Origin of the sequence: Nitratireductor sp. PBL-C9 (assembly GCF_050877045.1) — a bacterium.
GTDB classification, from domain to species: Bacteria; Pseudomonadota; Alphaproteobacteria; order Rhizobiales; family Rhizobiaceae; genus Nitratireductor; species Nitratireductor aquimarinus.
This window is the reverse complement of the sequence record NZ_JBPAXW010000002.1, coordinates 456,615-513,981: the sequence shown is the minus strand read 5'-3', so window position 1 is coordinate 513,981 and position 57,367 is coordinate 456,615. Positions and strand designations below refer to the sequence as shown.

52 protein-coding genes and 1 tRNA gene (1 of these 53 running past the window's edge) are annotated in these 57,367 nt (G+C 62.4%); 18 read left to right on the top strand and 35 right to left on the bottom strand.

The features are described 5' to 3' along the window. Positions 1-113: the beginning of an Lrp/AsnC family transcriptional regulator gene (locus ACRTG1_RS06280; protein WP_113154206.1), read on the bottom strand. The gene continues 367 nt to the left of window position 1, outside the view; only the first 113 of its 480 coding nucleotides appear in the window; its start codon is at positions 111-113; its stop codon lies off the left edge, out of view. Positions 114-255: 142 nt separating this feature from the next. Here ACRTG1_RS06280 and ACRTG1_RS06275 point away from each other — a divergent pair, with 142 nt between their 5' ends. The 5 genes from ACRTG1_RS06275 (at position 256) to ACRTG1_RS06255 (ending at position 7,457) form a co-directional block, all read left to right on the top strand. Continuing rightward, positions 256-3,675, top strand: coding sequence for an indolepyruvate ferredoxin oxidoreductase family protein (locus ACRTG1_RS06275; RefSeq protein ID WP_432515924.1), 3,420 nt, complete (start codon positions 256-258; stop codon positions 3,673-3,675). Positions 3,676-4,559: 884 nt separating this feature from the next. Then, positions 4,560-5,579, top strand: coding sequence for an ABC transporter substrate-binding protein (locus ACRTG1_RS06270; RefSeq protein WP_113154203.1), 1,020 nt, complete (start codon positions 4,560-4,562; stop codon positions 5,577-5,579). Between the two features lie 43 nt (positions 5,580-5,622). Beyond that, on the top strand, positions 5,623-6,393 hold the full coding sequence (locus ACRTG1_RS06265; RefSeq protein ID WP_206554755.1) for an ABC transporter ATP-binding protein: 771 nt from the start codon (positions 5,623-5,625) through the stop codon (positions 6,391-6,393). Further along, positions 6,383-7,228, top strand: a complete 846-nt coding sequence (locus ACRTG1_RS06260; protein ID WP_206554754.1) for an ABC transporter permease — start codon at positions 6,383-6,385, stop codon at positions 7,226-7,228. Before ACRTG1_RS06265 ends, ACRTG1_RS06260 begins: the two co-directional genes overlap by 11 nt. A gap of 153 nt (positions 7,229-7,381) precedes the next feature. Beyond that, positions 7,382-7,457, top strand: a tRNA-Phe gene (locus tag ACRTG1_RS06255). 78 nt (positions 7,458-7,535) lie between these two features. Here the strand turns inward: ACRTG1_RS06255 and nikR are convergent. The 17 genes from nikR to crcB form a co-directional block, all read right to left on the bottom strand. Continuing rightward, positions 7,536-7,946 (bottom strand): nickel-responsive transcriptional regulator NikR, encoded by a 411-nt coding sequence (gene nikR, locus ACRTG1_RS06250; RefSeq protein WP_113154182.1) that lies wholly within the window; start codon positions 7,944-7,946, stop codon positions 7,536-7,538. A gap of 60 nt (positions 7,947-8,006) precedes the next feature. Further along, entirely contained in the window at positions 8,007-8,594 is a 588-nt protein-coding gene (locus tag ACRTG1_RS06245) for an ABC transporter ATP-binding protein (protein ID WP_432515923.1), read from the bottom strand. Continuing rightward, the gene (locus tag ACRTG1_RS06240) at positions 8,587-9,384 is read right to left on the bottom strand and encodes an ATP-binding cassette domain-containing protein (protein ID WP_432515922.1); all 798 of its coding nucleotides are present in this window, start codon (positions 9,382-9,384) and stop codon (positions 8,587-8,589) included. Before ACRTG1_RS06240 ends, ACRTG1_RS06245 begins: the two co-directional genes overlap by 8 nt. After that, positions 9,381-10,247, bottom strand: a complete 867-nt coding sequence (locus ACRTG1_RS06235; protein WP_432515921.1) for an ABC transporter permease — start codon at positions 10,245-10,247, stop codon at positions 9,381-9,383. Before ACRTG1_RS06235 ends, ACRTG1_RS06240 begins: the two co-directional genes overlap by 4 nt. Next, complete coding sequence (locus tag ACRTG1_RS06230) at positions 10,240-11,259, bottom strand: ABC transporter permease (RefSeq protein ID WP_222473798.1); 1,020 nt, start codon at positions 11,257-11,259, stop codon at positions 10,240-10,242. Before ACRTG1_RS06230 ends, ACRTG1_RS06235 begins: the two co-directional genes overlap by 8 nt. Next, positions 11,252-12,826, bottom strand: coding sequence for an ABC transporter substrate-binding protein (locus tag ACRTG1_RS06225; RefSeq protein ID WP_432515920.1), 1,575 nt, complete (start codon positions 12,824-12,826; stop codon positions 11,252-11,254). The genes ACRTG1_RS06230 and ACRTG1_RS06225 overlap by 8 nt, the downstream gene beginning before the upstream one ends. Before the next feature lie 255 nt (positions 12,827-13,081). Next, positions 13,082-14,431, bottom strand: a complete 1,350-nt coding sequence (gene clcA / locus ACRTG1_RS06220) for a H(+)/Cl(-) exchange transporter ClcA (protein ID WP_299938681.1) — start codon at positions 14,429-14,431, stop codon at positions 13,082-13,084. A gap of 72 nt (positions 14,432-14,503) precedes the next feature. After that, positions 14,504-15,748: an SLC13 family permease gene (locus tag ACRTG1_RS06215; RefSeq protein ID WP_283800161.1), complete on the bottom strand. Its 1,245-nt coding sequence runs from the start codon at positions 15,746-15,748 to the stop codon at positions 14,504-14,506. 167 nt (positions 15,749-15,915) lie between these two features. Next, positions 15,916-16,914, bottom strand: coding sequence for an urea transporter (gene yut / locus ACRTG1_RS06210; RefSeq protein ID WP_224873273.1), 999 nt, complete (start codon positions 16,912-16,914; stop codon positions 15,916-15,918). Positions 16,915-16,935: 21 nt separating this feature from the next. Continuing rightward, entirely contained in the window at positions 16,936-17,871 is a 936-nt protein-coding gene (locus ACRTG1_RS06205; protein ID WP_113154175.1) for an urease accessory protein UreD, read from the bottom strand. Between the two features lie 4 nt (positions 17,872-17,875). Further along, entirely contained in the window at positions 17,876-18,526 is a 651-nt protein-coding gene (gene ureG, locus ACRTG1_RS06200) for an urease accessory protein UreG (RefSeq protein ID WP_113154174.1), read from the bottom strand. 27 nt (positions 18,527-18,553) lie between these two features. Then, positions 18,554-19,276 carry an urease accessory protein UreF gene (locus ACRTG1_RS06195; RefSeq protein WP_222473797.1) on the bottom strand — a complete coding sequence of 241 codons (723 nt, stop codon included), beginning with the start codon at positions 19,274-19,276 and terminating at the stop codon, positions 18,554-18,556. A gap of 6 nt (positions 19,277-19,282) precedes the next feature. Continuing rightward, on the bottom strand, positions 19,283-19,852 hold the full coding sequence (gene ureE / locus ACRTG1_RS06190; protein ID WP_113154173.1) for an urease accessory protein UreE: 570 nt from the start codon (positions 19,850-19,852) through the stop codon (positions 19,283-19,285). A 170-nt stretch (positions 19,853-20,022) separates the two neighbouring features. After that, on the bottom strand, positions 20,023-21,741 hold the full coding sequence (locus tag ACRTG1_RS06185) for an urease subunit alpha (RefSeq protein ID WP_113154172.1): 1,719 nt from the start codon (positions 21,739-21,741) through the stop codon (positions 20,023-20,025). 37 nt (positions 21,742-21,778) lie between these two features. After that, positions 21,779-22,186, bottom strand: coding sequence for an urease subunit beta (locus tag ACRTG1_RS06180; protein WP_113154171.1), 408 nt, complete (start codon positions 22,184-22,186; stop codon positions 21,779-21,781). Between the two features lie 26 nt (positions 22,187-22,212). After that, the gene (locus ACRTG1_RS06175; protein ID WP_113154170.1) at positions 22,213-22,515 is read right to left on the bottom strand and encodes an urease subunit gamma; all 303 of its coding nucleotides are present in this window, start codon (positions 22,513-22,515) and stop codon (positions 22,213-22,215) included. Positions 22,516-22,867: 352 nt separating this feature from the next. After that, the gene (gene crcB / locus ACRTG1_RS06170) at positions 22,868-23,272 is read right to left on the bottom strand and encodes a fluoride efflux transporter CrcB (RefSeq protein WP_113154169.1); all 405 of its coding nucleotides are present in this window, start codon (positions 23,270-23,272) and stop codon (positions 22,868-22,870) included. A 450-nt stretch (positions 23,273-23,722) separates the two neighbouring features. Between crcB and ACRTG1_RS06165 the strand changes: the two genes are divergently transcribed. Then, entirely contained in the window at positions 23,723-25,183 is a 1,461-nt protein-coding gene (locus ACRTG1_RS06165) for a sensor histidine kinase (RefSeq protein WP_283800165.1), read from the top strand. Further along, complete coding sequence (locus ACRTG1_RS06160; RefSeq protein ID WP_206546962.1) at positions 25,180-25,899, top strand: response regulator transcription factor; 720 nt, start codon at positions 25,180-25,182, stop codon at positions 25,897-25,899. The genes ACRTG1_RS06165 and ACRTG1_RS06160 overlap by 4 nt, the downstream gene beginning before the upstream one ends. Before the next feature lie 54 nt (positions 25,900-25,953). On the opposite strand, the gene ACRTG1_RS06155 is transcribed toward ACRTG1_RS06160, so the two are convergent. The 11 genes from ACRTG1_RS06155 to ACRTG1_RS06105 form a co-directional block, all read right to left on the bottom strand. Further along, entirely contained in the window at positions 25,954-26,760 is an 807-nt protein-coding gene (locus tag ACRTG1_RS06155) for an FAD binding domain-containing protein (RefSeq protein ID WP_432515919.1), read from the bottom strand. Continuing rightward, on the bottom strand, positions 26,757-27,227 hold the full coding sequence (locus tag ACRTG1_RS06150) for a (2Fe-2S)-binding protein (protein WP_206546960.1): 471 nt from the start codon (positions 27,225-27,227) through the stop codon (positions 26,757-26,759). Before ACRTG1_RS06150 ends, ACRTG1_RS06155 begins: the two co-directional genes overlap by 4 nt. A 54-nt stretch (positions 27,228-27,281) precedes the next feature. Beyond that, positions 27,282-27,983 (bottom strand): ABC transporter ATP-binding protein, encoded by a 702-nt coding sequence (locus ACRTG1_RS06145; RefSeq protein ID WP_206546959.1) that lies wholly within the window; start codon positions 27,981-27,983, stop codon positions 27,282-27,284. Beyond that, a complete protein-coding gene (locus ACRTG1_RS06140; RefSeq protein ID WP_206546958.1) occupies positions 27,977-28,735 on the bottom strand; it encodes an ABC transporter ATP-binding protein in 759 nt (252 codons plus the stop codon). The genes ACRTG1_RS06145 and ACRTG1_RS06140 overlap by 7 nt, the downstream gene beginning before the upstream one ends. Then, positions 28,732-29,715 carry a branched-chain amino acid ABC transporter permease gene (locus tag ACRTG1_RS06135; RefSeq protein WP_206546957.1) on the bottom strand — a complete coding sequence of 328 codons (984 nt, stop codon included), beginning with the start codon at positions 29,713-29,715 and terminating at the stop codon, positions 28,732-28,734. The genes ACRTG1_RS06140 and ACRTG1_RS06135 overlap by 4 nt, the downstream gene beginning before the upstream one ends. A gap of 20 nt (positions 29,716-29,735) precedes the next feature. Further along, the gene (locus ACRTG1_RS06130) at positions 29,736-30,650 is read right to left on the bottom strand and encodes a branched-chain amino acid ABC transporter permease (protein WP_206546956.1); all 915 of its coding nucleotides are present in this window, start codon (positions 30,648-30,650) and stop codon (positions 29,736-29,738) included. 85 nt (positions 30,651-30,735) lie between these two features. Continuing rightward, positions 30,736-31,905, bottom strand: coding sequence for an ABC transporter substrate-binding protein (locus ACRTG1_RS06125; RefSeq protein WP_206554323.1), 1,170 nt, complete (start codon positions 31,903-31,905; stop codon positions 30,736-30,738). A gap of 44 nt (positions 31,906-31,949) precedes the next feature. Beyond that, positions 31,950-32,903, bottom strand: coding sequence for an MBL fold metallo-hydrolase (locus ACRTG1_RS06120; protein WP_432515918.1), 954 nt, complete (start codon positions 32,901-32,903; stop codon positions 31,950-31,952). 10 nt (positions 32,904-32,913) lie between these two features. Next, entirely contained in the window at positions 32,914-34,077 is a 1,164-nt protein-coding gene (locus tag ACRTG1_RS06115) for an ABC transporter substrate-binding protein (protein WP_299939035.1), read from the bottom strand. Positions 34,078-34,113: 36 nt separating this feature from the next. Then, positions 34,114-34,665: a 3-hydroxyanthranilate 3,4-dioxygenase gene (locus tag ACRTG1_RS06110; protein WP_206546953.1), complete on the bottom strand. Its 552-nt coding sequence runs from the start codon at positions 34,663-34,665 to the stop codon at positions 34,114-34,116. Then, on the bottom strand, positions 34,662-36,968 hold the full coding sequence (locus tag ACRTG1_RS06105) for a xanthine dehydrogenase family protein molybdopterin-binding subunit (RefSeq protein ID WP_432515917.1): 2,307 nt from the start codon (positions 36,966-36,968) through the stop codon (positions 34,662-34,664). The genes ACRTG1_RS06110 and ACRTG1_RS06105 overlap by 4 nt, the downstream gene beginning before the upstream one ends. 126 nt (positions 36,969-37,094) lie before the next feature. On the opposite strand from ACRTG1_RS06105, the gene ACRTG1_RS06100 reads away from it, so the two are divergent. Then, positions 37,095-38,006 carry a LysR family transcriptional regulator gene (locus ACRTG1_RS06100; RefSeq protein ID WP_206546952.1) on the top strand — a complete coding sequence of 304 codons (912 nt, stop codon included), beginning with the start codon at positions 37,095-37,097 and terminating at the stop codon, positions 38,004-38,006. Positions 38,007-38,021: 15 nt separating this feature from the next. On the opposite strand, the gene ACRTG1_RS06095 is transcribed toward ACRTG1_RS06100, so the two are convergent. The 3 genes from ACRTG1_RS06095 to ACRTG1_RS06085 form a co-directional block, all read right to left on the bottom strand. Continuing rightward, on the bottom strand, positions 38,022-38,921 hold the full coding sequence (locus ACRTG1_RS06095; RefSeq protein WP_432515916.1) for an alpha/beta hydrolase: 900 nt from the start codon (positions 38,919-38,921) through the stop codon (positions 38,022-38,024). Between the two features lie 65 nt (positions 38,922-38,986). Beyond that, complete coding sequence (locus ACRTG1_RS06090) at positions 38,987-40,117, bottom strand: transporter substrate-binding domain-containing protein (protein WP_432515915.1); 1,131 nt, start codon at positions 40,115-40,117, stop codon at positions 38,987-38,989. Positions 40,118-40,147: 30 nt separating this feature from the next. After that, positions 40,148-41,239, bottom strand: a complete 1,092-nt coding sequence (locus ACRTG1_RS06085; protein ID WP_206544609.1) for a calcium:proton antiporter — start codon at positions 41,237-41,239, stop codon at positions 40,148-40,150. A gap of 545 nt (positions 41,240-41,784) precedes the next feature. On the opposite strand from ACRTG1_RS06085, the gene ACRTG1_RS06080 reads away from it, so the two are divergent. The 10 genes from ACRTG1_RS06080 to ACRTG1_RS06035 all read left to right on the top strand — a co-directional run bounded on the left by ACRTG1_RS06080 (position 41,785) and on the right by ACRTG1_RS06035 (position 53,619). Further along, positions 41,785-43,224: a TolC family protein gene (locus tag ACRTG1_RS06080; RefSeq protein WP_206546951.1), complete on the top strand. Its 1,440-nt coding sequence runs from the start codon at positions 41,785-41,787 to the stop codon at positions 43,222-43,224. 50 nt (positions 43,225-43,274) lie between these two features. After that, positions 43,275-44,732: an amidohydrolase family protein gene (locus tag ACRTG1_RS06075; protein WP_432515914.1), complete on the top strand. Its 1,458-nt coding sequence runs from the start codon at positions 43,275-43,277 to the stop codon at positions 44,730-44,732. A gap of 2 nt (positions 44,733-44,734) precedes the next feature. Continuing rightward, positions 44,735-45,550, top strand: a complete 816-nt coding sequence (locus ACRTG1_RS06070) for a DUF481 domain-containing protein (RefSeq protein ID WP_432515913.1) — start codon at positions 44,735-44,737, stop codon at positions 45,548-45,550. Between the two features lie 98 nt (positions 45,551-45,648). Then, complete coding sequence (locus ACRTG1_RS06065) at positions 45,649-45,945, top strand: YtcA family lipoprotein (protein WP_222473794.1); 297 nt, start codon at positions 45,649-45,651, stop codon at positions 45,943-45,945. A gap of 3 nt (positions 45,946-45,948) precedes the next feature. Next, the gene (gene mdtN, locus ACRTG1_RS06060; protein ID WP_299938637.1) at positions 45,949-46,998 is read left to right on the top strand and encodes a multidrug transporter subunit MdtN; all 1,050 of its coding nucleotides are present in this window, start codon (positions 45,949-45,951) and stop codon (positions 46,996-46,998) included. Beyond that, on the top strand, positions 46,985-48,709 hold the full coding sequence (locus ACRTG1_RS06055) for an FUSC family protein (protein ID WP_432515912.1): 1,725 nt from the start codon (positions 46,985-46,987) through the stop codon (positions 48,707-48,709). The genes mdtN and ACRTG1_RS06055 overlap by 14 nt, the downstream gene beginning before the upstream one ends. Before the next feature lie 166 nt (positions 48,710-48,875). Beyond that, entirely contained in the window at positions 48,876-49,991 is a 1,116-nt protein-coding gene (locus ACRTG1_RS06050) for a linear amide C-N hydrolase (protein ID WP_113154162.1), read from the top strand. Positions 49,992-50,117: 126 nt separating this feature from the next. Further along, positions 50,118-51,497, top strand: a complete 1,380-nt coding sequence (locus tag ACRTG1_RS06045; RefSeq protein WP_206544605.1) for a glutamate decarboxylase — start codon at positions 50,118-50,120, stop codon at positions 51,495-51,497. Positions 51,498-51,534: 37 nt separating this feature from the next. Continuing rightward, entirely contained in the window at positions 51,535-52,413 is an 879-nt protein-coding gene (locus tag ACRTG1_RS06040; RefSeq protein WP_432515911.1) for a hypothetical protein, read from the top strand. 135 nt (positions 52,414-52,548) lie between these two features. Next, on the top strand, positions 52,549-53,619 hold the full coding sequence (locus ACRTG1_RS06035; protein WP_432515910.1) for a siderophore-interacting protein: 1,071 nt from the start codon (positions 52,549-52,551) through the stop codon (positions 53,617-53,619). Positions 53,620-53,704: 85 nt separating this feature from the next. Here the strand turns inward: ACRTG1_RS06035 and ACRTG1_RS06030 are convergent, their stop codons facing one another. Genes ACRTG1_RS06030 through ACRTG1_RS06020 form a run of 3 tightly spaced genes read right to left on the bottom strand, consistent with a single transcriptional unit; the run spans position 53,705 to position 57,279 of the window. Further along, positions 53,705-54,433 (bottom strand): histidine phosphatase family protein, encoded by a 729-nt coding sequence (locus ACRTG1_RS06030; RefSeq protein WP_245447752.1) that lies wholly within the window; start codon positions 54,431-54,433, stop codon positions 53,705-53,707. Continuing rightward, entirely contained in the window at positions 54,426-55,550 is a 1,125-nt protein-coding gene (locus ACRTG1_RS06025; protein WP_432515909.1) for an ABC transporter ATP-binding protein, read from the bottom strand. The genes ACRTG1_RS06030 and ACRTG1_RS06025 overlap by 8 nt, the downstream gene beginning before the upstream one ends. 1 nt (position 55,551) lies before the next feature. After that, on the bottom strand, positions 55,552-57,279 hold the full coding sequence (locus ACRTG1_RS06020) for an ABC transporter permease (RefSeq protein ID WP_113154157.1): 1,728 nt from the start codon (positions 57,277-57,279) through the stop codon (positions 55,552-55,554). Positions 57,280-57,367 lie beyond the last annotated feature (88 nt).

Here is a 57,367-nt window from a genome sequence, read left to right as displayed (position 1 = left end):
CAGGCTGAAGCCGACATGCCGGCCCGCTCCGCCAGCTCCTGGTTCGAGAGCCGGCAATTGGCCTGAAGTGCGTCCAGAAGCCTCTTGTCCTGTTCACTCAGCTTTTCGGGCATAGGTCCAAATCCTGAAAAATTCTCCGATACATCCGTATATATCGGACAATTCTTCCAGAAACCAAATTCCAACCGCCAAATCTGGCACAAAATTCCACCTCTGCCGGTTTAGAATTCTTCCAGTCTGCACTGGAGGAATTGCATGACCGTCCAACCCAAGGCCGGCGAACTCGCGCGCTATCAGCTCGAGGACCGCTACACCCAGGAAAAGGGCCGCGTCTTCATGACCGGCACGCAGGCGCTCGTGCGCGCCGTGCTCGATCAGGCGCGCCGCGACCGCGCGAACGGCCTCAACACGGCAGGTTTCATCTCCGGCTATCGCGGATCGCCGCTGGGCGCGCTCGACCTTGAGTTATGGAAGGCGAAGGACCGGCTCGACGCCGCCCGCATCGAATTCCTCCCCGCCGTCAACGAGGATCTCGCCGCCACCGCTGTGCTCGGCAGCCAGCAGGTGGAGACCAATCCGAAGCGCGAGGTCGAGGGCGTTTTCGGCCTCTGGTATGGCAAAGGCCCCGGCGTCGACCGCTCGGGCGATGCGCTGAAGCATGGCAACGCCTATGGCTCTTCGCCCCATGGCGGCGTGCTGGTGGTTGCCGGCGACGATCATGGCTGCGTCTCCTCCTCCATGCCGCACCAGTCGGACGTCGCCTTCATGTCGTGGTTCATGCCCACGCTCAATCCGGCCAGCGTGTCGGAATATCTGGCCTTCGCCGAATATGGCTACGCCCTGTCGCGCTTCTCGGGCATGTGGGTCGGCTTCAAGGCCATTTCGGAAACGGTGGAATCGGCAGCCTCCGTCGACATTCCCGCCCCCCGCGCGTTCGAGACACCCGATTTCACACCGCCTCCCGGCGGGCTCCACTATCGCTGGCCGGATCTTCCCGGCCCGCAGATCGAGGAGCGCATGGAGGCGAAGAAGCACGCCGTTCTGGCGTTTGCCGAAGCCAATCCCATCGACCGCCACATCTATGACGTGAAGGATGCCCGTTTCGGCATCGTCACCACCGGCAAGGCCCATCTCGACCTGATGGAGGCGCTGCGCCTTCTGGGCATCGGCGAGGCCGAGTGCCGGAAGCTCGGCATCGACATCTACAAGGTCGGCATGGTGTGGCCGCTCGCCCGCCGCGCAGCACTCGACTTCGTGAAAGACAAGCAGGAAGTCCTCGTCATCGAGGAAAAGCGCGGCATCGTCGAAAGCCAGTTCAAGGAATATTTCTACGACTGGCCAGGCCACAAGCCGCACGCCATGGTGGGCAAGCGCGACGAGGATGGCGAACGCCTCGTGCCGTGGACCGGCGAGCTTTCGCCACGCCTGCTTCTGCCCGTCGTCGCCCGGCGGCTCGAAGGCATCTTCCCCGGCAGCGGCTTCATCGCCCGCGCTGAAAAGATCCTCGCCGCACCGGCCATCACCCTGCAGGTGGAAGGCGCGACCCGCACTCCGTATTTCTGCTCCGGCTGCCCGCACAACACCTCGACCAAAGTGCCCGAGGGGTCCGAAGCGCTGGCCGGCATCGGCTGCCATTTCATGGCGAGCTGGATGGACCGCAACACCACCTCGCTGATCCAGATGGGCGGCGAGGGCGTGAACTGGGCAGCCTCCTCGCTCTTTACCGGCAAGAACCACGTCTTCCAGAATCTCGGCGAAGGCACCTGGTATCACTCCGGCTCCATGGCCGTGCGGCAGGCGATTGCCGCAAAGGCCAACATCACCTTCAAGATCCTCTACAACGACGCCGTCGCCATGACCGGCGGTCAGCCGGTGGACGGCCCCGTCAGCGTTCAGGCGATTGCCCACGCCTCGCGCGCCGAGGGTGTGGAGCGCATTGCGCTCGTCTCCGATCACCCGGAGAAGTTCCAGCCTGGCGAACTGCCGGCCGCCACCACCATCCATCACCGCCGCGAACTCGACGCCGTCCAGCGCGAGCTGCGCGAGGTGAAGGGCGTGTCCATTCTCATCTACGAACAGACCTGCGCCACCGAGAAGCGCCGCCGCCGCAAGCGCGGCCAGATGGAAGACCCGAAGAAATTCGTCGTCATCAACGACCTCGTCTGCGAGGGCTGCGGCGACTGCTCGGTGGAATCCAACTGCCTCTCCGTCGAACCGCTCGAAACCGAGTTCGGCACCAAGCGCAAGATCAACCAGTCGTCCTGCAACAAGGACTTCTCCTGCGTGAACGGCTTCTGCCCGAGCTTCGTCACCGTCGAGGGCGCAACCCGCAAAAAACGCTCCGGCATGGAGTTCGATCTGACGCGGCTTGCCGGCGATCTCCCCGATCCGGAGCCTGCAGCGCTCGACAGGCCCTTCGACCTGATGATCACCGGCGTCGGCGGCACCGGCGTCGTCACCGTTGGCGCGCTCATCACCATGGCCGCGCATCTGGAGGGCAAGGGCTCCAGCGTGCTCGACTTCACGGGCTTTGCCCAAAAGTTCGGGCCGGTGCTTTCCTATGTCCGGCTGGCGTCTGCACCCGACGCCATCCATCAGGTGCGCATCGACCGTGGTGCAGCGGATGCGCTGATCGGCTGCGACATCGTCGTGTCGTCCTCACCCAAGGCGTCGGCCAGCTACCGCCCCGGCATGCGCGCCGTGGTGAACCTTGCCGAGATGCCCACCGGCGATATCGTGCGCAAACGCGATGCGAGCCTTCACGTGGACCAGCGGCTTGCAGCCATCGAAGGCGTGACGGGCAAGGATGCGCTTGCCGCCATGGACGCCAACCGCCTCTCTGAAAAGCTCATGGGCGACACGGTGTTCGCCAATGTGATGATGCTCGGTTTCGCCTGGCAGAAGGGCCTCGTGCCCGTCTCGCTCAACGCGCTTACCCAGGCCATCGTGCTGAACGGCGTCGCCATTGAGAAGAACCACCGCGCCTTCCTCATCGGCCGTCTGGCGGCAGAAAAGCCCGACGCGGTGAAGGGCCTGCTCGACCCGAAGCCGCAGGCCGACGGAACGCTCGACGAGATCGTCACCCGCCGCGAGACCTTCCTGACCGACTATCAGAACGCGGCCTATGCCGCGCGCTACCGCCATCTGGTGGATCGCGTTCGCGCCGCCGAAGCGCCGTTCGGCAGCGACGCCGTCAGCCGGGCCGTTGCCCGCTCCCTGTTCAAGTTGATGGCCTACAAGGATGAATACGAGGTCGCCCGCCTGCACACGCAAACGGGCTTTTCCGCCCGCATCGCAGAAGAGTTCGAGGGCGACTATCGCATCGTCCATCACCTCGCCCCGCCCTTCCTTGCTTCCGGCACGGATGCGCGCGGACGTCCGCTCAAGCGCGAATTCGGCCCCTGGGTGCGCCTGCCGTTCCGCATGCTCGCCCGCATGAAGCGCCTGCGCGGCACTGCCTTCGACCCGTTTGGCCGCACCGCCGAGCGACGCATGGAGCGCGAGCTGATCGGCTGGTACGAGGCGCATGTCGAAAAAGCGCTTGCGCATCTCGACGCCGGCAATGCCGCAACGCTTGCCGAGACCCTGGCGCTGCCCATGCAGATACGCGGCTACGGCCCGGTGAAAGAAGAAGCCGCAAAGCGCATCCGCACCGAGATGGCTGCGCGTCTGTAGACACAGCCTGAAGACCGCACCTCTCTCTTGGGCTCTCCGCTCCTTCGGCAGGCGGAGGAGCCTCCTTTCCCACCCTCTCCCTCGTCATCCTATGGTCAAGCCATAGGATGACGAGGGAGAGGGTCGGCGCGTTCTCATTCACGCCCCCTCCCATTCTTCTCCACCCCATGCGGCAAACCAGACAGGGAGAAGACGCGCGCTTCCCAATTCACGCTCCTTCATCTCCCCCGCCCTCCCTTCAACAAACTCAGAAGGAAGAGAACCCACCCCCACCCCGTTCCTTCGTCATCCTCGGGCCCGACCCGAGGATCCATGCCGGAACGCCGAACACAAAGCCCAGCCCCTCAAAGCAAGCCCATCGCTTCCCACGCCGGTGCCGTCGCCACCGCAACGGCATGGATCCTATGGTCAAGCCATAGGATGACGAGAGAGGGTCGGCGCGTTCTCATTCACGCCCCCTCCCATTCTTCTCCACCCCCTGCGGCAAACCAGGCAGGGAGAAGACGCGCGCTTCCCAATTCACGCTCCTTCATATCTCCCGCCCTCCCTTCGACAAACTCAGAAGGAAGAGAACCCACCCCCACCCCGCTCCTTCGTCATCCTCGGGCCTGACCCGAGGATCCATGCCGGAACGCCGAACACAAAGCCCAGCCCCTCAAAGCAAGCCCATCGCTTCCCACGCCGGTGCCGTCGCCACCGCAACGGCATGGAGCCTATGGTCAAGCCATAGGATGACGAGGGAGAGGGTCGGCGCGTTGCATGCCAACCAGAGGGCGTGCAGCGCAAACGCGCATGAAGCGCGCCATGCGCCCGGCATCCCAATCCCTTGCTCCCGCTTCCTGCGTATGCAAATAGCATTGGTCAAACAGCCAAGGAGGAACCCCATGACCGCCATTACCCGCCGCACGCTCGGTGCGCTCGCCCTCACCACCGCTCTCGCCGGCTTCGCGCTGCCCTCCGCCGCCGCCGACAAGATCAACGTCGGCATTCTGTCGCTCACCTCGCATTCGCCGAGCATCATCGCCGAAGCCAAGGGCTATTTCGACGCTCAGGATATCGATGTCGAGTTCGTGTCCTTCCAGGCTGCGCAGCCCATGGCCGTCGCCATTGCCTCGGGCGATGTCGATTTCGGCATGACGGCGATTTCCGGCGGTCTCATCAGCCTTGCAGACAAGGGCGTGATCAAGGTCATCGGCGGCGCGCTGCAGGAAACGCCCGAGATCGACGGCCAGAAGATCCTCGCCTCCAAGGCTGCGTTCGACGCCGGCGTTAAAACGCCTGCCGACCTCAAGGACCACAGCTTCGGCATCACCACCACCGGCTCCTCCTTCCACTACATGGCGCACAAGATCGCCGACAAGGAAGGCTTTGACCGTTCCGAAATCCACGTGAAGCCGCTGCAGAAGGTGCCGGCCATCATCGCGTCGCTCAAGAGCGGCCAGATCGATGCCTGGTCCATCGTGCCGAACATTGCAGGCGCGCTCACCAAGGGGCCTGAAGTCGTCGAGATCGGCAAGATTTCCGACTATGTCGACGATTACCAGGTCACCACGGTCTTCACCTCCACCAAAAATGCGACCGAAAAGAAGGATCTCGTCGAGCGCTTCCTGGCCGGCCTCTCCGAGGGCATCAGCGACTACAACGCCGCCCTGGTCGACAAGACCATGAGCGAGGAAGACACCGCGGCAATCGTCGGGATGATCCACAAATACGTCTATTCCGACCAGCCGCTCGACAAAGCCGATCCGCGCATCCGCGCCGGCGCCATGCGCATCAACGAAGGTGCGGCGCTGAGCGTGGCAAGCGTCGAGGACCAGCTTGAGTGGTTCAAGTCGGAAGGCCTCGTGCCCGATGGCGTGACGATGGAAAAGCTGGTCGACACCAGCTTCGTGGAAACCCGCTAACAGCGAAGCCGCCCCGGCCTGCCGGGGCGGCGTTTTTGGACCGATGCAGCTTCTTCTTCAGAACATCACCCACCACTATGGCGGCACGACCGTCCTCGATGACATCTCGCTTACGGTGGATGACGGCGAAATCGTCTGCATTGTCGGCCCCTCGGGCTGCGGCAAGTCCACGCTTTTGCGCATTGCCGGCGGACTGGAAAAGCCCGATCAGGGGCAGGCGCTTCTTGCCGGACCTGAGCCGGATGGCTCGCTCAACCCCCTCACCTACATCTTTCAGGATTTCGCCCTGCTCCCCTGGCGCAGCGTGGAAGGCAATGTGAGCCTGGTTCTGGAAGATCACGGCATCGCGGCAGCCGAGCGCAGGGCGATCATCGCCGATGTGCTTGCCCGCACCAATCTTTCCGATTTCGCCAAGGCGCTCCCGCGCCAGCTCTCCGGCGGCATGAAGCAGCGCGTGGCCATTGCCCGCGCGCTCGCCGTCAAGCCGGCCATCATGCTGATGGACGAACCGCTCTCCGCACTCGACAGCCAGACCCGCGAACTTCTGATGGACGATCTGGTTGCGCTGTGGACCCGCGAGCGGTTTTCCGCCTGCTACGTGACGCACAATCTCAACGAGGCCGTGCGCCTTGGCCGCCGCATCATCGTGCTTTCCCGCCGCCCCGGCCGCATCCGCGACGTGGTCGAGATCGACATGCCCCTTGCCGAACGCGCCGACCGGCTGGCCGAGCTGGAAACCCTGCAGCGCCGCGTCTGGGAAATCATGCGCGAGGAAGCCCGCGAAGCCGACAGGGAGATTTCCGATGTCGCATGACGCCACGCACGAACAACCCGCCGCCAATGCAGCAACAGCCAATGAGAGCGGCCAGCGCCCGGTTCCCTTCCGTGGCGGCGGCTTCGTTCACCGTTCGCTCGGTCCCGTCGCCCCGCTTGTTTTCCTCGCCATTCTGGCGGTCTGGGAGCTGGGCTCGCGTTCGGGCTTCATCAGCCCCATTGCGCTGCCAGCCCCGTCAGAGGCGTTTGGCGCGCTTGTCGATCTTTTCCAGACCGGCATGCTCTGGAAGCATCTCGGCGCGAGCCTCTACCGTCTTGTCGTCGGCTGGACGCTGGGCAGTCTGCTGGGCATCGCCGTCGGCCTGTTCATCGGCCTGTTCTCGCTTGCCCGCGCCGGGCTTCTGCCGCTCGTCTCGGCCCTGTTCCCGGTGCCGAAAATCGCGCTCCTGCCGCTCTTCATCATCTGGTTCGGCATCGGCGAAGGCTCCAAGGTGGCCACGATCCTGTTCGGCACCTTCTTCCCGACCGTGATCGCCACCTATGGCGGCGTCGACAATGTGGACCGCAATCTGATTCGCATGGGCCAGTCCTTCGGCATGTCGTGGCTATCCATCGTGCGCAAGATCATCCTACCAGGCGCAATGCCGGCCATCCTGTCCGGCTTCCGCATCTCCGCCTCCATCGCCATCGTGCTTCTGGTCGCCGCCGAGATGATCGGCGCGGAATTCGGCGTCGGGGCCTATATCCTCATGGCCGGCGCGCTTTTCGCGCTGGATCAGCTCATTGCGGGCGTGGCGCTCCTGTCGCTCATCGGCCTCATCATTGCGTGGCTGATCGGCAAGCTGGAGAAGCGTCTGCTTTCGTGGAGAACCTGAGCCTTTTTACCGCTTGTGAAAAAACTCTTCGCAAATCGACAGAAGGGCGCTTGCCAGCAAAAAATCTCGTGCTATAAACCACGCGCTTCCGGCGGAAACCAACACCGCCTCGCCTTGTAGAAATCTCTGCACCGGCACCGTGAAGCAGGGTTTGCCCAGATAGCTCAGTTGGTAGAGCAGCGGATTGAAAATCCGCGTGTCCGTGGTTCGAATCCGCGTCTGGGCACCACTCCCCTTCAGCGTCTCCAATCATCGCAAAGCAACGCACACTTCTCGCAAAGAAGCCGTCCGTCAGCTCTGAAACACCTCAGTCTTCTGATGAATTCGGAATGAGGCTGAGCTTTCCATGCATGACATGCCGTTCGGCGATCACATGCTCTGCAAGCCGCTTAACATCGTCCGGCAGCCCCTTGAGGATGCTGATTTCAAGGCATCGGTCATGGTCGAGATGCACATGCATGCTCGCGACCGAGAGTTCGTGGGCATGATGAAACGCATTGGTCAGCCGCTTCGCCAGATCCCGCGCCTCATGGTCATAGACATAGCTCAGAACGCCGATACAACTTTTCTGCGACCCCGTTTTCAAAAGGGTCTGCTGCATGCCCTGCCGCGTCAGGTCGCGAATCGCCTCCGAGCGATTCTGATAACCGCGCTCACGCACGACCTGATCGAGCTCATCCATCAGGTCGTCATCCAGCGTAACGGTTATGCGTCGCATTGCTCGCCCTCATTCACGGTAAGGCCGCCATGCCGGAAAAGGCTGACGGGCGGAAGAAAATCACAGGTCGAGAATGCGGCCTGCGATGCGGCGAAGCAAGGGCCTGTCATGGCTGATAACAAGCATCCCAAGCCCGTTTTTCTGCGCATGCGCTAGCAGGGCCATCCAGATCTGCGCCTGCGTGAGGGGATCGAGCGGTGCGGATATCTCATCGGCAACGAGATAGCGCGTGCCAGGCGCAAGCGCGCGCAGCACGGCGACCCGCTGCAGCTCCCCGCCGGAGATTTCATGCGGATAGCGGTCATACCACGCCTCTGAGACGCCGAAGGCGCGCAGCATGGCTTCGTCAGGACGCCAGGCCTCGCTGATGACCCTGCCGACAGTCCAGCGCGGATCAACCGAGAAGGCCGGCGACTGAGAAAGATACTGAACCGGATTGAACCCGCGCGCATGCGGCTCACCGTCGATGATGACCCGCCCGGACAACGGCCGGTAGTGACCTGAAAGAATGCGCCCCAGTGTCGATTTGCCGACCCCGGACCTGCCCGTGAGGCCGACCACCTCGCCGGGGCGAACCGCAAGGCTCACATGATCGAGCACGCACCCTGCCGCGCCGTAGGAGAAACAGACATCCCTTGCTTCAAGCATGTTGCGCCACCTGAAAGCCGTTCTGCGGCAGGGCCTGCCACAGGGCGCGGGCGTATGCGCTGCGCAAGCCCTCTCCCGCGCCATCAAACGCGCAGGCCGCTTCCTCGCCGTCCATCCTTCCATTGCGGATGAGGCACACCCGGTCGGCATAGGGCAACGCGGCAGCCAGCGAATGCGTTATCAGAAGCACGCCCTTCTCCTGATCCGCCAGCCCCCGCAGTTTCGACAGCACGATTTCGGCGTTCTCGTCATCCAGCCCGCTGGTCGGCTCATCGGCGATGAGCAGATCCGCGTCACCAACCGTCGCGATGGCCATCATCATGCGGCGCGCCATGCCGCCGGAAAGCTGGTGAGGGAAGGCTTTTGCCGCATCTCCATCCAGCCCGAAAGCCTGTAGATGGCGCGCAAGCGTCTCCCTGTCGGTGGGCCGCCCCGCCCGCCGCGCCGCCCAGCGCAACTGCTTCGCGCATCGCGCCAGCGGCTCCAGATGGCTGATGGACTGCGGCACGAGCGCCATGCGCCGGCCACGCAATGCGGGGAGAGTGCGCTCGTCCACCGGCTGGCCGTCCAGACAAATGCTCCCATGCATGCGGGCATTGGGCGGAAGAATGCCGAAGGCCGCATGTGCGATCAGGCTTTTGCCGCTGCCGGACGCACCGACAAGCGCCACCACCTCCCCGCGCCCGATGGTGAAGGCAATGTCGTTGAGAACCGGCGTCTCGCAGGAGGCGAGAAGCCCATGATAGCGCCGAAACGACAGGCCGAAGCCGCTGAAGGAAAGAAGCGTCATGTCTGCGCCGTCCTCGGGTCGAAGATCAGCCGCAACCCGTTGCCCACCGTATCGAAGCACAGAACGAACAGAAGCAGGCACAACCCCGGAAACAGGCCAAGCCACCATTTTCCGGCAGTCAGATAGCGCATGGAATCGGCCAGCATCACGCCGATGGCCGGCGAGGTCGGCTCAAGGCCGAAGCCGAGAAAGGTCAGGCTTGCCTCATGCAGGATCGCATGGGGAACCATCAGGACGAACCCCACCAGCATCTGCGGCACCAGCTGCGGCAGAACATGGCCCACTGCGATGGCCGCCCACGACTTTCCGAAATGGCGGGCCGAAATGATGTAATCCGCCTGCTTTATCTGCACGACCTCCGCACGCAGGATGCGCGCCAGACGCGGCCAGTGCGTCAGCGCCAGGGCGAGCGTCACCGCGAAAGGTCCGCCGCCCAGCGCAAAGCAGATCAGGATCAGCAGCACCAGATGCGGAAGGCCGATCGTGGCGTCGATTGCAAGCGACACCAGCGCATCCATCCAGCGGCCGGACGCGGCTGAAACCAGAACCATCACAACCGCGATGAGAACGGAGCAGGCCGATGCGAACAGGCCGACCCAGAGGCTGGTCGTCAGCGCCTTGGCGGTGCGCGCAAACATGTCGCGCCCCATCTGGTCCGTACCGAACCAGTGGGTCCAGTCCGGCGGGACAAGGCGTGCCGTAAAGTCCGGCGCGACGCCCGCACTTCCAGCCATGAGCGCTGCCACCGGGATCAACAGGATCAAAAACAGGCACACCGCAGCGGCGGCGAATGAGCGAACACGGTTGTCCATGCGCGGAAGAATCAGCGGTTCAAGGCTCTGCCGCTCACCGAGCTCAGCCATGATCGCCTCCCGTCAAAAGGTCGCCATCGCGAATGCGCGGGTCGACGAGGCGGTACAGCATGTCCGCAATCATGTTGCCCACGGAGACGAACAGCGTCAGGCAAAGCGTGATCGCCAGAAGCAGCGGCACGTCTCCCTTGATGCCGGCGGCAACCGTCGCCTGCCCGAGCCCCGGATAGGAGAAGACCTGCTCCGCCAGAATGGAGCCGCCAAACAACTCTCCCAGAGAGGCAAACAGAATGGTCACGGCGGGAAGCGCGGCATTGCGCAGCCCGTGCCTCAGAACGATGTCCAGCTTCGTCGCGCCCTGTGCGCGGGCATAGAGCGCGGCATCGAGGTTGAGGATCTCGATCATCTTGGCGCGCGTGTGCAGCGCCACCTGCGAAACGCCGAAAACGGTCAGCGCCGCCAGCGGCAGGGCGAGGTGGCGCAGCCGGTCTGAGAAGGTGACGTCCTCCGGCACGACACCGATTGGCCCCGCGCAACACACCGGCGCCCATCCAAGAAAGACAGCAAAGGCGAGCAGCAGAAGGATCGCGATCCAGAAGGTCGGCGCGCAGGAAAGAACATAGGCATAGACACGGATCACCCGGTCGATCCACGACCCGGAATTCGCGCCGGCCACGACACCCAGCGCAAAACCCAGAATGCCGGACAGAAGCCACGCCAGCCCGACGAGCGGAAGCGAGGTCCAGAAGCGGCTGGCGATCACCTCCGAAACCGGGGCGTTGTAGATCATCGAATAGCCGAGATCGCCCTGGAGGATGTTCTGCGCCCATCGGACGAACTGCGTCAGCGGGGCCTCGTTCAGGCCCCACCGCTCCGCAATCAGCGCCTTCTGCTCCGGCCCGACCCGCGCAATGTCATCGCCGAGATAGGCGTTGACCGGGTCGATGGGAGAGATTTTCGCCAGCGAAAACGCCACTGCCGCGACCAGCAGCAGGACGACGGCAAGCCGCCCCAGCCTGTAGGCCAGCCCGACAGCGAGAGATTGCGCTAACGGCCTAGTCACACGTCCAGGCCCACTGATCGATCATGGATGTGATCGGCCAGCCATGCCCGTGTGGCTCAATCTGCGTCTTGCCGATATCGAGGCACTCATTCGTGAAATAGATGTGGTCCAGATTGACGAGCCACGCCCAGCCGGCAAGGCCGCGCGCCGAAAACCCGGTCTCGCCATCCCACTCCGCCGCCTGCCAGTGGGGATAGGAGGCCTCCAGCGTCGCCGCCTGCTGGGCGGCGGCCAGATGCGCGTCCACGACCGTGTCGGAAAAATAGCCCGGATTGTAGAAACCCACACCACCCCAGTCGGAATTGTAGAGGCTGTAGACTTCCAGCGGGCTGTGGCTGCCCCATCCCAGCATCACCGGTTCCTGATGGGCGAAACGCTCGATCTGCTCCCAGGACGCGCCGGTGGGCTGCGCGTTGATTCCGAGCGCCTTGAGCTGCTCGGCCACCACAACGGTCAGCGCCTGACGCACCGCATCGGACGCCGGGTAATAGATCTTGAAACCCGCCTTCACGCCATCCTTCGCGCGAAAGCCGTCATCGCCCACCAGCCAGCCGGCTGCGTCCAGCATCGCCCGCGCTTCGTCGGGAGCGTATGTCACGGCGGCATCGGCATTTGACCACGGCATGCCATCGGCCGGTCCGGCTGCGGGCCTGCCGAAACCATTCAGCACCACCTCGACAAGCTGCTCACGATCCACACCGAGATTGATTGCCCGGCGAATGGCGAGATCGGAGGTCACCGCATTGCCCACGGCCTCTCCCTGTGCATTTACCTCGCCCGGCTCCTGCATCGGGAAAGTCAGTCCGCGATTGTCAACGGACATCACCTGGAGGCGCTTGAAGCCGTCGATCATGTCATCGGCCATCAGGGCGGGAACAGACACCATGTCCACCTGACCGGCGCGCGCTGCGGCAAGCCCGGCATCCTCTCCGGTGAAGACGAATGTAAGCCGCTCGAACGGTGATTTCGGGCCGTAATAATCGGGATTGGCTTCAACGATGAGCTGTTCGCCCTCGGTCCACGAAACCAGCCTGTAGGGACCGGACCCGATCGGGTTGCGGGCATAGCCCTGCCCGTAACTGTCTGACGGGACGATGCCCAGCGAATAGAAGTTTTCCGAGAACGTCACCCAGGGGCGCTTCAGTTCGATCCTGACGGTCAGATCGTCAACCGCCTCGGCCTTTTCCATCACCGTCAGGTCAAGTGCGCCGCCAGCCGAAGCAGCCTCATTGAACGTGAACGCGACGTCTTCCGCCGTGAGCGGCGTGCCGTCGGAAAAGACCACGCCCGGACGCAGGGTCACGGTCCAGACCAGCCGGTCGTCGGACAGTTTCCATTCGGTCGCCAGATCAGGGACCGTGTTCAGATCCGCATCGCGGCGCAAGAGGGTCGACTGGAACAGCGGATGGCCATAACGGCCCCAGCCAAGAAGCGGGTCGTAGCCCGTGTCCGGCTCGCCGCCGATTGCCAGAACAAGATCATTCTTGGCGAATGCCGGAGCGCCGGCAATCAGGGAGCTTGTTGAAAAGAATAAAAGACCGGCCCAGCCCGCGAAACTGCGATTCATCTACAAATGCCCCTCAAATCAATTTCATGCCGGCCTGCAAGCTACCAACAGAAAGTATGACGTCAATAGAAAAACATCATACTTTCTGAATTCGTTTCACGGCGCGTTTTGTTCAGATTTTCATCCATTCCGAGAATTCAGAAAAACGGCTCAAAACGCGCGTAAAAATCAGAAAATCGACAGCGAAATTGGGAATTTTTCTGACTTTTCCGGAATTTCCGATGCGGGTTCATTTCTCCGAAAATCAATTAACCATTACGCCAGACCGGTGCTGTCTTCCCCCTTCTTTCTCGGGTCGATGCCGGCCTGCATGAGTGTCTTTTCAAGAAGCAGATCATAGATCGGCCGCCCGCCAATCCACTGCGCCACCATATTGGCCGTCACGCAGGTGGCGATCAGCGGCATCACCATCGTGTAAGAGCCGGTCAGCTCCAGCGTCAGCGCCACGCCGACGACAGGCGCCCGCACGGAGGCGGAGAACAGCCCGCCCATGGCGGCGATGCCGAAGGCCAGCGGAACCATCGCGTCATGCGGCACGGCGAATGTCATGACCTCACCAAAGGCGAGACCGACACACATGGAAAGCGCCAGCATGGGAGCGAAGATGCCGCCCGGCGTTCCCGCCGAATAGCTGGTGACCATGGTCACGAAACGCAGCACCGCCAGCATCAGCAGGATTTTCAGACCTGCACCGTCTGCCGCCAGCGACTTGATGACACTGTCGCCGCCGGTCACGGCCATCGGCATCACGATGAACAGCGCGCCAATGGCCAGCCCAACCACGGCAGGAAAGAGATAGGATGCGCGGGCATTGACGCGCGCTGCAAACGCGCTGGTCCATAACAGGCCTGCATTGAGCGTGACGCCGAGAACGCCAAGCAGACAGCCGAGCAAAACGAAGGCAGGCAGCATCCAGACCGCCGGGCTGTCGACCAGCATGGACAGGTCCGGCGCGGTGCCGCCGATGATCTGCGTCATGACGGTGGCCAGGAAGGCCGCGACGATCACGCCCATATAGGTGCGGAACGTGTAGGGAAACTGCCGGCGCGTCTCTTCCACGATGAAGAGAACAGCCGCGAGAGGCGCGTCGAACGCGCATGCAAGACCTGCCGCGGCACCTGCGCCCAGCATGCCCCGCCGCTCGATCTCGCTGACCTTGAAGAAATCCGTTATGGCCGCCGAGAACGATGCGCCGATATGGATCGTCGGCCCCTCGCGGCCCAGCACCAGTCCAGAGCCGACCGCAGCAATGCCGGCGAAGAACTTGACCGGCAGAACCCGACGCCAGCGCACGACCCGCAGGCCCTGCATCGCCCCCTCGATTTCCTGCACGCCACTGCCGCCCGCCTCGGGCGCATAGCGGCGCACGACATAAACCGCCAGCAGCGTGATGCACATGGTGATGAGCGCAGCCGCGACCACGAGCGACGCGCCGTCCACATATGCCGAAAGCAGATGAGGCCAGGTCTGCAGCCTGTCGATCATCAGGTGGAACACGGAGCCGACCGCGCCCGTCAGGATGCCTGTCAGGCTTGCCAGAGCGATGTAGCGCATCTGCGCGCCCCGGTGTCCCGGCCGGTCCAGTGTTGCGATTGGGTTATCCATGGCTGCGACTTTGACTCATGTGACTTTTGGCGGCGTTGTTCATCGACGGTTGGAGATGCTGTGTCGTTCCACTCATGTCAGGATTGCGATCCAGATGAGTGCAAGGGCGATACACAGGATCGAGACCGGAATGCCCGCCCGGCAGAATTCCCGCATGCTGATCTTGATGCCAGCAGCGGCTGCGCGCTCCACGACGATAATACCGGCGAGGCTTCCAAACACGATCAGGTTGCTCGAAAAGCCGGTGCCAAGCGCCAGCGCCGCGCCGAGGGCATCCGATTCTCCCGAATGCGGAATGAACGGCACCAGAAGCATGACGGCCGGATTGTTGCCGACCACATTGCTCAGGCCCGTTATGACCAGAAAGAGGGTCGCCGGATCGGAAAAGTCGATGCCGGCTGCCTGCAATTCGTGAATGACCTTTTCCGGCAGACCTGTCGCCGTCAACGCGGCGTTCACGACGAACAGCCCCGTCAGAAGCAGCATCAGATTGCCGTCCACGGTTCCCAGAACATCCTTCGACGCCACACGACGATTGACGAGCATGACCGCTGCCGCCGACATCGCCACCATTTCGCGCGGCCAGTCGGTGAAGACGAAAGCCGCGATGATGGCGACGGTGATCACCGCTGCCTTCAGCGTTTCGAGGCGGTCGAGCGGCGGGTTCTCGACGGGGGCTGCGGTAGGGGTAGCGGGGCCGGCGGACACCGTGTCCAGCGTCCAGCGATTGCGGTAAAGCCACGAGACGGTCGCCCACACAACCGGCAGGGAGATGAGCGCAGGCACGAGCGCGATCTTCATGAAGCCCGTGAAGGAAAGGTTCAGCGTCTGAGCCGCGATCATGTTCTGCGGGCTGCCGAGGATCGTGGCGACGGACCCGGTGTTGACGGCAAAGCAGAAGCCCAGAAGAAACGGGATCGGATTGAGCCCGCGCGACAGCGTGATCGCGACCAGAAGCGGCGTCATGGCCACCACGACCACATCCTTGGTGAGAACCGAGGAAAGCGCGCCGCCCGTGACGATCAGAATGGCCAGCAGAGCTGGCGGCGACACCTGCATCGAAGCGACCTTTGCCGCCACCCAGGGGTAGAAACCCGAAACCGTATAGGCCCCCGACACGATCATCAGACCGAACAGAAGCCCCAGCGTCTGGTAGTCGATGGCCGCCCACGCGGCCTCCGGCGAAATCCGTCCGAAACCGATCATGGCGAGCGCGCCAATCACCGCCGCACCTGTGCGATCGACGCGAAAGCCCGGAAGATAGCCGAGCATGAGCGCCAGATAGACCAGCAGGAAGATGATGACGGTGATATCCACGATTTCCCCCTGTGGCCCGCCGACGGAAACAAGCCATGGCAGGCAAAAGGACTTGCAGTTTTGAAACAGGACGATGGCCTGACAATCCATCAACCGTCAGGCCATCAACCGTCAGGCCATCGCGCCTGATGCTTCGTTGCTGGCGCGGTGCGCCAGACAGGTTTTCTCTACTTCGCCGGTGCGTCCGCCGCCTTGCCGACCAGATGCTCGCGCACACGCTTGTGCGGATGCGGGGCCAGAAGCTTCTTTGGCACGATGAAGAGATAGAGCGTCAGAACATAAGGGGCCGTGAAAGACGGCAGCCCGAGCGGCGACATGAGCACATCATAGGCCCCCTGCAGGAAGACCGTCACAATCGTCGCCAGAAGCGCATAGGCAATGACCTTCGGCGATGTCTTGAGGAACACCACGCCGATCGCCATGGCGGTGAGCACCGCACTGAAACCAAAGAGCCCCTGGCTGACCGATGACGGGTCTGCCCGCAGGACAATGGCGGCGATCATGGCAATCAGAGAGCCAAGCACTGCCGCGATGCCCGCAGGCCGCGAGGCGATGAGAATACCGACGAGGATAATGACGCCGCTGATCTCGTTGCCAAGCAGGAAGACCTGACCGATGTTCCGGAAGAAGATCTGAACGAGCTCGACCGAAGACGGGATCATCTCCGCGCCCTGCACATAGTCGGAGACCAGTTTTGGCTGTTCGCTGGCAATGTCGAGCGCACCGAACGCATAGGCGCCCGCCATGAGCAGCCAGCCCGTCAGGACAAACGGCCCCGTCGATCCGGGAATGCCCCAGCTCTTGGTGATGGTCGCGCCCATGGCGGCGGTCACGACCGTGCTCATGGCCGCCCCGACAATCACATAGAACCAGAGTTCCGGCGATGCGGTGATGAAGGTCGGCATGGCGATGCCGATGAGGATGCCGTTAAAGCCAAACAGGCCGGACGTGATGGAGGCTTCGTCGCACTCAAGCAGCCTTGCCGTGAGTGTTGCCACCACCAGACCGACAACCGCGCCGATGGTCGTCGCCCAGTCTCCGCCCGCGAAGCTCGCATAGGCAATCGCCACCAGAAACAACAGACCCGTCAGCGCGTTCTCCATGAAGAACACCTGCCCTGCACCACGCAGGCACTGAAATAAAAAGCCTTGCCGATTTTCGTTCACAGCAGCCCCCTCACGGATTGATTAGCGCCAAAGGAACTCTTCGGGCAGTGTGCGCCCGCGAGCCTCTTCCCGTACGACTTTCCAGAAACGCCTGACCTCGCGGCGCACATCGTAGCTTTCGATGCCGACGGCGCGCAGCATCAGCCCCGCCCCGTTGGGCAGCGCGGAAACGCCGGAGATTGCGCGCGGATTCTCATCCGGCCAGTTCGTGTCCATGCGCGCCTTGATGCGCTCGGCCGTTTCGGGCGGCGTCAGGCACATGATGTTTGCAAACGCGTCGAAGCCGCGCATCACGGCGGCGAAGTCGCCGGTGTTGTTGCCCTTTTCGATCAACACCTTCTCGGTGAAGAGCTTGCGCCCGTCCGGGCGGCGCACATTGACCGACATGGAGAGGAGATCGAGGCCGAAACGCTCGCTTGCATGGTGATGCTTGCGGCCGGTCATCATCATCTCGCCATAGATCACCGTGGCGCTCTCATCGACGATCAGGTCCGTGTCGTTGATGAAGCGGGAATCCCGGTAGGGAATGGTGACGTCCGGCAGATATTCCAGATACGCGTCCGCGCCGACGACAACCTCCTGATGCTGCGAAGCATAGTTGGCGTCCATCTGGTGAATGCGGTTCGCGCCCTGCGAGGTGACCTGCGCGCAGGCCCCCTCACCGACCGAAATGTCGATCGTGTAGCGGTCGCCCTGCAGGATGCCGCCGCCGACCGAGATGATCGCGCATATCGGCAATTCCGGCATGGCCTCATCCCAGTAGAGCGCCTGCTGCACGAGCAGCGGGGCCACGCGGTAGAGGTCCGAGAGGACCGACCGGTCGCCGCGCCTGGTGAACCCCAGACGCAGCTCCCCGATCTTTCCCGGGCCGGCAGCACGCATCTGCGCAGGTTCGGTCTTGAAGCCACTGAGCTCCCGATAATCGTCGAGCCTTCGCAGGCGTTCGTGCAATGCCATGGCGTTACGCTACCGTGTCTTCAGCCTTGGCTGCCGGCTTCACGTCGAACAGCGCCATATCCATGATGAGCTGCATCAGCTCGTCGACGCCTTCACCGGTCTTGCAGTTGGTGAAGACAAACGGCTTCTTGCCGCGCATGAGCTTGGAATCGCGGTCCATCACGCCAAGGTCCGCGCCCACATGGGGTGCGAGGTCCGTCTTGTTGATGACCAGAATGTCGGACTGGCAGACACCGGCGCCATTCTTGCGCGGGATCTTGTCGCCTGCGGCCACGTCGATGACGTAGATGTAGAAGTCGGCAAGCGCCGGGCTGAAGGTCAGCGTCAGGTTGTCACCGCCCGACTCGATCAGGATCACGTCGCTGTCGGGATACTTCTCTTCCATCTCCTCGACGGCGGCGATGTTCATCGAGGGGTCTTCGCGCACCGCGGTGTGCGGGCACGCGCCGGTTTCAACACCGACGATCTTTTCCTCGACGAGGATGCCCTTGAGCGTGCGGCGAACCTGCTTCGCATCTTCGGTCGTCACGACGTCGTTGGTGATGATCAGCGGCTTCACTCCGAGATCAAGCAAACGCGGCGTGATGGTCTCGATCACGGCCGTCTTGCCGGAGCCAACCGGACCGCCAATGCCAATGCGTGTGATTTTCTTCATTTTGCCAATCCTGCTTCAGCCAGCCGCTCAGTTCATGAACAGCCGGACATGTGTTGTCGTGTGATGCGCCACCAGAACGTCGAAGACGGGCGCGAAACTGGACATCTCTTCCAGCTCCAGGCCGCAGACGCTCGCATATTCGTCCTCGACGCTTTCCTGCGCCGCAAAGAGAATGCGCTGGGTATCGAGGTGGTCGATCCGCATGAGGCGCACTGCCGCGCTCATGATCATCGCGGCGACGCCATATTGATGGACGACGAAAGCCTGCTTCTCGTCCGCGCCGAGCTGCGCAAAAGCCATGGCCTGACCGATCGGGAAACAGCCGGGCGTTTCGCCTGCCTTGATCCCGGCCAGCCAGCGCTCGAGATGCGGAAACGCACTGATCTTCAGCGACAGTTCGGCAAGCTTGCGGCCCATGCGGGCGAGCATGAGCTGCTGCTCTTCGCCGACACGCCGGTTCCACAATGCCTGGTCTGCCGCCAGAACGCCGTCATAGTCGCCCGCGGTGATGGCCCGGTGCGCGTGCAGCAGGGCGATCCCGTCCATGTGGGCCGCCTGCCGCAGAACGACCTCGACGAAGCGCTGGAGGCTGTCAGCATCGGTGACAACCTCGGTCTGCAGCGCCGATTCCAGGCCATTCGAAAACGCAAACGAACCAACTGGAAGCGTCGAGTCGGAGAATTGCAGCAGCCGCGACAGAAGCAGCATGTCATTCTTCGGGCGTTTCGCCCCCTTCTTTCGATCCGCCATCGGCCTTCAGTGTTCGTGCACGTGGTGGTGGTGATGGTGCGGCGTTGCGTCGGCGCCGGCAAACAGCATGCGCACTTCGCTTGCGTCCAGTTTGGCGGCGATTTCCTCGCCCGGCGCAAAATGGCTCTTCACACCTTCGATGGCGTGGGTCTTCATCACCGAAGCCATGACCTTCTGGTCGACGGAAAGCGGCACATAGACCGTACTTCCCTTGATCACGGCAGGCCAGTGCTGGTTGCCGAGCGCATGGCCAAGCTGGAAGCAGATGTTCAGGATTTCCTGCGGCGTGCGGCTCTCAAGGCTCTCAAGCTCGATCACCATCACTTCCTTGAGCGCGATGCGGGCCACGACGATGAGGTTCTTCGCCTCGTCATGGTGGAGGATGTCGCCATTGTGCAGGTGCTGCGAACGCGGCAGCGAAATCGCGATCTCGACACCGCCTTCGCTCATCTTGCGCAGACGGCTTTTGGGGGCTTCCCACTGTTCAAGCGCCAGATAATCCACCTGCAGGTCTTTGGCCTTCTCCTGCCAGACCGGATCGTTCAGGTTTCCAAGAGCATTTTCGACAAGAATCATTTTCTATCCCTGGATGCTGTAGCGGTTGCGCCAAAATTCGTCCGCCATGCCCGCGAAACCGCCGGGCTGCGGCGGAAACTGCATCGGCGTTTCTCCGAAACAGACTTCTGTGAAGGGTATTGAGACGCCCGCGCAGAAAAGCCGAAGCTCCTGCGCGGGCGTCATGTCTCTTAGCTGAAGAAGTGGAGCTGGTTCAGCGGCAGGCTGGTTGCCGGCTCAATGGTTGCATGCTTGCCATTGACGGTGACCGCGAAGGTTTCGGGGTTCACCTCGATCACCGGCAGCGCGCTGTTGCGAACCATCGAGTCCTTGCTGATCGTGCGCGTTCCGTGGACCGGAATCACGTGCGACTTGAGCTCGTAATGGTCGACAATGCCGTCTTCGTAAGCCGCCTGCGACGTGAAGGTGACGCGCGTCTTCGGCAGAGCCGAACCGAACGAACCATACATCGGGCGGTAACGAACCGGCTGCGGCGTCGGCAGCGATGCGTTCGGATCGCCCATCAGCGCCCAGGAGACGAAACCGCCCTTGATGACCATCTTCGGCTTCGCGCCGAAGAATGCCGGCTCCCAGAGAACCAGATCGGCCATCTTGCCCACTTCAATCGAGCCCACCACATGGCTGACGCCCTGTGCGATGGCCGGGTTGATGGTGACCTTGGAGACAAAGCGCAGCACGCGCTGATTGTCGTTGCCGGACGTGTCGCCTTCGTAGGCTCCCATGCGCTTCTTCATGAGATCTGCGGTCTGGATCGCGCGGACCCAGTTTTCGCCGACACGGCCCATGGCCTGGCTGTCACTGGACAGGATGGAGATCGCACCGAGATCGTGCAGCACGTTCTCTGCGGCGATGGTTTCCGGGCGAACACGGCTCTCCGCGAACGACACGTCGGTCGGGATCTTCGGGCTGAGGTTGTGGCAGATCATTGTCATGTCGAACAATTCTGCCTGCGAGTTGATGCCGTAGGGCAGCGTCGGGTTGGTCGAGCTCGGAATGACGTTCGACTGCCCGGCAACGCGGATGATGTCCGGCGCGTGACCGCCACCCGCACCTTCCGTGTGGTAGGTGTGGATCGTGCGGCCCTCGAAAGCGGCGATCGTGTTTTCCACGAAGCCGGCTTCGTTCAGCGTATCGGTGTGGATGCAAACCTGGATGTCGAAATCGTCTGCGACACCGAGCGCGGTGCGGATCGCTTCCGGCGTGCTGCCCCAGTCCTCATGGATCTTGAGGCCCATGACGCCGGCGCGCAGCTGCTCTTCCATCGGCAGACGGGTCGAGCAGTTGCCCTTGCCCAGAACGCCTGCGTTGACCGGCCAGCCGTCGAACGAGCGGAGCATCATCTCCACGTTCCACGTGCCGGGCGTGATGGTCGTGCCATTGGTGCCGTCTGTGGGGCCGATGCCGCCGCCAAACAGCGAAGTCACGCCATTGCTGAGCGCGGCCTCGGCCTGCTGCGGGGAGATGAAGTGGACGTGCGCATCGATGCCGCCGGCCGTGAGGATCAGGTGCTCGCCGGAGATTGCATCGGTGCCCGGTCCAAGCGCGAGACCGGCCGTGACGCCCGACATGATCGCCGGGTTGCCGGCCTTGCCGATGGCGCAGACCAGACCGTTCTTGATGCCGACATCGGCCTTGATAACGCCCTGCACCGCGTCAACGATGGTGACGTTGGTGATGACGAGGTCGGGCGCGCCGGCGGCGCTGGTCAACTCATTGTCGAAGCCCATGCCGTCGCGCAGCGTCTTGCCGCCGCCATAGACGGCCTCTTCACCGTAGACGCGCAGGTCTTCCTCGATCTCGATGTAGAGATCGGTATCACCGAGGCGGATCTTGTCGCCGGTCGTCGGTCCGTAAAGGTCGGAATACTGCTGCCTGGAAATCTTTGCCATTTCATAAGTCCTGTAAAACGAGATTGCGCCCGGGCGATTATTTTTCCGTCTTGAAGCCGTACCGCTCGACGCGCTCCATGGCATCGGCGAGACGCGGACGGGAATCGTCGTAGCTCTCGTCGCCGACCCAGCCATTGACGAGGCCGTTGAAGCCGATGGCGCGCTGCTTGCCCTGATACGGGACCAGCGTGACTTCCTTTTCATCGCCCGGCTCGAAGCGCAGGGCTGTCGTGGCAGGGATGTTCAGGCGTTTTCCGAAGGCCTGCTCGCGGTCGAATTCCAGAGCGGCGTTCACTTCGAAGAAATGAAAGTGGGAACCAACCTGGATCGGACGGTCGCCCGTGTTGCGCACCTTCAGGTCCGTGGTCGGGTAGCCGGCATTGATTTCAATGTCGCCTTCGCCAAGCACCAGTCCGCCGACTGGCGTTTTTTTCTGTTCGGTCATTTAAGAAGCTCCCTTCGCGGCACGCACTACTGGATAGGATCGTGGATCGTCACAAGCCGGCTACCATCGGTGAACACGGCTTCCACCTGCACGAAAGGAATCATCTCGACGACGCCTTCCATCACATCGTCGCGGGTGATCTCCTTGCGGGCGATCTCCATCACTTCCTCGACGGTCTTGCCGGCGCGCGCGCCGTTGAGAGCGGCCACGGAAATGAGCGAAACGGTCTCGGGGTGATTGAGCTTCAGCCCCTGATCCTTCCGCTGCTGAGCGACCTGCGCAAGCGTGTAAATCAGAAGCTTGTCGATCTCTCTTGGTGTAAAGTGCATGTACTTCTTCCCTGTCAGAATGGATAAACTTGCACGTCGCGCAGGTCGGTGGGGCACCGACATGCAGACAATCCCTGCCAGCCGCAGATCCAGAAAAAGCGCAACGCCTCCGGATCAGAGCTGTTTGACGACGATTTAGCGACACACCTCCCAAATGCTTTTATCGCTCAAAGCAGACAAAACAGCCCGCTTGATTGTAAAAACACCCAAGGCGAACGTCGCGCCGCCACGTAAAAGCCACCCTCCTTCAAAAACCCTCTAATACCTGCCATGGAATACAAAACGCATACAAGCGTTTTTCATTTTTTTATTGATTAACCAGAGGTTAACACAGAAAAACGCCATACATATACTAAAACGCTTGCACTCCGTTGAAATACAACTTGGCGGCGTGCACGCCAATGAACGCAAATCCGAACGAAACGACGATCGTGATGAAGACGTAGTAGAAGGCGGCAAGGCTTTCGCCCTTGTCGATCAACTGGATCGTATCAAGCGAGAACGAGGAGAATGTCGTGAAGCCGCCCAGAACGCCGGTAACGACAAGGGCCCGCCACTCTGCTGAACTGACGGCGGCGCGCGATATGATCTCGACAGCAACACCGATCACGAAAGAACCGATGATGTTGACGATCATCGTGCCCCAGGGAAAAGCATCGCCCCAGATGCGGTTGGCGAGAAGCCCGACAGACCAGCGCCCAACCGAGCCAACGGCTCCGCCGAAAGCGACAAGAAGCGCAAGAGAAAAGTAATTCATCGCCCCAGCAAGCCCCACTGAAATCCTTTGCCTATGCAAATCATTAATACACCGGACTCACACGCGCAATGAATTCATGTGGAATTCTGAATATACTTCACCATCCAAATAAAACTTGAAGACATACAATCAAACAACCGCTCAATTTAAACCGATATATGTCGACTGGTCTATTCTCAAAAACTGGTATCCATACGTATTGACAGCGTCGCGTTCCAAAAACCGTAAGCGACTCACACACTCCACCCGCCCCTCCAGGCCGTCGAAAAGGCACCCAAGGATGCACAAGCCGAATTCGGGGCCATGTCCGGCCAGCGAATTCCTGCAAATTCTGACGAATACTGACCAAATCTTACATGTATCGCCGCTTTTTAGCCGCTTCACGAGAAATGACGGTTTTCACCGGCCTTGCCTTCTTGCACCGGCCCAAAGCTTGCGTCATCAAAGGTCATGCTCGACCTCAAGACGCTGCTGCTGCTGGAATTCTGCACGACGACACTCCAGGCAATCGCCTGGGTTCTCGTGTGGATGTCCTGGCGTCATCTCTATGAGCTGAAAGTCATCGCCGCCGGCTTCGTGGCCATCGCGCTCGGCCTTCTTCTCCTGCTTCAGCGTGGTCAGGAGGCATCGGCGCTGCGCATCGTGCTCGACAACATGATGATCAAGATCGGGCTGGTTCTGCTTGCCGATGGCATGGCCCGGTTTCTCGGCCAGCCAAGATGCCTGAGGATCGGCGTTTTCTGCCTGGCCGCGCATCTCGTTTTCTGGGTCACGGCGGTCGCGCTTGCGCCCGAGCGCCTCGAACTGCGCATTCATGCCTCCACGGCTTTCACCGTCGTCATGATGGGGGTCATGATCAAGACCCTCTACATGGACCGCACCCAGCCGCCCTTCCTGCGCTGGATCACCATCGCTTTGCTGGGGGAATATGTCGGCGCAAGCCTCCTGCAGAGTTTCCTGCTCTACTGGTACCCGGACACTTTCGCCCATGGCGCGCTGCTGAGCGATGTGAACGCCTGGTACTTTTTCCAGGGCCATCTGTTCATTGTCGGCTTTTTCATCTGCCTTCTGTTCATGGTCGGCATGCGCCTTTCAAACGACCTGCGCGACAGGAACTCGGCGCTCGCCCGTGAGGTTGCCGAACGGCGGCGGCTTGAAGGCGAACTTTCCGCCAGCCTTGATGCGGAAAAGGCCGCGCGCGAAGAGCAGCGACAGCTCATTCGCATGGTGAGCCACGAATTCCGCACCCCGCTGGCCGGCATCCGCTATGCCAGCGAGATGCTCGAGATGATGCTCAAGCGCCGCTCGGAGGCCGTCACCAAGCGCCTCAGGAGCATTGATGACGCCGTCTCCCGGATGACCATGCTCATCGACCGTTTTTTGTCGACCGAACGACAGGTCGAGGGCGTGCTCAAGGTCGAGCAGCTGGACATCGGCGAACTGACACAGGACATCCAGCGGCATTTCGATCAGGTTGGTCTTGGCGACCGACTGCACTTCACGACCGTCGAGGCGGTTTCCGATTACTGGGCGGATGTCGAGATGCTGCGCACCGTAATCGTCAACCTGATCGACAACGCGCTCAAATATTCAGCCGATGACAAACCGGTCGAGATCGCCATTTCCGCGCGCAACAAACTTCTCATCATGGAGGTGTCCGATCGCGGCATCGGCATTCCCGAAGGGGCGCTCAGCCATGTGGGACGACGCTTCTTTCGCGCCCCAAACACGGGGAAGACGGCGGGCAACGGACTTGGGCTTCACACATGCCGGCAATTGCTTGGCTACCACCGTGGCGCGGTAAACCTCAAGGCGCGCAGCGGCGGCGGCACTGTCGCAACCGTCATGCTGCCGATGCCCGGCCTGGTGCCGATGAACGATACGGAGCGGTGGGAGGAGAAAACCGCATGAGCCGGATACTGATTGTCGAAGATGAAGACGCCCTCAGGGGCGACCTGATCGACTACATGCACCTGCAGGGGTTTGACGCAGCCGGCGTTGGAACGGCCGGTGAGCTGAAAAAAGCCCTTGAAGTGCAGGCACGGCCCGACGTTGTGATCCTCGACATAACCCTGCCGGACGGCGACGGCTTCCATCTGGCGGAGATGATCCGGGCAAGGCTCGATTGCGGCATCATCATGCTGACTGCGCATGGCGACACGGAAAGCCGGGTGCGCGGCTTTGACAGCGGCGCGGATATCTATCTCGTCAAGCACAGCAGCCTGCGCGAGATCACCGCAGCGGTTCACAGCCTGCTGCGCCGCCTGCCCCAGAACCAGGCACATGACGGGCAGACAGGAACCTGGGTGCTCGACACGGTGAGCTGGACCCTGCTTTCTCCCGATGGCAGTTCGGTAAAGCTCACCGCGACCGAGAATTCCTTCATCGGCGCACTGATCGAGAATTCCGGTACGCCACGCTCCCGCGAGGAACTGGCCCGGATCCTCTCCCGGCGGCAGACCCAGTTCGACAACCGCCATCTCGACGCGGTGGTGAGCCGCTTACGACGCAAGATCCTCGACCAGACCGACATCGACCCGCCGATAAAATCCGTCTACGGCGTCGGCTATTCGTTCAGCGCGGCCGGAAAGATCGGGAGCCTCCAGCCCGGCGAAGCGCGCGGCTAGCATTCAGACAAAAGAGTTTCGACGTGGGATATTCTGGTGCAGAGGCCGGCCCGTCTAAGCCACGCCTGAAATTTCCGCGACAGCGTCACCGGCAAGAACCTTCGCCAGATGGGCGCGGTATTCGCCGCTGGCATGGATATCATAGAGCATGTCATCCAGAGGCAGCACGAGCCGCTCCAGCGCCTCCGGGTGGAAGCGCTCATTGAGCGCCTCTTCTGCCGCAGACCAGCGAAACACGCCATCGCGGCCGGCACCGGTGATGGCGACGCGCACACTCCCTGGCACACCGGCCACGAAGACGCCGACAATCGCAAACCGGGAGGCAGGATTGCGAAACTTCAGATAGGCGGAGCGACGCTGAAGGGGAAAACGCACCCCGGTGATGATCTCCCCCTCTTCAAGCGCAGTCTCAAACAGGCCCAGGAAAAAGGCGTCAGCCCCGATTTCGCGCCGGTCGGTAAGAACGGTCGCGCCAAGCCCCACACAGGCAGCGGGATAATCGGCTGCCGGATCATTGTTGGCGATGGACCCGCCAAGCGTTCCGCGATTGCGCACCTGCGCATCGCCGATCTCTCCGGCAAGGGCGGCAAGTCCCGGAACATGTCTGCGAACGGCCTCGGCGCCTGCCACCTGTGCATGGGTGCACATGGCCCCGACAATGATCGCATCAGGCTCGATGCGGATCTTTTTCAGAGCGCTGATCCCTGCCAGATCGACCAGCATGTCGGGCGCGGCCAGCCCCTGCTTCATCGTCGGCAGCAGGGTCTGCCCGCCGGCAAGCAGGCTCGCCTCATCGGCCTCGCCCAGAAATGCAGCCGCAGCCTCCACGCTTTCAGCGCGCCTGTAGCAGAACGGGTTCATGCAGAGATCTCCTGCGCGCCCTGGCGGATCGCCTTCACGATGTTCTCGTAGCCGGTGCAGCGGCAGATATTGCCTTCGAGCTCATGCCGAATGGTCGCCTCATCCAAAGCCGCGCCATGACGGCGCACCATATCGAGCGCCGACAGGATCATTCCCGGCGTGCAGAAGCCACACTGAAGCGCATGGCATTCGTGAAATGCCTTCTGCATGGCGTGCAGGTTTTCGCCCTCGGCAAGCCCCTCAATGGTGGTCACCTCCCGCCCCTCGCACTGCACGGCAAGCATGGCGCAGGATTTGATCGCCTCGCCATCGACATGCACCACACACGCGCCGCACTGGCTGGTGTCGCACCCGACATGCGTTCCAGTCAGGCGTCTGCGCACCCGCAGGAAATCCACGAGCAGCGTGCGGTCTTCGATGTCTTCGGTCACGGCCTCGCCATTGATGCGCATGGTCACGCAGGTCATGGACATACCTCATGGCGCTTCAGCGCAGACGGTCTGCAGCATACAAACCAGACGTCAGATGCCGACATGGCGATGCACCAACTCTGAATCGCGCTCCAGATCGGCGCTTGTGCCCGACCAGACCGTACGTCCTTTTTCCAGAACGTAATGATGGTCGGCAAGGCGCTTGAGCACCTCCACATTCTTGTCGATCAGCAGGATCGACTGGCCTTCAGCCTTGAGGCGCTCCAGACATTGCCAGATCTCGCGGCGAATGACGGGGGCGAGCCCCTCCGTCGCCTCATCGAGGATGAGAAGATGCGGATTGGTCATCAGCGCGCGCCCGATCACCAGCATTTGCTGCTCACCGCCCGACAGGGTTCCAGAAGACTGCCCCGCCCGCTCGCGCAGACGCGGGAACATCTCGTAGACCCGCTGCAGCGTCCAGGGATTGTTGCGCTTCAGCCGGTTGCTGGCCGTCGCTACAAGGTTCTCCCGCACGGTGAGCGTTGGGAACACCTGCCGCGATTCCGGCACCAGCCCGACACCGAGGCGGGCGACCTTTTCGGGTGCGGCCGCGGTGACATCCCTGCCGCGAAGCTGCACCTTGCCGGACTGCGCCGGCAAAAGCCCCATGATGGTGCGCACCGTGGTCGTCTTGCCCATGCCGTTGCGACCGAGCAGGGTCACGACCTGCCCCTCTCCGATCTCCAGTGCGACATCGAAAAGGATCCTGCTTGCGCCATAGGCGGCCTGAAGCCCTTCAACGCTCAGCATAGCTCGTCTCCTTCGCCCAGATAGGCCGTCTTCACATCGGCATTGCTTCGGATTTCATCGGCGCTTCCGGTGGCAATGATCCGCCCGTAAACAAGAACGGAAATGCGGTCGGCCAGCGCGAACACGGCATCCATGTCGTGCTCGACCAGAAGCATGCTGAACTGTCCTTTCAGGCTCAAAAGCAGGTCGACCATCTGCTGGCTCTCCACATGGCCAAGACCGGCCATGGGTTCATCCAGCAGGAGCAGGCGCGGCCTCGTGGCAAGCGCCACGGCGAGCTCGAGCTGCTTGCGTTCGCCATGGGCGAGGTTCGCCACCAGCTCACCGGCGCGCTCCTCCAGCCCGACACGGCGCAGAAGCACTGCCGCTTCTTCCTGCAAATCGGTGTCGCGCCGGGCGCTCGCCAGAAAGTGAAAGCTGTGGCCCTTCTGCACCTGGCAGGCGATGGAGACATTCTGCAACGCGGTGTAATCCGGCAACAGGCAGGTGATCTGAAACGTCCGGGCCAACCCGCGCGCCACGCGATCCGGTGTCGGCAGGCTGTCGATCTTCTGACCGTTCAGGCTGATGTGGCCGGCGTCGTGCGCCAGCTCGCCAAAGAGCTGCGAGATCAGTGTGGTCTTGCCCGCACCATTGGGTCCGATCAGCGCATGGATTTCGCCCGGCTCCACGGTGAGGCTCACATCGTCGGTGGCCGTCAGACCGCCAAAACGTTTCTGCAGGTTCTCGACCTTGAGGATGGAACTGGTCATGAGCGGCTCCCGAAAACACGCTGGAGCAAGGCCTGCACGCCGCCCTGCGTATAAAGGACAACGAACAGCAGGATGAAGCCGAGGCCGAGCTGCCAGTTCTCGGTCCACGAAGCGAGCAGCGTTTCCAGCACGATGAACGTGCCTGCGCCGATCAGCGGCCCGAACACGGTTCCGACCCCGCCGAGAATGACCATCACCATCAGTTCGCCCGATTTTGTCCAGTGCAGCATGTCCGGGCTGGCAAAGCGCATGAAATTGGCCATGAGCGCACCGGCCAGTCCGGCCCCCATGCCCGAGATCACGAAGGCGACCAGCTTGTAGCGATAGGCGTGCAGGCCGATGGCCGCCATGCGCTGTTCGCTCTGCCGCAGGCCGGCAAGCACGTAGCCGAAGCGGGAGTTCACCAGCCGCGTCAGAAGCGCGAAGAACAGAACGGCGATTGCCAGACAGACATAGTAGACGGTCTGCTTGTCACGCATGTTCAGCCCCGGAACCTCGTTTGCACGGCGGATGATCAGCCCGTCATCGCCGCCATAGGCCTTGAGCGAGACGAAGAAGAAGAACAGCATCTGCGCGAAGGCCAGCGTGATCATGATGAACTGGATGCCGCTGGTGCGCAGCGAAAGCGCGCCGATGATCGCAGCGACCGCCCCGCTGACGAGAATGGCCAGAGGCAGGGTGATCAGAAGCTGATTGGTGCCCGGCAGGAAGCCGAACAGCGGTTCGCCCGATGCGTAGTGCTGATAAAGGATGCCGACCACATAGCCGCCGACACCGAAGAAGGCTGCGTGCCCGAAGCTGACCATGCCGCCGAAGCCGAGGATGAAGTTCAGGCTGGCTGCGGCGATGCCGTAGATCAGAACCCGCGTTGCCAGCGAGGTGAGCGCCGGCTGCCCCAGCATGTCGGCGATCACCGGCAGTGCCAGAAACACTGCCAGCAGGCCGATGCCCAGGAGAGTTTTGCTTGATGATTGTGTCATCGAAATAATCAATCCGAAACTTACGAGTGCGCCGGGAAGAGACCCTTGGGCCTGACAAGCAGAACAAGCGCCATGAGAAGGTAGATGCCCATCGAGGAGAGGCCCGCGCCCAGCGCATCGGCCTCGGAGCCCGCCATGATCTGCCTGAGGAAGCCCGGCAGATAGGCACGGAGCATCGTGTCGAAGACGCCGATGATGAGGCTGGCGAAGAACGCGCCGCGGATCGACCCGACGCCGCCGATCACCACGACGACGAAGGTCGTGATGAGGATCTGCTCGCCCATTCCCACCTGCACCGCCAGGATCGGGCCGGCCATGTAGCCGGCGAGGCCTGCCAGCAGCGCGCCCAGCCCGAACACGATCGTGTAGAGCATGCGGATATCGACACCCAGCGCGCGCACCATGTCACGATTGGTGGAACCGGCCCGCACCAGCATGCCGATGCGTGTGCGGTTGATGACCAGGTAAAGACCAAGCGCCACGAGCAGGCCGACGGCAATGATCGCGAGCCGATAGCTCGGATAGAACAGGCCGGGCAGAAGCTCGACCGAACCGCTCAGCGCCGATGGCAGGCCCACGAACAGGGGCTGTCTGCCGAAGATGAGCGTGATCACCTGGTTGGAAATGAGGATCAGGGCGAACGTGGCCAGCACCTGATCGAGGTGATCGCGCTTGTAGAGACGCCTGACGACGAGGAATTCCATCGCCGCGCCCGTCAGCGCCGCAGCGGCCAGCGCCGCCGGAATGCCGGCGTAGTAGACGCCCGTCTCCATGGCGACATAGGTTCCGGCATAGGCCCCGATCATGTAGATCGAGCCATGCGCCAGATTGATGATACCCATGATACCGAAGATCAGGGTCAGTCCCGCGGCCATCAGAAACAGCATTACGCCGAGTTGCAGACCGTTGAGAACTTGTTCGAGAAACAGAGTCATTGCGTTTCGCTGGCCAGTTGCTCAGAGATTGGAAGGAAGCGGCCGCTCCGGCGCAAAGGCCATCGCGACCGCCATATGCGTGTGATTAAAGGCTGCACTCGGCGGCATAGACGTCGCCGTGATCCTCAAAGACCGTACCCACGGTCTTGAGTGCCGGCTTGCCATCCTCGCCATCGACAACCTTGAGGGAGAACCAGTCCTGAACCGGATGCTGGTTCGGACCGAAGGCGAAATCGCCGCGCACGGATTCGAAGGCTGCTTCGCGCATGGCGTTGCGGAACGCGTCCGCATCGTCGACGGAACCGCCCGTCGCCTTCAGCGCCGCGGCAATGGCGCGCGCCGCATCGTAACCCTGGCTCGCATAATAGGTGAGCGGACGGTCATAGGCTTCTTTCCAGGCAGCCACGAAAGCTTCGTTGGCGCTGTTCTCGAAGTCCGTGTTCCAGTGGCTGGACACGTTGACGCCCTTGGCGGCATCGCCAACCGCGTTCAGGATGACCGCATCCATGGACGGTTCGGCGACCACCATCGGCACGGTTTCGAGAAGGCCCGCCTGCTGATACTGGCGCAGAAACGCAATGCCCAGACCACCGGGATGGAACTGGAACACGACATCCGGCGCGGCGTCGCGGATCTGCGCCATTTCGGCGGCGAAATCGGTCTGGTCGAGGCGGGTATAGACCTCACCGACGATATCGCCCTTGAAGAACCGCTTGAAGCCGGAGATGGCGTCCTTGCCGGCCTGATAGTTGGGGGCCAGTACGAAGGCCGTCTTGTAGCCCAGATTGGTCGCGTTCTGTCCCGCGCTTTCATGCAGGCTGTCATTCTGCCAGGACACGACGAAATAGTTCTCGTTGCATTCCTTGCCGGCGAAATTGGACGGCGCGGCATTGGGGCTGATGTAGAAAGCGCCTGCATCGACAATGTCCGGCACGGTGGCGCCGGCAACGTTGGAGAAGACGATACCCGTGAAGAGCTTCACGCCCTCATTGTTGAGGTAGCGATCCGCGATCTGGCGGCCATTGCCCGGTTTCAGACTGTCATCCTCGACCATCAGTTCCACCGGAACACCGCCGAGCTTGCCGTCTTCTGCGTCAATGGCCAGCTGGAAACCGTCGCGAATGTCCTGCCCCAGATAACCGGCCGGGCCGGACAGCGTGGTGATCATGCCGATCTTGACCGGCTCCTGCGCCGCCAGCGGGGTCGCTGCGGCTGCAGCCAGCACACCGGCCAGAATGGTCTTTCTCAATGTCATTTCCCGTTCTCCTCTGGTTCCCGCGCTGTGCGCGTTGTTGCCGGCTAGCTGACGTCCTCGACCGCGAGGGGACAGAACCGGAAACTCGTCTCCTCCGTTTTCAGACGACCGAAAACGGGGGCTGGAAAGTGGTAGGGTGCGAGAACAGCATTGCCTGCCGCAGCCTGGGCCAGAAGCCTCTGCCGGGTGCTGCAGGCCTGTTCCGGGTTCTCACAGAAGTTCGAGCTGACCGCCGCATCATCCAGCTGCAGAGGATGATGGATGGCATCGGCCGGAAACATCACGTCGCCGTGCGGGGTCGACAGGATGACGGCAGCCATTCCCGGTGAATGGCCGGGCGCCGGCTGGAAGCAAAGCCCCGGCGCAATCTCCGCGTCCGCAGCGACCGCTTCGTAACCGACCGTCTCCACGATGGGAGCGATGCTGTCGGCGAATGCGCCGTGCAGCGTTCCCACACCGTCCGGGCCAACGCCATCGTTCTCACGGTCGATTGCCGACCAATGGTCAAGTTCGGCCCCGCACACCACGTAGCGCGCGGAGGCGAAAGTCGGCTGCCAGCCACCCTCCACCAGACATGTGTTCCAGCCAACATGATCTGCGTGGAGATGCGTGTTGATGACGATGTCCACCTGCTGCGGCGCAACGCCGAGCGCCGACAGCGCGTCGAGAAAGGAGCCGCTGCGGCGATGCCAGGCCGGACGGTCGGGCCGCTCCTTGTCGTTGCCGACACCGCAGTCGATCAGGGCGGTGAAATCCGGTGTTTCGATCAGGTAGCTGTTGAAGCTCAGCCGCACCGTTCCGTCCGACGCGTTGACCGTGCCGGACGGAGCGCGGGTTTCGGCAGCCGCCAGAGCGTCGGACGACAATGCGCCGAAAATGGCTTTTGCCGGCCACGCAATGTTTGCGATGTCGGGGATGCATGTCACCCGCACCGGGCCGCATTCCAAACGGTCGACAACCATGTCGACGCCCTCAAGTTTCTGCCGAATTACCCGCATGTCGTGCGCCTCAGAAGCTGCAGTCTTGGGCGAATGGATCGCCGTGAGCAGACATGAGTTTCTTGCGCGTCTTCAGAACCAGTTCACCCGCATCGTTCTTTTCAACACGCATCGCGTACCAGTCCTGGACCGGATGCTGGTTTGCGCCGAACTCGAAAGCACCGCGTGTGGTCTCGAAGTCGGTCTCGCGAAGGGCGCCCCGGAACGCATCCAGATCGCTGATGTCGCCCTCGACCTTGCCGAGCGCCGACGCGAAGGCGAGCGCCGTGTCATAGCCCTGCGCCGCATACATGGTGGGCGTGCGGCCGTAGGTTTCCTCGAACTGCGCCACGAAGGCCGCGTTGGTCGGGTTGTCGAGATCGGTGTTCCACGCGCCGGAAACATTCAGGCCCTCGGCGGCGTCGCCAACAGCCTTCAGGATCGCGTGATCCATCGACGGCTCGGAGACAACCATCGGAATGGAGCCAAGCAGGCCCGACTGCTGATACTGGCGCAGGAAAGCGATGCCCAGACCACCGGGCTGGAACTGGAAGACCACGTCCGGCGCGACTTCGCGGATCTGCGCCATCTCGGCGGCGAAGTCGGTCTGGTCAAGGCGCGTGTAGATCTCGCCGACGATCTCGCCGTCGAAATAGCGCTTGAAGCCGGTGATCGCGTCCTTGCCAGCCTGGTAGTTGGGTGCGAGCACGAAGGCGCGTTTATAGCCGAGGTCGCTGGCATTCTTGCCGGCGCTGCCCTGCATCGTGTCGGTCAGCCAGGACAGCACGAAATAGTTGGGGTGGCAGCCCGCGCCGGCGAACTCCGAGGGCCCGGCATTCGGGCTGACAAAGATCGCGCCCTCATCGACGATATCGGGAACGGTCGCACCCGCCACATTGGAGAAGATGATGCCCGTGAAGAGCTTCACATCTTCATTGTTCAGGAAGCGGTCGGCGATCTGGCGACCATTGCCGGGCTTCAGTCCGTCATCCTCAACGAGGATCTCGACCGGAACGTCGCCAAGCTTGCCGTCATTCATCTTGACCGCGAGCTCGAAACCGTCGCGGACGTCTTGTCCCAGATAGCCCGCCGGCCCCGAGAGCGTGGTGATCATGCCGATCTTGACCGGTTCTTGAGCCCCACCGGTCACCACGCTCCCCAGGAGGCCGGCGAGCGCGAACAAGCCTGCTTTCATGTTTTTCATTTTATCGTTTCCACTTTGCAGGAGAGGTTAGAGTTGAACCCAATTCGCAGGCGGCTCCTTGCCCGGATGAACCGTTCCGCAATTGGGACAGATGCGCGCCTTCTCGTCGGCGTAGAACGCCTCGTAGATGGGCGGCAGGTCACGCACGATGCTCTTGAGTGAAACCTCGACGCGTTTGACGAGCGCCTGGCATTCGAAGCAATACCACTCGAACGCGTCGCGTTCGTCGGGCTGGCGCTTGGGTTCTACGACCAGCCCGACAGAGCCTTCCTGCGGACGTTGGGGTGAATGACGCACATGCGGCGGCAGGAGAAAGATTTCCCCCTCGCGGATCGGCACGTCATGGAATTCGCCATTGTCGACGACCTTCAAAAGCATGTCGCCGCGCAGCTGGTAGAAAAACTCCTCCACCGGATCGTCATGATAGTCGGTGCGTTTGTTGGGGCCGCCAACGACCGTCACCATCATGTCTGCGTCTTCCCAGATCTGCTGGTTGCCCACCGGCGGGCGAAGAAGATGTTCGTGTTCGTCGATCCATTTTGAGAAACTGAAAGCCGACAGTCTTCTTTTCGTCGTCATGTCAAACTCCCGTTTTTCCGCTGCCGTGGATGCGCCTGCGCCCATTCTTGCTGCAGGGCGCGCCAGATTGTTTCGCTGGTTAATGGCATCTGCAGCTTGTGCGGACCGAACGGCGCGACCGCATCCGAGACCGCATTGAAGATCGCGGCTGGCGCCCCGATGCAGCCAGCCTCCCCCACGCCTTTCGCACCGAGTGCGTTGGCCGGAGAAACGGTCTCCAGTTTTGCGATATCGACGGCTGGGATGTCGATGGCGCGGGGCACGGCATAGTCCATCAGGGATCCCGTCAGAAGCTGGCCGTCATCGTCATAGACAATGCGCTCCATCAGCGCCTCACCAAGCCCCTGCGCCATGCCGCCGACCAGCTGGCCGCGCACAAGCATCGGATTGACGACGCGTCCGGCATCGTCCACCCAGGAGAGCTTCTCGAAGGTCGGCGCGCCGGTGCGCGGATTGATGGACACAAACGCGAGGCAACAACCGCTGCTCCACGCTTCGCCCTCGGCGTGGTAGACGACGGAACCGGTCAGGAGCGGCTTGAGGGCCGGACCGGGTGCTTCTCCCGCCACATGATCGGCCAGGGCATTCCAGCTTATCGATGCAGCGCCCACAACACCGGCCGAAATGCCCTCGCGGGTGAAAAGCAGGATTTCCGGATCGCACTGGAAAAGCCCGGCGGCGATCTCCGTCAACTGGCCCCGTAACATCTCGCAGGCGCGAACGACTGCGCTGCCGCCGATGGCCGTGCCCCGGCTCGCCAGCGCGCCGATGCCGCCGGAAAGATCGTCGGTATCGCCCTGCCGGACGGCGATGCGATCGGGCGAGACCTGAAGCATGTCGGCCGCGATCTGGGCGAAGGCCGTCTCGCGTCCCTGCCCCTGCGCGCTCGCCCCGGTCAGGACCTGAAACATCCCGTTGCGGCAGAAATTCACATCCGCGCTTTCCCAGCCCTGCCCGCAGGGTTCGATGTAGAGCGCCAGACCGAGACCGACGACTTCACCGGCAGCCCGCCGTTCGTCACGCTGCGCAAGCAGGGCCTCATAGCCTGCATGGCTGCGCATCCTGTCGAGGAGCTGTCCGTAATCGCCGGAATCGAGCGTCTGGCCGGTCGGCGTCGTATAAGGAAAGGAGTTTGCGTCGATCACGTTTCTGCGGCGCAGTTCCAGCGGATCGATTTTCAGCCGTTTTGCCGCAGCATCCATCAGGCGCTCCAGCAGCATTGCCGCCTCGGGACGGCCTGCACCCCGGTAGATGCCAACGGCGGCGCGGTTGGCGCGATAGCCCTTCAGGTCGATGTCCATTGCCTGAACCCGGTAGGGGCCGGGAAGGATGCGGCTCGCATTGCGACCGGGAATGGCGGCGCTGTAGGGCATCCAGTGACCAAGCTGAAACGCCAGCCGCGCCCGGAGCCCGAGCAGAACGCCATCTGCGGACAAGGCCAGTTCGCCCTCGCTGCGCGCGCCGCGCCCCTGCGTCGCGGCGAGCAATTCCTCACCACGGGTGGCGCACCATTTGACCGGTGCCTTCAGATGCCGCGCTGCCCAGGCGACGACCACATCTTCCGGATAGATCGACGACTTCCCGCCGAACGCACCGCCAACATCCGGCGCGACAACGCGCACCTGCGCCAGAGGCAGATCGAGAATGCGCGCAAGATCCTCACGCACCCGGAAAGGTGTCTGCGTCGAAGCCCAGACGGTCAGCGTGTTCCGGGACCAGTCGGCAAGCGTTGCGCGCGGCTCGAGCGCGGTCGGAGCCACCAGCGCGTGTTCCACCGACACAGTGACAATGTGCGCCGCCTGCTCAAAGGCCGCGTCCACATCGCCATCGGTGTGGTGGTGTGCGTAGATCTCGGCTTCTGCCGCTGCACTGCCGCCCTCCGACGGCTCCACATCCAGAAACACGCTCTGGGCGGCGTCACGGGCAGCGGAAAGGGACGTTGCGATGATGGCGGCAACAGCCTGACCTGTCGCCTCGACAACACCCTTTGCCAGTGGACGCAGCGGGCGCGCGCCCATATCCGCCAGCACCAGATTAATCGCTGATGCGCCCAGATCACCAAGGTCGTCAGCGGTCAGAACGGCGACAACGCCTTCCGCCCGCCGGGCCGCTTCAACATCCAGCGCGACGATCTCGCCGCATGGATAGGGGCTGCGGACAAATTCCAGGAAAAGACAGCCCTCGGGCAGGAGATCGTCGACATATTGGCCGCCACCACGCACAAGGCGCATATCCTCGACACGCAGAAGGCTGCGGCCAAGCCATGCATCTTTTCGTGCGGAGGTGTTCTCGCCGATATCCAAACTCTGCTCCCCATCGCGATCCTTGGTGGATCGTCGTTCGTTGGCGAGAAGCAAACATGGAATTCATCTATATGACCATCTGGATTTATCGTATTAATTTATCAGTTTTCATTATAAGAACGCCATATGAAGGTCACCATCAGACAGATCGAAAGCTTTCTTGCCGTTGCCAATGAGGGAAGCTTCTCCGCCGCAGCACGACGCCTCGGCTCGGCGCAGCCCGCACTATCCCAGGCCGTTCGGGATCTGGAGCTGGAGCTTGGCGTGCGCCTGTTTGACAGAACGACCCGGCGCGTGGAGCTGACGAGCGCGGGACGCGAGTTCATGGGCGCGTCTGGCAAGGTTCTGGAAGATCTGGATCACGCCGTGCAGAACGCGCGCGATCTTGCCGATCGCAAGCGGGGCCGCATCCGCATCGCCGCACCGCCACTGCTGGCGGCAGTCGTGTTGCCGCAGGCGATTGCCGAGTTTCAGGCGCAGCATCCCGGCATCAGGCTGGAGCTGGTCGATGTGGGCACCGAGCAGATCGTGGAAAGTGTGCTCAATGGCCAGGCCGAGTGTGGGCTTGGCACATTTCCGCCGGGCGAGACGGGCATCGAGCGGACCGTTTTGATGCGGGACAATCTGATGCTTTTTTGCGCCTATGACAGTCCCTTCACCGGAAAATCGACTGTGGAATGGGCTGATCTGGATGGGCAGCCCCTGATCACGCTGACACGCGACAGCGGCATTCGACTGCTGGTCGAGGTCGGTTTCGAGACCGTGCGCCTCCCGCTGAAACCGGCCTTTGAGGTTTCGCTGGTGACAACGGCTCTGGCACTGGTGGAGGCCGGGCTCGGCGTTGCCGTTCTGCCCACCTATGCGCTCGCTTCAGCGCAGCATCACAAGGTGACCGGCAAGATACTCACCAATCCCAGCATCGCCCGCGAAGTGGTTCTGATCCACGCCAGCGGCCGCTCCGTCGCGCCGGCAACAGCCGCCTTTGCAAGCGTGGTGCGGCGCATGGCGCAAAGGCTCACACCGCGCGAGCAGAGCTAGGGTCGGGATCTAGGGTCAGGACCGCTCCGGGCTGCCTTCGATCATCGCAACGAGCGCCCTGGCGAGATCGGTATCCGCATCGGCCAGATCGGAGATCACGTCGAAATGGTGGCGGTCCGGGACTTCCATCAGCGTGGAGGTCAGTCCCGCTGCCGACCACATTTCATGATAGGCGCGCGACTGCCGGCGAAAACCCGCCGGCTCGCCTTCTGCATAGGCGACGATGATGGGCGGGCCGCTCGCGGGAATGTTCTCGGCAGGGCTGAGGTCAGCCACTTCCTGCGGTGTGAGCGACATCCATTCCTGCACAAAAGACCGTGCGATGGGGGCCAGGTGGAACAGCCCGCTCACCGGCATCGCAGCCTTGATCACATTTGTCGGAACGCCGAATTCCTCATGCCAGCCGGCCGAGAGCAGTGCGCCCGTCAGATGACCGCCTGCCGAGCTGCCGCCCACGAAGATGCGTTCGGGATCGACGCCGTGGACCTTTCCCTCCCGCCACAGAAACGCCAGCGCCGCACGAACCTGACGCACGATTTCGCTCAGGCTCACGGCCGGGGCAAGTGTGTAATCGAGGACGGCAGTGGCGATGCCCTTTTGCGCAAGCATCGACGCCATGAAGCCTGAATCCTGCTTGGAAAGCGCGCGCCAGTAGCCGCCATGCACAAAAAGGAAGACGGGCCGCGCCTCGCCCTCACGCACGCCGAAAATATCGAGGGTCTCGCCGCTGGTCTGGTCGTAAACCACGTCGCGCAGACCACCGAGCGGGGCGCAGGCCTCCTCCGACAGCCGACGATAGCGCGCCATCTCGTCGGCGAATGCCTGCTCAGACACGGATGCCCGCGCATTATAGTCGACATCGAGAACGTCCTTCGGCAGCGCTTCCTCGCCGGCGAACGGGCTTGTCGTCATCATGTGTCTGACCTTTCGTGATTGAGCCCGAGGCAGGCGAGGCTGCCTGCCCGCATATGGCTACCCCTTCAGGGATTGCTCCCGAAATACTGCACCGCAAGCTCGCGGATCGTCCCGTCCTCCCGGGCCCCGATCACCTCGACGGTGAGCGGCTTGCGCAGCGGGCTCTGCGGCGGCAGGCCGAAGCCGTATTTGTCGGGATTGAAAACCGCGCCGACAACCGAGAAAGGCGCTGCCGGGTGATTGTTGGCGAAATACTCCAGCACCGGCTTGTCGCCGATGATCGCATCCACATGCCCCCTGAGCAGAGCGTCGGCGGAGCGGGAGATATTCGGGAACGGCACCACGGCCAGTCCCGCAGCCTGTGCGAATTCCTCGGCCGTGCTCCCGTCCGTAACCGCGATAACGCGGCCACCGAGATCGGCAACGCTGTGAATTTCGCCACGCAGGGACAGGGTGGTCATCACGCTGGTTACCGAAGAGGTCACGAATGCGACGACGATCACACCGAAGACGAGCCACAGGCCCTGCCAGACACGCCCGAACCAGCCAAACAGGTTCTTGCGCGCAGGCGGCTTGCCCGAGGTGGCAATCGTCATGACAGAGTAAAAGCTCTCCGCCAGCCCGTCGCGCCAGCGTTTGGGAAATGATGTGTCGAAATGCCGGTCAAAGAGCGTGTAGCCAAACGTGGCGGCGAGAACGACGAAACCAAGCCATGCATAGGCTGTGAGGAAGCCTGAATCCCGCAGGCCCCGCAGCAGGTCCCACAAGCCGTTCGAACCACTGTCATTGACCATGATGCGCAGACCGGAATCGAACCATGGCTGCGTGAATTCGATGCGTTCGGCGCGCGTCTCGGTGATCGTGAGATTGGTGACGGCGACATCCAACTCGCCTGCGGCCGTTGCATTGACCATCTCGCTTACCGTGTCGAACGGCACGTAACGATATTCCAGCTCCAGTTCTTTGGCCAGATACTCCCAGAGATCGATGGCCATGCCGGAGAAGCGCCCTTCCTCTTCGGAAACGAAGGGCGGGCTTTCGTGAACCCCGACGATCAAAGGCTCGTCCTGTGCGGCGGCGGGTGCCGCGACACCCAGGGTCATGGCGCAGATGACAGCCAGCGCCAGACGCTGAAACCAGATGGCGGTAAAGCGAAGAAGGCCGCGATTACGAGGTGGCGTTTGCTGGTTCGTCATGGTGGCGTGCACGGAAAATCAGGGGGAAAATCAGGGAAGGATCGAGATGGTGATAAAGGCGGCGAAGATCACCAGGTGAATGCCGCCCTGCATGATCGTGGTTCGCCCGGTCGCCAACGACAGCGTGCTGGTGAAGAGCGTCAGCACGAGAAGCACCATGTGCTCGGACGCCAGACCGAGGATCAGCGTCTTGCCCTGAAAAACCGAAATCAACGCAACGGTCGGAATGGTCAGACAGAGGCTGGCGAGCGCCGAACCGAGCGCCAGATTGAGGCTGGTCTGGAGACGGTTCTGTGCAGCCGCGCGGATGGACGCAATGCCTTCGGGCATGAGCACCATCAGGGCGATGACCACGCCAACCAGTGCGTCGGGCAGGCCGGCCTGTTCGATCTTCTCCCCCACGGGATCGGCCAGGATTTCCGCGAGCATGACAACGGCGACAAGCGACACAGGCAGCGCCAGAAGCGAGGATATGAGCATACGGCGCGGCGGAGGCTCATGCGCATGATCGTGCCCATGTCCCTGGGGCTCTCCTATATCGAGAAAGTCGTCGCGATGGCTGAACATCTGGACGAACAGGAACAGCGCATAAAGGCTGAGCGAAACGACGGCGACGAAGATAAGCTGTGCCGGCGCATAAACCGGCCCCGGCTCGCCGACCGTGAAGTTCGGCAGCACAAGACCGAGCACGGCCAGCGTGCCCAGAACGCCCAGAGCCGCCGTGGCGCTGCGCCCCTGAAAGCCCTGCTCGTGATAGCGAATGCCGCCGACCAGCAGGCAGACGCCGACAATGCCGTTCAACACGATCATGATGGCTGCAAAAACGGTATCGCGGGCCACCGGGCTGTCGCCCGCGGGATCAGCCAGAAGAACGGACACGATCAGCGACACTTCGATAATCGTCACGGCGAGCGCCAGAAGGATCGAACCGAAGGGCTGGCCAACCCGATGGGCAATCACCTCGGCATGATGGACTGCGGAAAAAACCGACAGAAACAGAAACGGCGCAGCGAGGAGTAACAGAAAAACTGAAGTCGTTTCACCGGCCTGATGTTCGATGAAGAACGATAAGCCAAGTGCCACAATGGGCGCTGCGAGTGTCCAGGCTGGATTACGAATCATTTCGCCAATCTTCCAAGCAATAAATATCGAAGCGTATGTGAGGGGCCTGACGCCAAACGGTTAGCCATATTACGATTATGCGCATCGAAGCATTATCCTGTGCCCTGCGGGAATGAAACCCGCGCATTTTTTAAAGCTGTTCACAGGAAACATGGTTCTTCGGGCTGTTCATTCGAATTCGGCCTGTTTTTTCGCAAGTTTTCAGCGAATCCAGCACATGGCCACCCCATGGCCACGTATTTTGCGAGCGCCGCCAAACGACTAAACGCGTGAGAAGAAGTAAAATGGCGGTCTTGACCTTGCCTTCCAGAAACGAAAGAACTCCAATAGATGCTATTGGCGCCGACACGTTTTTTGCAGGAACGCTGTAATCTTGGTGTCGAATTGGTGACCTAAGTCTGGAAGCAAGTGCAGCGCGACCGCTGCGGGTTTGAGTAGCAATGGGGCGTTGTGTGTCGCGAACAACAAGAGTCACTGTTTCCCGTCTCCCCAGGCTTGCCCTGCTACTGGCCCTGAGCGCCTTACCGGCAGCCTGTGTATCCGAGATGTCCGAGCTGACCTCACCCGCGCCCGACCAGGCGTGGAATGCTGAAGGCAAGAGCGGCGACTATTCTGTGCCGGCAAATATGGAGGCGGCTTCCCCCATCTCCAGCGCCGACCAACGTTCTCCCGCATCGTCCACCCCGCAGATCCGCAGGGACCACGCCTACACGCTGCCCGAGCTGATCGACATGGGGCAGCGGCTGAACCCTGCGACGCGCGTTGCATGGGAGCAGGCGCGGCAGGCGGCCACCGCCGTGGGCATGGTCGAGGCCACCTTCCTGCCCGTCATCACGGCCAACATCATCGCCGGTCAGCAGGAGGTGACAACGCCGATCCCCACGCTGACAGGCGGCACAGCCTATCTCGACACGACCGTCAGCGGCGCGGTTCCGAGCGTCACCCTGCAATGGCTGATCTTCGATTTCGGCGAACGACAGGCATGGCGCGACGCCGCCAAGCAGAACGCCTATGCAGCCAGCGTGAGTTTCAACGGCACGCATCAGGCGCTGATCTACAACATCACGCGCGCCTATTATCAGTATGGCGCGGCCAGCAGGAACCTGCAGATCGCGCGGCAGACGCTGACCAACAGCCGGCGTCTGCAGGATGCCGCCAACACACGCTACAAGAACGGTGTCGGCACCACGATCGAAACCGCACAGGCGAAACAGATCGTCGCCCAGTCCGGTTTCCGCCTCGTGCAGGCCGAAGACACGGCGCGCGATTCCTATCAGGATCTGCTTGGCGCAGTTGGCCTCTCGCCCCACACCAACATCAAGATTGCCAGCGATGCGGCGCGTCGTCTGCCGCGTCCGCGCGCCCTGCCGACAGAGGAACTGGTCAGGACCGCGCTCGCCCGCCGGCCCGACGTTCTGGCAAGCTACGCAGCGGTGAAAGCCAGCGAGGCCAATGCCCGCGCCGCCGACGCCGCCTTCATGCCAAAAGTCTATCTCGGCGCGATGGCAGCCGCGAACAACGGCCGCATTCAGGCCGGCAGCCTGCCGGGCCTCGGGCTTCAGAACACCTCGACCGGCATCGTCGTCGGCGCTTCGGTGCCGATCTATGATGGCGGCCTGCGCGCCAACCAGCGCCGTCAGGCGCAGTCGGTAACGAGGGCGGCCATCGCCACCCATGAGCAGGTACGCACCGCAGCCATCCGCGAGATTGTCGTCGCCTCCGACACGCTGCGCTCGGCGCTCGCTTCGCACAACGCTGCGAGCGAACTCGTCAATGCGGCCGGCGTCACCTACAACGCGTCGTTCGAGGCCTTCAAGAACGGGCTCGTGCCGATCACCGATGTGACGACGGCGGAGACCGGGCTTCTGGACGCGCGACAGGCGCAGGCCGACGCCCATGCCGCCTCGCTGATCGCGGCCTCCACGCTCGCCTTCTCGCTCGGGAACATGACCTCCAAGAACGCACCGTCACAGGCGGTTCGCTAGTTCCGGTCATTGTTGCGCCGGAACACAATCCATTCGCCCAGGAGAATATGATGCGGCTTCGTTTGGGAAAGAAATACGGGCACCTGGTTCACGGCCTGAACTGTGCCTGCCACAGTCCTGAAGCGCTCAGCCTTTTTCAGCGTGTCGACAAGGGTCTGTCGCGCCGCTCGGTCCTGCGCGGCATCGCGGCAACACTGGCCGCGCCCGCTCTTGGCGTTGCCTCGCCAAGCTTCGCGCAGCCGGCTCCAAAGCCGATCCTGCTCAAGAATGTGCGTATTTTCGATGGCCGTTCGGCGCAGCTCATCGATGGCAAGGCCATCCTGATCGAAGGCGCGCGCATCGCAGCCCTGCCGGCGCAGGACGACACCGTGAGCGATGCCGAAATCATCGATTGCGGCGGACGCACGATCATGCCCGGCATGATCGACGCGCACTGGCACACAATGCTTGCCGGCATTTCCCAGATGACCGCGATGACAGCGCAGGTGCCCTATGTGCATCTCGTTGCGGCCGAAGAGGCGGAGCGCACCGTCATGCGCGGCTTCACCTCGGTTCGCGATGCGGGCGGCCCCTCCTTCTCCGTCAAGCGTGCGATTGATGAAAGCCGCATCCCCGGCCCGCGCATCTATCCGTGCGGCGCCATGGTGTCGCAGACTTCGGGCCATGGCGACTTCCGCCCGCTCTACGAGCTGCCGCGTTCGCCCCAGACCAATCTGAGCCATGCGGAAGAAGCCGGCATTTCGGCGATCGCCGATGGCGTGCCGGAAGTTCTGCGCCGGGTGCGCGAACAGCTCATGCTCGGAGCGAGCCAGATCAAGATCATGGCGGGCGGCGGCGTTGCCTCCGCTTACGATCCGCTCGACAGCCTTCAGTTCACCGAGGAAGAAATCCGCATGGCCGTGACGGCCGCTGAAGACTGGGGCACCTATGTGTGCGCCCATGTCTACACCTCGAATGGCATCAAGCGCGCCCTGGCCGGCGGCGTCCGCTCCATCGAGCACGGGCAGCTTGCCGATGAAGAGGCAGCGCGCCAGATGGCCGACATGGGCGCGTGGTGGTCCATTCAGCCATTCCTCGCCGATGAAGATTCCAACATGTATCCCAATCCACTGCAGCGCGAGCAGCAGAAGCTGATTGCCGAAGGCACGGTGCGCGCCGTGGAGCTGGGCAAGAAGTTCGACGTCAAGATGGCGCTGGGCACCGACATCCTGTTCAACCCGCAGGCGACCGCCAGCCAGGGCAAGCAGCTGACCAAGTTCGCCCGCTGGTATGACAATGCCGACGTTCTGCGGATGCTGACGAGCGGCAATGCCGACCTGCTGGCGATGTCGGGACCGCGCAACCCCTATTCCGGCAAGCTCGGCGTCGTTGAAGCCGACGCCTTTGCCGATCTTCTACTGCTCGACGGCAATCCGCTGGAAAACATCGACCTGATCGCTGATCCCGAGACCAGCATGAAGCTGATCATCAAGGATGGCCGCATCCAGAAAAATACATTGGGAGCATAGGAATGCGTGCATCACTGGCTGTTCTGGCTGCCGCCACCCTTACAGCGACTGCACTTGGCGCGAAGGCCTCGGACCTTCCTGCTCCCGCACAGAACGAGGGCGAAACCGAGCGCCCGTGGGTGCTGCAGATCACGCCCTATGTGTGGGGCACGGGCCTCAGCGGCGATGTATCGCCGTTTCGCCGCGGCCCGACAATCGGCATCAAGAAGAGCTTCTCCGATGTGATTGAGGATCTCGACTTCGCCGGCTTCGTGAATGTCTGGGGCCGGTATGAGCGCTTCGTGTTTTCAGCCGATATGCTCTACGTCTCGACCACGGACAGCAAGGTCGTCCACGGCACGATCCCGCGCCCGCCCCTCTCCGTGCGGCTTGATGCATCGATCGACACCAGGCAGTTCACCTCGACGCTGCAGGCCGGCTACCGCGTGATCGAAACGCCTGACTTCACATTCGACGTGCTCGGCGGCGTGCGCTTCTGGCACATCTCGAATGATGTCGATCTGGACGTCCAGGTCGCCGGCCAGAAGCGCAGGATCAGCTATGGCGAGGATTTCGGCTGGGTCGATCCGGTCATCGGCGCGCGCGCGTTTCTGCGCATGACGGAGAAGCTCTCGCTTCAGGCACAGGCCGATGTCGGCGGGTTTGGCGGTGGATCGAACTCCACCTGGTCGGTTCTGGCCACGGCGAATTACACGATGACGGATCACCTGTCCGTGTCAGCCGGCTACAAATATCTCGACATCAATTACGAAGATGACGGGCACGTGTTCGACACGACCATGAGCGGGCCGGTTATCGGTCTTACCTATCGCTTCTGACCAATCGGCATAACGGTTTCGGGCATGCATGGCCCAAAACCGCCCGCAACCAGCAGCGTCGTCCGGAGCGACGACCGACAGACGAAAAGGAGGTTACCGTGCGAAGACAATCCAGCCCCCGCACCGGTGGCCGTTTCAGGTTCCTCTTGCCGCTGGCCACGCTTCTGGCCGCCAGTGCGCCCGCTCATGCGGCAGCGCCCTCGGTGCCCATGTTCGGCAGTTTTTTCCCTTACTGGCTGCTCAGCCTTTTTGCCGGCGTCATTCTGACGGTCGTTCTGCGGCTGGTTTTCGTCCTGATCGGTCTCGATGACATCCTGCGCTGGCGTGTCCCTGTCTATATGAGCATGGCTCTGGGGCTCACCTTCATCATCTCTTTCCTGGCATTTGGGCGCTAGAAAATGAAGCACTCCCCTTCCCGTCGCGTTCTCGCCGTCCTCGGTGGTGCAATCAGTCTGGCGATCATCGCCGGCGCAGGCGCGCTCGCCTATCGCAGCCATCTGGAGACACAGGCCAATCCGCTATCCGACGATGCATCGCTCGATGCCGAAACGGTGAGCATCGCCGCCGGCGTTGCCGGGCGCATCAAGGCCCTGCATGTGAGCGAAAACGCCATGGTCCGCGAGGGCGACATTCTTGTCGAGCTGGACGATTCCGCATACCGGATGGCCGTGGAGCAGACCCGTGCGGATCTGGAGATCGCAACGGCGGCCGCCCACGACCAGACACGCAACATCCAGGCCGAGCGCGCCAATGCACAGATCGCCGCCGAGCAGGTTGCGCGCGCCACGGCCAATCTCGAACTGGCGACCCAGACGCTCGACCGCCTGCTTCCGATGCAGTCCAAGGGCTATGTCTCCGCGCAGCAGATCGATGACGCCAGGACCGTCAAGCGCGATGCGGAAGTCAGCCTGAACGAGGCGCTGCGTCAGCAGGAAGCCGCCGAGGCGCTGGTGGGCGATGAGGAAGGCGTCGAAGCGATGATCCGCGCCCGTCAGGCCGCCCTCGCCATCGCCGAGCATGAGCTGGCCGGCACGGTGATCCGCGCGCCCGCCGACGGACGCGTGGTCGATCTGACGGTCGGCAAGGGCGGATATGTGCTGCCGGCGCAGTCCATGTTCACCCTGATCAAGACCGATGCGTGGTTTGCCTCCGCCGCCTATGTCGAAACCGTTCTCCCCGGCATTTCCGTTGGCGACTGCGCCACGGTCTACGCGCTTGCCGACCGCAAGCGGGCAATCAAGGGCACGGTGGAGAGCATCGGCTGGGGCGTTTCGTCAAAGGATTTCATCACCCTGCCGGTGGGCCTGCCGATCGTGCCGAAGTCGCTCGACTGGGTGCGCGTTCAGCAGCGCTTTCCGGTGCGCATCCGGCTGGTCGATCCCCCGGAAGATCTCATGAGAGTGGGCGCATCCGCCGTTTCGGTGATCCACCGCGATGACTCCTGCTAGCTCACCCCTTTCGCGCCTGCTCAGCCAGGCCTGGGCCGACCTGCAGCCTTTTGCCGGCCGCTTCGGGCTGACCTGGCGGGTCGCGCTTCTGTGCGCGATCGTCACCGCTGCGGCGATGATGTTCAAGATTCCGGAAGCGTCGATCAGCTGCTACCTGATCATCTTCCTGATGAAGGAAGACGCCGTTCAGAACTGCCTGATGGGTTTCGGCCTGATCCTGCTGGCCACGCTGGTGGTCGTGCTCATGATCCCGGTGATCAATCTGAGCATCGACAGCCCGGCCATGCGGCTGGCGATCATGTTCGGCGTCTCCTATGTCTTCCTGTTTTTGAGCTCGACCACACCGCTCGGAGAGCAGGCCGCCATTGTCGGCCTCATCGTCGCTTTCATCATGACGCTGGTGACGGATGTGCCGATTGGCCAGATCGGCAATCAGGGGCTTCTCGCGGCCTGGAAAATGGCCTGCATGCCCATGGCCCTGATGATCCTGTTCAATCTGGTCCTCGGCATTCCCGCACAGACACTGGTGCGCAACAGGATCGTGCGACGCCTGCGCGCCAGCGCCGACGTGCTGGAGAACCCGGAAGCGGGAGAAGAACTGCAGGAGCTGCTGGCCGAAGGCAACGACCTTTCCCTGCAGCAGATGCTGACGGTGAAGCTGCTTCACCTGATCTCCAAAGAGAAATCGACATGGCTGAACGGCGCTGTCGAGACCAGCTATCGCGTCATGCTTGCGTCGCTCGCACCTGCGGGCAGCATTGCCCCGGAACGCGCCCGCGCACTGGCAGGTGAACTCCGGCAGGCTGCCGATGAGATCGCCTCGGGCAACATCCCGGCTGCCCCTGCGCCCGAAGACGCGACCGATGACAGCACCGCCGCACGCAAACTGTCCGAGGCGCTTGCAGCGCTTTCACAACTCGATGGCGGCGCGTCGCCGAAGCCCGCCCCGCAGCGGCTTCTGTCGGCTGACGCCTTCACCAACCCCGATCACCAGCGCTATGCGCTGAAAACCTCGCTGGCCGCGATCATCTGTTACCTGATCTACACGGGCATTCAGTGGGACGGCATCCACACGGCCCTGATCACCTGTTATGTGGCCGCGCTCGGCACGACGGGTGAGACCGTGCGCAAGCTCACGCTGCGCATCGTGGGCTGCCTCATCGGCGCTGCCATGGGCGTTGGCGCACTCCTGTTCATCATGCCCCACCTCACCAGCATTGGCGGGCTGATGATCCTCGTCTTCGCCGGCACGCTGGTGGGCGCGTGGGTCTCCTCCGGGAACGAGCGCATCTCCTATAGCGGCGTCCAGATCGCCCTCGCCTTCCTGCTGACCACGCTGAACGGATTTGGCCCCAGCTTCGAGTTTTCGCAGGCTGGCGACAGGATCATGGGCATTTTCGTCGGCATCTTCGTGATCTACGTCATTTTCACGCAGTTCTGGCCGAAAAGCGTCGTCAACGAGGTGCGCGACACGCTCGACCGCGTCAGTGGCGATCTCAAATCTCTGGCTGGCGAAACCAAGGATCGGCGCGACAGCGATCTGGCGATTTCCATGCGTGCCTTTGGCGATCTGGAACACGCTGACGAGATGCTGGACATGGCCTATTTCGAGCCCCGCAGCGAGCGCGCGCCCAATGAGCAGCTTGATGGGTATCGCGTGACGCTGGAGGAAATGCGCAGCCGGCTCTGTGGCCTTCAGGCCAGGGCATGAAGCCGTGCTCCAGAGACCGAAACAGCGTGGTTAACAAAGAGTTCAAAGCTCAGATTGGAGAAGATTACAAATTTGTAATCGCAAACACCGAACTCATGTCACGTTAATGGACAAGTATTGTTCGTCAGCTTAGTGTTTCCCTGAATCGCATTGAGGAATATCGTATATGTGCACATCTCTTATTTACCGCGACGTCTCCGACAACGTTTATTTCGGGCGGACACTGGAGCTTACGACCGACCTGCCATACCAGGTCGTCTATTTCCCGGCCGGTGTTCCGTTTTCCTCAGAAAGTGAAGGTCACCCGGCCCTCAAGTTTACAGGTAAATACGGATTTGTCGCCGTAACCATGCCCGGCCGCCTGCCGACGGCAGAGGCCCCGCTGGGCTTTCAGGATCTCAAGCCGCTGGAAGGCATGAACGAAAACGGGCTGACCTTCAGCCTCCTCTCCTACCCCGCTGCCGGTGGCGCCCAGAAGGCCGTCGCTGCAACGCAGGCCGTGCTTTCGGCCACGGATCTGGGTTCGTGGGCGCTCAGCCAGTTCGCCACTGTGGCCGAGGTCAAACAGGCCCTCGGCGAGCAGCCGGTGCTTCTGGAAGCGCTGGCGCTTCTGGGGGGCGTTGAATCGCCGTTCCACTACGTCGTTCACGACGCATCGGGCGCCTGCCTGGTGATCGAGTTCAACAAGGGTGAGATGAAGCTCTATGACAACCCCGTCGGCGTGATGACCAACGGGCCGGAGTTCAGCTGGCACCTGACCAATCTCGACAATTACACGTTCCTCAGCAATGTCGACAAGACGAGCGCGACCTTCGGAAGCTACAAGGCGGTGCAGCCGGATTCAGGGATCGCCACGGCCGGTCTTCCCGCCTCAAACACCTCGGTGGGACGCTTTGTCCGGGCCGCCTACTACGCCCAGTACACCGAGAAGGCGAAGACCGCCGATCAGGCCGTGCAGACGCTGGCGCATGTCATGAACAATTTCGACCGCCCGCGCGGCGTGACCATTGACTATCCGAGCGAGGATGGCGGCCATCTGGAGGTCGCAGGCCTCTCAAATTCGAGCAGCGAAGCCTATGCGACGGAGTTCACCTGCTGGACGAACCTGTCGGATCTGGCCCGCCGCCGCTTCTACCTGCGCACCTATCGCAGCCTGAACTACACCTGCTTCGACCTCAATGAACTGGCTGGTTCGAAAGAGGTCTTCGTGCTGCAGATGGACAAGTTCGACGGTCTTTCCGCAGACGCGACCGACCTTCTCAAGCAGGCCAAGGCCGCCTGATCACGAAACGACGTCATGCGGCCGGCAAGACGCTTGCCGCCGCATGACGCTCCTCCCTGCCCCAACCGAATTCGATAACCGACGGGCTGGTGCAACACCCCCGTCCGCCACGCGATGGAGAGCCCCATGAGCAAACATCGAAACGACAATCTGGACGAAGTCTACGGCGCCGGCGATCTGGCGCAGGCGCTGCCCAAGTCGCAGTTCCCCGGCACCGAGCGCGATGCGCGCCATGTCTATTCCGCCCTGCGCGACGAGCTGATGCTTGATGGCAATGCGCGCCAGAACCTGGCCACCTTCTGTCAGACCTGGGAAGAGCCGGAAATCCATCAGCTGATGGATGACTGCATCGACAAGAACATGATCGACAAGGACGAGTATCCGCAGACCGCGGAGATCGAAATGCGATGCGTGCGCATGCTTGCCGATCTCTGGCACGCGCCGGAAGGCCCTGCCACCGGCTGCTCCACCACCGGTTCGAGCGAGGCTGCCATGCTCGGTGGTCTGGCCATGAAGCGCCGCTGGGAAGCCAAACGCAAGGCCGAAGGCAAGCCCACCGACAAGCCCAACATCATCACCGGCCCGGTGCAGATCTGCTGGCACAAATTCACCCGCTACTGGGACATCGAGCACCGCGAGATTCCCATGGAGAACGGCCGCCTGCTGATGACGCCCGAAGAGGTGCTGAAGCTGTGCGACGAGAACACGATCGGCGTCGTGCCGACGCTCGGCGTCACCTTCACCGGCGAGTACGAGCCGGTCAAGGCTGTCAGCGACGCGCTCGACAAGCTGCAGGCCGAAACCGGCCTCGACATTCCGATCCATGTCGACGGCGCAAGCGGCGGCTTCCTCGCTCCGTTCTGCGCACCGGAGCTGGAATGGGACTTCCGCCTGCCGCGCGTTCGCTCCATCAATGCGTCGGGCCACAAATTCGGCCTCTCGCCGCTGGGTGTGGGCTGGGTCATGTGGCGCGAAGAAGCCGACCTGCCAGAAGAGATGATCTTCTGGGTCAATTATCTCGGCGGCAACATGCGCGACATCGCCCTGAACTTCTCGCGTCCGGGCGGCCAGATCGTCTGCCAGTACTACAACTTCCTGCGTCTTGGCCGTGAAGGCTACGCCAAGGTTCACAACGCCTGCTACAAGAGCGCCAAGTATCTGGCTGACGAGATCGCCAAGCTGGGCCCGTTCGAGATCGTGTTCGACGGCGACAAAGCGCGCGGCATTCCGGCCGTGTCCTGGAAGATCAAAGACGGCACGGAGCCGGGCTTCACCCTGTTCGATCTGGCGGACCGTCTGCGCGTGCGCGGCTGGCAGGTGCCGGCCTACACGCTGCCGGCCAATTGCCAGGACCATGCGGTGCAGCGCATTCTCGTGCGCAACGGCGTGAGCCTCGACCTCTGCTCGCTCCTGATCGAGGACATGAAGGCCGCGCTCGAGCATCTCGAAGCGCACCCGAAGAAGACGCCGCTCGGCAGCGAAGACTTCTCCGGTTTCCACCATTGAGCGCGGCCGCACGGCTGCCCTCCAACCGGGACACGCGATGAGCACGCTGTCTGATACCGAGAACAAGGGGGCCACGCACGCTCGTGGCCCCTGGCCTTTCATCACCCTGCGGAGCTTCGTGCTGCACGGCCAGCACATCGTTCTGAAATCGCGTGAGCGGCGCAAGGGGCTGATCCGCTTCCTGCAGCACGATGATGCGCCTGCCTGGCGGCAACCCGCCTACAATTGGTGGATGGGTCTCATCTTCGCCTGTGGCGCTTCGCTTTTCATGCTCGGCGCGGCGCTCTCCCTCGTGCATACCTCGCTGGCGAACTGGCAGATCGGCCTCGTCTTCTTTCTGGGGTCCATCCCCTTCACCACCGCTGCCTTCATGCAGAACCTGCAGGCCGCAAATGCGCCCGACGACGCCCCTCCGAAGGCAAGCGCGGCTCCACGGCCCTTCCGGGTGATCGGCTGGCGGCCGGGCAATCTGGGCTGGCTGAGCACGATCACGCAGTTCGTCGGCACCATTGCCTTCAACTTCAACACGCTCGACGCCATCCATCCGCTGCCGGGCTGGTATGCGCAGGATCTGACCATCTGGCTGCCCGGCATTGTCGGCTCCATCCTGTTCATGATCTCAGGCTATCTGGCCTTCATGGAAATCAGCCATGGCTACTGGTCATACAGCTCGCGCGACATCGACTGGTGGATCGCCTTTTCCAACCTGTTGGGCTGCATCTTTTTTCTGACGGCCGGCGTTTTGGCCTTTGTGCCCAGAGGGCCTGAACCGGGCTGGATCGCGGATGTCGCCAACATCCATCTGTTCCTTGGAGCCACGGGCTTTCTGGTGGGCGCAGTGCTGATGATGCGTGAAAGCAGGCAGGTCGAAACAATCGACAACGCCCGCAAAACCGCTTCACAGGCGACAACATAGTTTTCCGGATGGGCGCAGAACGCCCGTCCATGGATGCCCCGCCTCAGGCAAAAGCCCTGCAGCGTCGATTGCAACAATCATAAATTAGACTATAAGACTCAAGTTTAATTTCAACGGTTGCAGCAGGGTGCATTCATGACGATGCCAGGTTCTTTTCGCGCGCAGTTGCGTCTCCCGCAGATGGCCGGTTCGCGATTAACGGATGCGCTGATCAAGGGCATGGGCGCAGAGCCTCTCGAAGAGACGGCGCAAGGCACGCGGCTCGCGCACACATTCGGCCGCATCGCCGTCGAGACGCAGGCATCGGGCCTTGATATCAGCCTCGATGCGGATGACCGTACGTCGCTTGCCTATCTGCAGCTCAGCATCAGCCACCGCCTGCAATCGCTCGAAAAGGGCATTGAGCTTCCATGGGACAGCGACAACAGGCCCGGCATGCTGCTCCCCTATTTCCGCAAGATGCAGGTGGTCTCCACGCAGGACCTCACGCCCTCCATGCGGCGTGTCCGGCTTGCCGGTGATGATCTGGAACGGTTCTCCCGCAACGGGCTTCACATGCGGCTTCTGTTTCCGCCCGCCGGCAGCGCCTCCCCTTCATGGCCGCAGATCGGCAGGAATGGCGACGCCGTCTGGCCCGACGATGAAAACCGCCCGGTCGCGCGCGTCTATACGATCCGCACGATTGACGTGGCCGCCGGGCTGATCGACGTGGACATGGTTCTCCATGAGGGTGACGCCTATCCCGGCGCAGGCTGGGCGGCGCGTGCAAAGCCGGGCCACATCGTCGGCATGACGGGACCGGGCGGCGGCGAAGCCCCGCACACCGCCACGCTGGTGCTTCTGGGCGATGAAACCGCCCTGCCCGCCATCGGCCGCATTCTGGAAGGACTGCCGAAGGAGACGAACGCCATCGTGCGCATCGAGATCGCCAGTGAGGAGGAGAAGCAGCTGCTTTCCACCCGCGCGGCGCTCGATCTGGAATGGCTCGTGCGCGGCAATGCAGAGGCTGGAACGACGACGCTTCTGGTAGAGGCGGCAAAAGCTCTGGATCTCAAGGGAGACGACCCCGATCTCTTCGTCTGGGCTGGATGCGAGTTCTCCGCCTTCAAATCCATCCGCAGTCATCTGCGCAAGGAGCTGCGGCTGCCCAACCGGCAGCATCTGGTCGTGTCCTACTGGCGGCGCGGCGTGGCCGGCGTTCACTAGGGGCAGGAAAGTGGGAACCGGTTTTCCGTCCCCGGACACGCGATTGCGCACCGGGCCGGATTTCAATCCGGCCCGGCTTCAAGGCTCAGATTTCCACCGTGCGGCCGGAACCGCCGACGCCGAAAGCCTGTAGCAGCGCCGTCGGCGGTGCGACTTCCCGCTCACTGCCCGACTGAAGCAGGAAAGCTGTGGTCTGCGGCTCGCGATAGGCTTCCGTCGCCGCGCGCGATGCGCCCGTGCACAGGGCGCGGATGGCGCGAAAGCATCCGCTATGGGTGACGACCACATGCGCCTGATGACGGTCGAGCCCATCGAGCCAGCCTTCAATCCGCGCGAAAAGCTCATCCTTGCTTTCGCCGCCGGGCACCCGATAGCCCCATGGATCGGCTGCATGCTGTCTGAATTCCTCGGGCCGGTCGGTCTCCACGTCACTGAGCGTGTTTCCTTCCCAGGCGCCATAGGCGCGCTCGGCGATGTCGGGCGCTTCGATGAAACGGTCAAAGCCGATCTGCCAGCAATCCGCCAGAATGGACGCCGTCTGCCGGGCGCGGCCCAATGGGCTGACCCAGAAGCACACATCCCCGGGCAGGGTTCGCATATGCGCATCGACCGTTGCAGCGACGGCAAGACACTGCCGCATGCCATTGAGCGTCAGGGGCGCGTCCCTGCGCCCCTGCAATCGCCCCTGCCGGTTCCACTGGGTCTCCCCGTGCCGGATGAGCAGGATGGGCGGATAAAGGCCGGGCTCCCGGCCCGACGCCTCACATGCGTCACCGGCATGCCCCGCTTCACGGGCAAGCATCTCGTCAGTCATGGATCAGAACGCCCTCCTGATGGCGCACGTCGAGACTGACCGCCTCACCGGCCTGCCGCCGCCCGCTGCCACGGTTATGGACTTCGTCCACGAGGAGCGTCTGGCCGGAGACCTCGACCGCATAGCGGATCATGCCGCCAAGGAACTCGGCCGATTGAACCGTGCCGGTGAGGCTCCCGTTCCCATTCTGCGCAAACGAAATGCTCTGCGGCCGCAGAACGAGCTTGCCGGCGCCGGCCCTCGCATCCCCCGCACAGGGGATGGCGATACCGGACGGCAGCACGAATGCGTTTCCGTCCGTCCGCTGTTCCACCGCGCCTTCCAGCACATTGGCCGTGCCGAGGAATTTTGCCACGAAGGCATTGGCCGGCGTGTCGTACACCTCGTCGGGCCGCCCCACCTGCTGCACGACGCCATCGGCCATGACCGCGATGCGATCGCAGATCGTGTTGGCCTCCTCCTGATCGTGCGTGACGAAGATGGTCGTGATGCCGAGCCGCCTTTGCAGTTTCAGGAGATCCTGCCGCATCTGTACGCGCAAATTCGCATCCAGATTGGAAAGCGGCTCGTCGAGCAACAGAACACGCGGCTCCACGACGATGGTGCGGGCAAGCGCAACACGCTGCTGCTGGCCGCCGGAAAGCTGCGAGGGATAACGCTCGGCATACTGGCTCATGCCGACCATCTCCAGCGCCGCACTGACGCGCTTTGCAGTCTCCGCCTTCGGCACACGGCGTTCATCGAGCCCGAAGGCCACGTTGCGCGCGACCGTCATGTGGGGCCAGAGCGCGTAGCTCTGGAACACCATGCCGACATTGCGCTTCCACGGCGCGGTGCCGACAACATCCTGCCCGCCAAGCAGGATCTGCCCTTTGGGCGTCGGTCCGAAACCGGCAATCGCGCGCAGCAATGTGGACTTGCCGGAGCCCGAGGGACCGAGGAAGGCGAAGAACTCGCCGGGCTCGATCTTCAGGTCGATGCCTTTAAGCACCTCCGTCCTGCCGAAGGAAAGCGAGACGTTGCGAATGTCGATCTCGACCGGCTCCACCCGGCCTGCGCCTTTGTCTGCGGTTTCAGCGGGGCCGTCGCCCGTCATGGATTTCATGGGCATGTTCATCTCAATGTCCTCCCCCTGGGGCGCTGGCTGCAGCCTGGTTGCGGCGGGCGTTCTCGACCAGACGATGCGACAGGTAGGTCGCCAGCCCGACGATCACGACCGCCATGATGCCCAGCGCTGCGCCGGGGCCGCGGCCTGCCGCCGATTGCATGAAAAGATAAAGTCCGTAGGCCAGCGGCGCGTCTTTCTCGCTGGAGACCAGCATGATCGTCGCCGAAAGCTCCACTGCTGCGGTTGCGAAACTGGTCACGAAACCGGCCACCAGACCGCTCACCATGAGCGGCACGACGACGCGCCGGACCGTGCGCAGTTTCGATGCGCCGAGGTTCTCGGCCGCTTCTTCGAGTGCCGGTGAAATCTGCTGCAACGCGGCGGTGCATGAGCGCAGCGCATAGGGCAGACGCCGGACCGCGAGCGCGATCACGATGATGCCCCACCAGGTTGCCAGAGGCTGACCGGTGAGCGGCATCTCCACACCGTAATAGACACGCAGATAGCCAATACCCAGCACCACGCCGGGAACGGCGAGTGCGGAGACCGCCATATAGTCCAGCCATTTGCGCCCGATGATGTTTGTGCGCAGTACCAGATAGGCGATGGCCGTGCCGATGATGATGTCGATCAGGCCCGCGAGCCCGGCATAGAGAAGCGTGTTCTGGATGAAGCCCCAGGCCGAAGTGAGCGCTGTCTCATAGTGCGCGAGCGTGAACCCGTCGGGCAGGACGCCGAACGACCAGACCGTGCCGAAGGACAGAAGCAGGAGCCCCAGATGCGGCGCAAGCACCAGCGCCAGGATCAACAGAACGACGATGTAGCAGAGCACCGCCTCGCGCCGCGTCAGATCGCGCCTGGAAAGTCCGCCACCGCCCTTCTGCGTGGTCGAATAATCCTTGCCGCGCATGCCGAGGAACGACACCCACATGGCGAAGATCGAGAACACGATCAGGATGCACGAGATCACGTAGCCCATCGGATCGGAGATGCCGACCGAGGAGATGCGCAGATAGGCCTGCGGGGCGAGCATGGTGTTGACGTTGAGCAGAAGCGGCGTGCCCAGATCGTCGAACACCTTGACGAAGACCAGCGATGCGCCGGCGATATAGCCGGGCATGGCCAGCGGGAACACGATGCGCCGGAACATGCGCACGCCGCTGGAGCCAAGCATCTGGGCCGCTTCTTCCATGGAGCGGTCGATGTTGCGCAGGCTGGCCGAAAGATTGATCAGGATGAACGGGAAATAGTGCAGGCTCTGCACGAAAATGACGCCGTTCAGCCCCTTCATGAAGGGGATCGTTATGCCGAAATATTCACGCAAAAGCAGGTTCACGCTGCCATTCGCGCCAAACAGAAGCTGCATTGCCACCGCGCCGATGAAGGGCGGCATGATGAGCGGCACGAAGGCCAGCGTCTGGATGATGACCGAGCCGGAGAAGTTGAACCGCGTTGTGAAATAGGCCAGCGGCAGAGCGATCGCGGATGCGATGACCACCGACATGCCCGCCACATAGACGGAATTGTAGAAAGACTGGCGAAACAGCGTGCTGGCGAAAAAGTCCTGGAAATTCACCAGGGTGAACGCGCCGCTGGAGGGATCCTGAAAGGCGACCTGGATGACTTTCAGAACCGGGACAACCAGAAATGCGCCGAGAAACAGGACGACGATGCCAGCCGCCAGATAGGGTCCGACAGACACGTTGAGCGCCGGCCGCCGAAGGGCTGCAGTGGGCATGGAAATGCTCCGTGGGAACAGGAAATCTTGAATGGCCAAACCGGCCCTGGAGCATCGGACCGGGAACCGGTCGCGGCCCGATGCTCAA

Coding starts and splice junctions, on each gene's coding strand:
- ACRTG1_RS06120 (WP_432515918.1), bottom strand. CDS start 32,903: ATGCGGGTAATTCGGCAGAAACTTGAGGGCGTCGACATGGTTGTCGAC.
- ACRTG1_RS06275 (WP_432515924.1), top strand. CDS start 256: ATGACCGTCCAACCCAAGGCCGGCGAACTCGCGCGCTATCAGCTCGAG.
- ACRTG1_RS06245 (WP_432515923.1), bottom strand. CDS start 8,594: ATGCTTGAAGCAAGGGATGTCTGTTTCTCCTACGGCGCGGCAGGGTGC.
- nikR (WP_113154182.1), bottom strand. CDS start 7,946: ATGCGACGCATAACCGTTACGCTGGATGACGACCTGATGGATGAGCTC.
- ACRTG1_RS06040 (WP_432515911.1), top strand. CDS start 51,535: ATGAGCACGCTGTCTGATACCGAGAACAAGGGGGCCACGCACGCTCGT.
- ACRTG1_RS06195 (WP_222473797.1), bottom strand. CDS start 19,276: ATGGCGGATCGAAAGAAGGGGGCGAAACGCCCGAAGAATGACATGCTG.
- ACRTG1_RS06020 (WP_113154157.1), bottom strand. CDS start 57,279: ATGCCCACTGCAGCCCTTCGGCGGCCGGCGCTCAACGTGTCTGTCGGA.
- ACRTG1_RS06070 (WP_432515913.1), top strand. CDS start 44,735: ATGCGTGCATCACTGGCTGTTCTGGCTGCCGCCACCCTTACAGCGACT.
- ACRTG1_RS06095 (WP_432515916.1), bottom strand. CDS start 38,921: ATGATGACGACAAGCCCGTTCGCCGGCGAGGAAGCGCTGCCGAAGGAC.
- ACRTG1_RS06155 (WP_432515919.1), bottom strand. CDS start 26,760: ATGAACCCGTTCTGCTACAGGCGCGCTGAAAGCGTGGAGGCTGCGGCT.
- mdtN (WP_299938637.1), top strand. CDS start 45,949: ATGAAGCACTCCCCTTCCCGTCGCGTTCTCGCCGTCCTCGGTGGTGCA.
- ACRTG1_RS06100 (WP_206546952.1), top strand. CDS start 37,095: ATGAAGGTCACCATCAGACAGATCGAAAGCTTTCTTGCCGTTGCCAAT.
- ACRTG1_RS06180 (WP_113154171.1), bottom strand. CDS start 22,186: ATGACCGAACAGAAAAAAACGCCAGTCGGCGGACTGGTGCTTGGCGAA.
- ACRTG1_RS06265 (WP_206554755.1), top strand. CDS start 5,623: ATGCAGCTTCTTCTTCAGAACATCACCCACCACTATGGCGGCACGACC.
- ACRTG1_RS06165 (WP_283800165.1), top strand. CDS start 23,723: ATGCTCGACCTCAAGACGCTGCTGCTGCTGGAATTCTGCACGACGACA.
- ACRTG1_RS06085 (WP_206544609.1), bottom strand. CDS start 41,239: ATGATTCGTAATCCAGCCTGGACACTCGCAGCGCCCATTGTGGCACTT.
- ACRTG1_RS06115 (WP_299939035.1), bottom strand. CDS start 34,077: ATGAAAGCAGGCTTGTTCGCGCTCGCCGGCCTCCTGGGGAGCGTGGTG.
- ACRTG1_RS06075 (WP_432515914.1), top strand. CDS start 43,275: ATGCGGCTTCGTTTGGGAAAGAAATACGGGCACCTGGTTCACGGCCTG.
- ACRTG1_RS06090 (WP_432515915.1), bottom strand. CDS start 40,117: ATGACGAACCAGCAAACGCCACCTCGTAATCGCGGCCTTCTTCGCTTT.
- ureE (WP_113154173.1), bottom strand. CDS start 19,852: ATGATTCTTGTCGAAAATGCTCTTGGAAACCTGAACGATCCGGTCTGG.
- ACRTG1_RS06080 (WP_206546951.1), top strand. CDS start 41,785: ATGTCCGAGCTGACCTCACCCGCGCCCGACCAGGCGTGGAATGCTGAA.
- ACRTG1_RS06260 (WP_206554754.1), top strand. CDS start 6,383: ATGTCGCATGACGCCACGCACGAACAACCCGCCGCCAATGCAGCAACA.
- clcA (WP_299938681.1), bottom strand. CDS start 14,431: ATGGATAACCCAATCGCAACACTGGACCGGCCGGGACACCGGGGCGCG.
- ACRTG1_RS06160 (WP_206546962.1), top strand. CDS start 25,180: ATGAGCCGGATACTGATTGTCGAAGATGAAGACGCCCTCAGGGGCGAC.
- crcB (WP_113154169.1), bottom strand. CDS start 23,272: ATGAATTACTTTTCTCTTGCGCTTCTTGTCGCTTTCGGCGGAGCCGTT.
- ACRTG1_RS06125 (WP_206554323.1), bottom strand. CDS start 31,905: ATGACATTGAGAAAGACCATTCTGGCCGGTGTGCTGGCTGCAGCCGCA.
- ACRTG1_RS06240 (WP_432515922.1), bottom strand. CDS start 9,384: ATGACGCTTCTTTCCTTCAGCGGCTTCGGCCTGTCGTTTCGGCGCTAT.
- ACRTG1_RS06225 (WP_432515920.1), bottom strand. CDS start 12,826: ATGAATCGCAGTTTCGCGGGCTGGGCCGGTCTTTTATTCTTTTCAACA.
- ACRTG1_RS06055 (WP_432515912.1), top strand. CDS start 46,985: ATGACTCCTGCTAGCTCACCCCTTTCGCGCCTGCTCAGCCAGGCCTGG.
- ACRTG1_RS06140 (WP_206546958.1), bottom strand. CDS start 28,735: ATGACCAGTTCCATCCTCAAGGTCGAGAACCTGCAGAAACGTTTTGGC.
- ACRTG1_RS06185 (WP_113154172.1), bottom strand. CDS start 21,741: ATGGCAAAGATTTCCAGGCAGCAGTATTCCGACCTTTACGGACCGACG.
- ACRTG1_RS06030 (WP_245447752.1), bottom strand. CDS start 54,433: ATGACTGACGAGATGCTTGCCCGTGAAGCGGGGCATGCCGGTGACGCA.
- ACRTG1_RS06205 (WP_113154175.1), bottom strand. CDS start 17,871: ATGGCATTGCACGAACGCCTGCGAAGGCTCGACGATTATCGGGAGCTC.
- ACRTG1_RS06130 (WP_206546956.1), bottom strand. CDS start 30,650: ATGACTCTGTTTCTCGAACAAGTTCTCAACGGTCTGCAACTCGGCGTA.
- ACRTG1_RS06145 (WP_206546959.1), bottom strand. CDS start 27,983: ATGCTGAGCGTTGAAGGGCTTCAGGCCGCCTATGGCGCAAGCAGGATC.
- ACRTG1_RS06150 (WP_206546960.1), bottom strand. CDS start 27,227: ATGACCTGCGTGACCATGCGCATCAATGGCGAGGCCGTGACCGAAGAC.
- ACRTG1_RS06035 (WP_432515910.1), top strand. CDS start 52,549: ATGACGATGCCAGGTTCTTTTCGCGCGCAGTTGCGTCTCCCGCAGATG.
- ACRTG1_RS06110 (WP_206546953.1), bottom strand. CDS start 34,665: ATGACGACGAAAAGAAGACTGTCGGCTTTCAGTTTCTCAAAATGGATC.
- ACRTG1_RS06175 (WP_113154170.1), bottom strand. CDS start 22,515: ATGCACTTTACACCAAGAGAGATCGACAAGCTTCTGATTTACACGCTT.
- ACRTG1_RS06025 (WP_432515909.1), bottom strand. CDS start 55,550: ATGAACATGCCCATGAAATCCATGACGGGCGACGGCCCCGCTGAAACC.
- ACRTG1_RS06050 (WP_113154162.1), top strand. CDS start 48,876: ATGTGCACATCTCTTATTTACCGCGACGTCTCCGACAACGTTTATTTC.
- ureG (WP_113154174.1), bottom strand. CDS start 18,526: ATGAAGAAAATCACACGCATTGGCATTGGCGGTCCGGTTGGCTCCGGC.
- ACRTG1_RS06045 (WP_206544605.1), top strand. CDS start 50,118: ATGAGCAAACATCGAAACGACAATCTGGACGAAGTCTACGGCGCCGGC.
- ACRTG1_RS06235 (WP_432515921.1), bottom strand. CDS start 10,247: ATGGCTGAGCTCGGTGAGCGGCAGAGCCTTGAACCGCTGATTCTTCCG.
- ACRTG1_RS06135 (WP_206546957.1), bottom strand. CDS start 29,715: ATGACACAATCATCAAGCAAAACTCTCCTGGGCATCGGCCTGCTGGCA.
- ACRTG1_RS06270 (WP_113154203.1), top strand. CDS start 4,560: ATGACCGCCATTACCCGCCGCACGCTCGGTGCGCTCGCCCTCACCACC.